The 46,498-nt window shown below is 44.8% G+C and carries 39 protein-coding genes (1 of these 39 only partly in view); 20 read left to right on the forward strand and 19 right to left on the reverse strand.

Annotated features, from left to right (window positions below):
- Positions 1-1,035, forward strand: the 3' portion of a protein-coding gene (locus tag ACFI6L_RS03700) for a tetratricopeptide repeat-containing sulfotransferase family protein (protein ID WP_462573434.1). 924 nt of this gene lie to the left of the window's left edge; the window shows 1,035 of its 1,959 coding nt (coding positions 925-1,959); its start codon lies off the left edge, out of view; the stop codon is at positions 1,033-1,035.
- Positions 1,036-1,121: 86 nt separating this feature from the next.
- On the opposite strand, the gene ACFI6L_RS03705 is transcribed toward ACFI6L_RS03700, so the two are convergent.
- The 5 genes from ACFI6L_RS03705 to ACFI6L_RS03725 all read right to left on the reverse strand — a co-directional run bounded on the left by ACFI6L_RS03705 (position 1,122) and on the right by ACFI6L_RS03725 (position 7,033).
- Entirely contained in the window at positions 1,122-1,790 is a 669-nt protein-coding gene (locus ACFI6L_RS03705) for a pentapeptide repeat-containing protein (protein WP_101563766.1), read from the reverse strand.
- 65 nt (positions 1,791-1,855) lie between these two features.
- A complete protein-coding gene (locus tag ACFI6L_RS03710; RefSeq protein ID WP_014948731.1) occupies positions 1,856-3,706 on the reverse strand; it encodes a methanol/ethanol family PQQ-dependent dehydrogenase in 1,851 nt (616 codons plus the stop codon).
- A gap of 243 nt (positions 3,707-3,949) precedes the next feature.
- Positions 3,950-4,585 carry a response regulator transcription factor gene (locus tag ACFI6L_RS03715; protein WP_014975961.1) on the reverse strand — a complete coding sequence of 212 codons (636 nt, stop codon included), beginning with the start codon at positions 4,583-4,585 and terminating at the stop codon, positions 3,950-3,952.
- A 105-nt stretch (positions 4,586-4,690) separates the two neighbouring features.
- Positions 4,691-5,947 (reverse strand): DUF2891 domain-containing protein, encoded by a 1,257-nt coding sequence (locus ACFI6L_RS03720; RefSeq protein WP_278344079.1) that lies wholly within the window; start codon positions 5,945-5,947, stop codon positions 4,691-4,693.
- 36 nt (positions 5,948-5,983) lie between these two features.
- Positions 5,984-7,033 carry a PLP-dependent cysteine synthase family protein gene (locus tag ACFI6L_RS03725; protein WP_014975963.1) on the reverse strand — a complete coding sequence of 350 codons (1,050 nt, stop codon included), beginning with the start codon at positions 7,031-7,033 and terminating at the stop codon, positions 5,984-5,986.
- A gap of 303 nt (positions 7,034-7,336) precedes the next feature.
- Between ACFI6L_RS03725 and ACFI6L_RS03730 the strand changes: the two genes are divergently transcribed.
- Together ACFI6L_RS03730 and ACFI6L_RS03735 are read left to right on the forward strand one after the other, a co-directional pair.
- The gene (locus ACFI6L_RS03730) at positions 7,337-8,551 is read left to right on the forward strand and encodes an endonuclease/exonuclease/phosphatase family protein (protein ID WP_462573435.1); all 1,215 of its coding nucleotides are present in this window, start codon (positions 7,337-7,339) and stop codon (positions 8,549-8,551) included.
- Between the two features lie 102 nt (positions 8,552-8,653).
- Positions 8,654-11,512 carry a ligand-binding sensor domain-containing diguanylate cyclase gene (locus ACFI6L_RS03735; protein ID WP_462573445.1) on the forward strand — a complete coding sequence of 953 codons (2,859 nt, stop codon included), beginning with the start codon at positions 8,654-8,656 and terminating at the stop codon, positions 11,510-11,512.
- A gap of 61 nt (positions 11,513-11,573) precedes the next feature.
- Here ACFI6L_RS03735 and ACFI6L_RS03740 read toward each other — a convergent pair whose 3' ends face one another.
- Complete coding sequence (locus tag ACFI6L_RS03740; protein ID WP_462573436.1) at positions 11,574-12,452, reverse strand: DUF417 family protein; 879 nt, start codon at positions 12,450-12,452, stop codon at positions 11,574-11,576.
- A 246-nt stretch (positions 12,453-12,698) separates the two neighbouring features.
- Here ACFI6L_RS03740 and ACFI6L_RS03745 point away from each other — a divergent pair, with 246 nt between their 5' ends.
- Positions 12,699-13,157: a hypothetical protein gene (locus ACFI6L_RS03745; RefSeq protein ID WP_239299814.1), complete on the forward strand. Its 459-nt coding sequence runs from the start codon at positions 12,699-12,701 to the stop codon at positions 13,155-13,157.
- Between the two features lie 69 nt (positions 13,158-13,226).
- On the opposite strand, the gene ACFI6L_RS03750 is transcribed toward ACFI6L_RS03745, so the two are convergent.
- Both ACFI6L_RS03750 and ACFI6L_RS03755 read right to left on the reverse strand, forming a co-directional pair.
- The gene (locus ACFI6L_RS03750) at positions 13,227-13,598 is read right to left on the reverse strand and encodes a hypothetical protein (protein WP_014975967.1); all 372 of its coding nucleotides are present in this window, start codon (positions 13,596-13,598) and stop codon (positions 13,227-13,229) included.
- 230 nt (positions 13,599-13,828) lie between these two features.
- On the reverse strand, positions 13,829-14,740 hold the full coding sequence (locus ACFI6L_RS03755; RefSeq protein ID WP_462573437.1) for a LysR family transcriptional regulator: 912 nt from the start codon (positions 14,738-14,740) through the stop codon (positions 13,829-13,831).
- A 107-nt stretch (positions 14,741-14,847) separates the two neighbouring features.
- Between ACFI6L_RS03755 and ACFI6L_RS03760 the strand changes: the two genes are divergently transcribed.
- Positions 14,848-15,705: an SDR family oxidoreductase gene (locus tag ACFI6L_RS03760; protein ID WP_252119987.1), complete on the forward strand. Its 858-nt coding sequence runs from the start codon at positions 14,848-14,850 to the stop codon at positions 15,703-15,705.
- Between the two features lie 143 nt (positions 15,706-15,848).
- Positions 15,849-16,286, forward strand: a complete 438-nt coding sequence (locus ACFI6L_RS03765) for a DUF2177 family protein (RefSeq protein WP_014948742.1) — start codon at positions 15,849-15,851, stop codon at positions 16,284-16,286.
- On the opposite strand, the gene ACFI6L_RS03770 is transcribed toward ACFI6L_RS03765, so the two are convergent.
- Positions 16,264-17,418 (reverse strand): acyl-CoA desaturase, encoded by a 1,155-nt coding sequence (locus ACFI6L_RS03770; protein WP_283630304.1) that lies wholly within the window; start codon positions 17,416-17,418, stop codon positions 16,264-16,266. The two genes, ACFI6L_RS03765 and ACFI6L_RS03770, sit on opposite strands and share 23 nt — an antisense overlap.
- Positions 17,415-18,473 (reverse strand): flavin reductase family protein, encoded by a 1,059-nt coding sequence (locus ACFI6L_RS03775; RefSeq protein WP_231506437.1) that lies wholly within the window; start codon positions 18,471-18,473, stop codon positions 17,415-17,417. Before ACFI6L_RS03775 ends, ACFI6L_RS03770 begins: the two co-directional genes overlap by 4 nt.
- A gap of 289 nt (positions 18,474-18,762) precedes the next feature.
- Here ACFI6L_RS03775 and ACFI6L_RS03780 point away from each other — a divergent pair, with 289 nt between their 5' ends.
- On the forward strand, positions 18,763-19,848 hold the full coding sequence (locus tag ACFI6L_RS03780) for an alkene reductase (protein WP_462573438.1): 1,086 nt from the start codon (positions 18,763-18,765) through the stop codon (positions 19,846-19,848).
- Positions 19,849-20,073: 225 nt separating this feature from the next.
- Here ACFI6L_RS03780 and ACFI6L_RS03785 read toward each other — a convergent pair whose 3' ends face one another.
- A complete protein-coding gene (locus tag ACFI6L_RS03785; protein WP_014948746.1) occupies positions 20,074-20,292 on the reverse strand; it encodes a hypothetical protein in 219 nt (72 codons plus the stop codon).
- Between the two features lie 311 nt (positions 20,293-20,603).
- On the opposite strand from ACFI6L_RS03785, the gene prfB reads away from it, so the two are divergent.
- Positions 20,604-21,702 (forward strand): peptide chain release factor 2 gene (prfB, locus tag ACFI6L_RS03790; protein ID WP_101563798.1). Its coding sequence is split into 2 segments (ribosomal slippage): positions 20,604-20,678 and positions 20,680-21,702, totalling 1,098 coding nucleotides; the frame shifts between segments, so codons are not numbered across the junction.
- A 23-nt stretch (positions 21,703-21,725) separates the two neighbouring features.
- Positions 21,726-23,294 (forward strand): lysine--tRNA ligase, encoded by a 1,569-nt coding sequence (lysS, locus tag ACFI6L_RS03795; protein ID WP_462573439.1) that lies wholly within the window; start codon positions 21,726-21,728, stop codon positions 23,292-23,294.
- A 49-nt stretch (positions 23,295-23,343) separates the two neighbouring features.
- Here lysS and ACFI6L_RS03800 read toward each other — a convergent pair whose 3' ends face one another.
- The 3 genes from ACFI6L_RS03800 to ACFI6L_RS03810 form a co-directional block, all read right to left on the reverse strand.
- On the reverse strand, positions 23,344-24,285 hold the full coding sequence (locus tag ACFI6L_RS03800) for a ketopantoate reductase family protein (RefSeq protein ID WP_462573440.1): 942 nt from the start codon (positions 24,283-24,285) through the stop codon (positions 23,344-23,346).
- A 92-nt stretch (positions 24,286-24,377) separates the two neighbouring features.
- Positions 24,378-25,130 (reverse strand): pseudouridine synthase, encoded by a 753-nt coding sequence (locus tag ACFI6L_RS03805; RefSeq protein WP_462573441.1) that lies wholly within the window; start codon positions 25,128-25,130, stop codon positions 24,378-24,380.
- Positions 25,130-25,696, reverse strand: a complete 567-nt coding sequence (locus ACFI6L_RS03810) for an Hpt domain-containing protein (protein ID WP_014948751.1) — start codon at positions 25,694-25,696, stop codon at positions 25,130-25,132. The genes ACFI6L_RS03805 and ACFI6L_RS03810 overlap by 1 nt, the downstream gene beginning before the upstream one ends.
- Before the next feature lie 337 nt (positions 25,697-26,033).
- On the opposite strand from ACFI6L_RS03810, the gene ACFI6L_RS03815 reads away from it, so the two are divergent.
- The 6 genes from ACFI6L_RS03815 (at position 26,034) to ACFI6L_RS03840 (ending at position 32,866) form a co-directional block, all read left to right on the forward strand.
- The gene (locus tag ACFI6L_RS03815) at positions 26,034-28,919 is read left to right on the forward strand and encodes a M16 family metallopeptidase (protein WP_462573442.1); all 2,886 of its coding nucleotides are present in this window, start codon (positions 26,034-26,036) and stop codon (positions 28,917-28,919) included.
- A gap of 74 nt (positions 28,920-28,993) precedes the next feature.
- Positions 28,994-30,592, forward strand: a complete 1,599-nt coding sequence (gshA, locus tag ACFI6L_RS03820; RefSeq protein WP_131138032.1) for a glutamate--cysteine ligase — start codon at positions 28,994-28,996, stop codon at positions 30,590-30,592.
- A 67-nt stretch (positions 30,593-30,659) separates the two neighbouring features.
- Positions 30,660-31,298 carry a transglycosylase SLT domain-containing protein gene (locus ACFI6L_RS03825; RefSeq protein ID WP_014948754.1) on the forward strand — a complete coding sequence of 213 codons (639 nt, stop codon included), beginning with the start codon at positions 30,660-30,662 and terminating at the stop codon, positions 31,296-31,298.
- 293 nt (positions 31,299-31,591) lie between these two features.
- Positions 31,592-32,050 (forward strand): hypothetical protein, encoded by a 459-nt coding sequence (locus tag ACFI6L_RS03830; RefSeq protein ID WP_014948755.1) that lies wholly within the window; start codon positions 31,592-31,594, stop codon positions 32,048-32,050.
- A 98-nt stretch (positions 32,051-32,148) separates the two neighbouring features.
- Entirely contained in the window at positions 32,149-32,562 is a 414-nt protein-coding gene (locus ACFI6L_RS03835; RefSeq protein ID WP_014948756.1) for a hypothetical protein, read from the forward strand.
- A 178-nt stretch (positions 32,563-32,740) separates the two neighbouring features.
- Positions 32,741-32,866 carry a hypothetical protein gene (locus ACFI6L_RS03840; protein WP_012517787.1) on the forward strand — a complete coding sequence of 42 codons (126 nt, stop codon included), beginning with the start codon at positions 32,741-32,743 and terminating at the stop codon, positions 32,864-32,866.
- Positions 32,867-32,895: 29 nt separating this feature from the next.
- On the opposite strand, the gene smrB is transcribed toward ACFI6L_RS03840, so the two are convergent.
- Positions 32,896-33,546: an endonuclease SmrB gene (smrB, locus tag ACFI6L_RS03845; protein WP_014948757.1), complete on the reverse strand. Its 651-nt coding sequence runs from the start codon at positions 33,544-33,546 to the stop codon at positions 32,896-32,898.
- A 152-nt stretch (positions 33,547-33,698) separates the two neighbouring features.
- Here smrB and prmB point away from each other — a divergent pair, with 152 nt between their 5' ends.
- The 3 genes from prmB (at position 33,699) to ACFI6L_RS03860 (ending at position 37,112) form a co-directional block, all read left to right on the forward strand.
- Entirely contained in the window at positions 33,699-34,634 is a 936-nt protein-coding gene (prmB, locus tag ACFI6L_RS03850) for a 50S ribosomal protein L3 N(5)-glutamine methyltransferase (RefSeq protein ID WP_462573446.1), read from the forward strand.
- A 9-nt stretch (positions 34,635-34,643) separates the two neighbouring features.
- A complete protein-coding gene (gene aroC, locus ACFI6L_RS03855) occupies positions 34,644-35,741 on the forward strand; it encodes a chorismate synthase (RefSeq protein WP_014948759.1) in 1,098 nt (365 codons plus the stop codon).
- Between the two features lie 153 nt (positions 35,742-35,894).
- On the forward strand, positions 35,895-37,112 hold the full coding sequence (locus ACFI6L_RS03860; RefSeq protein WP_462573443.1) for an MFS transporter: 1,218 nt from the start codon (positions 35,895-35,897) through the stop codon (positions 37,110-37,112).
- A gap of 28 nt (positions 37,113-37,140) precedes the next feature.
- On the opposite strand, the gene ACFI6L_RS03865 is transcribed toward ACFI6L_RS03860, so the two are convergent.
- From ACFI6L_RS03865 to sodB, 4 genes are all read right to left on the reverse strand, one after another.
- Positions 37,141-38,688 carry a SpoVR family protein gene (locus ACFI6L_RS03865; RefSeq protein WP_014978686.1) on the reverse strand — a complete coding sequence of 516 codons (1,548 nt, stop codon included), beginning with the start codon at positions 38,686-38,688 and terminating at the stop codon, positions 37,141-37,143.
- A 1-nt stretch (position 38,689) separates the two neighbouring features.
- The gene (locus ACFI6L_RS03870) at positions 38,690-39,976 is read right to left on the reverse strand and encodes a YeaH/YhbH family protein (RefSeq protein ID WP_069943940.1); all 1,287 of its coding nucleotides are present in this window, start codon (positions 39,974-39,976) and stop codon (positions 38,690-38,692) included.
- 85 nt (positions 39,977-40,061) lie between these two features.
- Positions 40,062-41,984 (reverse strand): PrkA family serine protein kinase, encoded by a 1,923-nt coding sequence (locus ACFI6L_RS03875; protein ID WP_014975982.1) that lies wholly within the window; start codon positions 41,982-41,984, stop codon positions 40,062-40,064.
- Positions 41,985-42,225: 241 nt separating this feature from the next.
- Positions 42,226-42,807 (reverse strand): superoxide dismutase [Fe], encoded by a 582-nt coding sequence (gene sodB / locus ACFI6L_RS03880; protein WP_014948764.1) that lies wholly within the window; start codon positions 42,805-42,807, stop codon positions 42,226-42,228.
- A 349-nt stretch (positions 42,808-43,156) separates the two neighbouring features.
- Between sodB and ACFI6L_RS03885 the strand changes: the two genes are divergently transcribed.
- Positions 43,157-43,507, forward strand: a complete 351-nt coding sequence (locus ACFI6L_RS03885) for a Grx4 family monothiol glutaredoxin (protein ID WP_014948765.1) — start codon at positions 43,157-43,159, stop codon at positions 43,505-43,507.
- 334 nt (positions 43,508-43,841) lie between these two features.
- A complete protein-coding gene (locus ACFI6L_RS03890) occupies positions 43,842-46,430 on the forward strand; it encodes a TonB-dependent receptor plug domain-containing protein (RefSeq protein WP_039226539.1) in 2,589 nt (862 codons plus the stop codon).
- Positions 46,431-46,498 lie beyond the last annotated feature (68 nt).

A 46,498-nucleotide genomic window follows, 5' to 3' on the forward strand; every position in this document is an offset into this window, starting at 1 on the left:
GAGCAACACGAGTTAAAACGTTCGCTGTTGGCCTTCGCAAAAGGAGAGTTTGAAGAGGGGCTGCGAATTAACGAGCACTTCTTAGTAAAACAACCCAAAAGCCTTCCTCATCTTTACCAGAAGATTAGAACCCTTGAAAAGCTCAAGCGTTTTAGCGATGCCGAAGAGGTCATCAGGTTTATCGCACATAACGTGAATAACCTTCATTCCAGTAAATTCGCAGATTTGTCCTCTGGCGTCATGCTCAATGGTTTTGATGTATCACCTTCTCCTATCGTTAACACGTCAAGTAACAGCACAAACATTCTCTTTATTGTTGGATTTCCTCGTTCGGGAACGACATTGATAGAAAGTTTGTTACTTAAAAATGCGAATGTTGAGTTATTAGAAGAAACAGATGCTGTCGAAACCTTTTATAACCAGATGGTTGAACGCGAGATTGTTGACCCTGAGACGGGTGATATAAAGCGGACAAACCAAAGTGAACTAGACGCTTTGGCAAATGACTATCTTGAGCATTTAACGGCTTATTCTCCTAGTGTTGACAGCAATAAACTCATCGTAGATAAGATGCCGCTTAACTTCCCTTATTTACCTGCAATGTTGACCTTATTTCCTAACGCAAAAGTACTTTGTTGCCTACGTAACCCGAAGGCAGTTGCGTTGAGTTGTTTACAGTTCGAGGAAATAAACTTGTACACCGTTGAGCAATTCGCTGAGGCTTATAATAAAGTCTTCACGTGCTGGGAAAAAATGGAGCCAATTTTAAGGGACAGAGCAATAAGCATTAAATATGAAGATGTTGTTGCTGACCCTGAATCTTCTATAGCGTCCATATATCAGTTTTCAGGGCTGACAGAAGGGGAGGCTAAGACCTTAGAAAGTAATAGTTCGCCTTTGTTCCAAACACCGAGCTACTATCAAGTTAGTCAACCAGTGTATAAGTCTTCAATGCAAAAGTATGAGAACTACCCAACGCTTTTCTCTGAATGTCCCCCTTCTTTAGATGAATGGGAGCAAAAGTGGGGATATTAAGAAAGTAAGTATGAATGGGTGTTAGTGAAGGTAATGGGCGCTGGCTATATCGAACGGCTCAATGTTTTCTTTCCACCCAATCACAGTTACCAGTTAATAGGACAGTTTATACATTCGTCCATGAAAGTGCCCTGAAATGTTGCGTAGTGGATGCGCGTGCCGGTTAGGTTCGCTCGATACAAACTTGCATCGTTCAGTTTTGCTTCCTGAATATTGGCGTTAATCAGTGAAGCACCTTCAAAGTTTGCTTTGTTCATCCAAACCCGCTCTAAGCGTGCGGCACGTAAGTTGGTGTTTACCATTGTCGCACCTGATAAACGCGCTTGGTCCAGGTTAGCACCTGAAAAGTTGGAGTTAGTGAAATCAACCCCTTGACCGAAAAGCGCCCAGCCATCTACGCCTTCTAAGTTAGCGTTGCGAACTTTTGAGCTGCGTAAATCTGCGTGTTTTAAGTTGGCGGTAGCTAAATCAGCGTGATCTAGGTTACTTTTCTTAAACGTCGCATAGCTTAAGTTGGCGTGCCTTAAATCTGTTTTGTTGAACTTAACGTTGGTGAATACTGCTCCGTGCAAATTTGCATGGCTCAAATCAGCACCGCTTAAGTCTGTGTCGCTACACACTGTCTTTGGTTTTATTTCACATCCGTTGATAATTTCCACGTCATCTTCGAAATCGGGAATGGCACTGGCAGTTGCTGAATATAGGACAACTAATAATATGGGGAGTTGTTTGGTTGCTTGAAAACGTAAGCGCATGAGAGCTCCTTAATGCCGAGAGGCGTTTTCACCGCCTCTCGGTTTGGTTTGTTGCAAAGATAAAGCTATTGTTTAGCTACGTTTTGCTTTTTATTGTGATTAGGAAGTTTAAATACCCAGAACGAACCACCTTGCGCGACAGGTTTGGTGAGTTCAGCCATATCTCCTCCCCATAGCGGTACTGCACCACCATACCCTGACGCTAAGCCAATGTATTGCTCACCATCCTCTTCCCAGGTTATAGGGCATGAAATGATGCCCGAGCCCGTTTGGAACTTCCAAAGTTCTTCACCGGTTTCCTCATCGAAAGCTTTGACATAGCCATCGCCTGTTCCGGTAATAATGAGTCCGCCTTTCGTCGCCAGAACTCCAGCCCACATAGGAAGTTTCTCTTTGTGCGTCCATTTAATTTCACCTGAAATGGGGTCTACGGCACGAAGTACGCCCACGTGGTCGTCATACATGCGCTTAATTCTAAAACCCTGTCCTAGGTAAGCGGCACCTTTCTTATAGGTCACTTCTTCCGTCCAGTAGTCTTCTTTCCAGTGGTTTGCGCCCATATAGAACCAGCCGGTATTCTGGCTGTAGGCCATCGGGTTCCAGTTCTTCCCGCCCAAGAATGGAGGCGATACCTCTATTGACTTTCCTCGTTTTTCACCCGGCTCAGGTAGTGGCGGGCGCTGTCCGTCTACTTCAACTGGGCGACCCGTGTCAGGGTCTATGTGTGTGGCCCACGTAATATTATCTACAAAGGGAAATCCTCTGATGAATTCACCGTTTTGTCTGTTAACTACATAGAAAAAGCCATTTCTGTCTGCATGAGCCGTCGCTTTTATGAGCTTTCCATTATCGTAATAGTCAAATAGAACAAGTTCATTGTTGCCAGAGAAATCCCATGCGTCGTTAGGTGTATGTTGATAGAACCACTTAACCTCACCAGTGGTTGCATCTACACCCACTTGTCCGGAAGTATAAAGGTTATCCCAATCTCTTGGATCGCCGCCTTTGGCGGTGCGTTTCCATGTATTCCAAGGTGCGGGGTTACCTGCACCAATAATGATGGTGTTAGTTTCAACATCGAAGCTTGCACTCTGCCATGGTGCGCCACCACCGTGGTGCCATGCCTCGACCATTTCGCCGTTTTCATCCTTTGGCCACGTTGTCACTTCGTATGAACCACCAGTAGGTGTGCTGTCTTTTCCATTTAATCTGCCCATGTGTCCTTCAACAAATGGACGCATCCAAATCTCTTCACCGGTTTCAGGATCGCGTGCAAACAGTTTTCCTACAACACCAAACTCATCACCTGATGAACCGTGAATAAGCATGACCTTTCCTGACTTTTGGTCTTTAACAATCGTAGGTGCCCCCGTCATGGTGTAGCCTGCACGATAGTCTTCAAAGCGCTTCTTCCATTTTACTTTGCCCGTTAGCCGGTCAAGGGCAACAACGCCAGCATCCAGCGTACCGAAAAAGACTAAGTCACCATAAATTGCTGCGCCGCGATTTACCACGTCACAACACGGTCGAATCCCTTCTGGAAGGCGGTGGGCGTAGTCCCACAACTTCTTACCTGTTTTTGCCTCATAGGCGTAGATACGGGAGTAGCTACCGGTTACATAGACAATACCGTCGTACACGATTGCTTGGGACTCTTGACCCCGTTGCTTTTCATCACCAAAACTCATCACCCAAGCCGGAGATAGCATGTGTACATTTTCTTTGTTGATTTGATCAAGTCCGCTGTAACGCTGAGCTTCTGGACCCATACCATACATCAGCACGTTCTCAGGCGTCTTGGCATCATTTTCAATGTCTGCCCATGTCACGCCATCGTCCGCATATAAATGTGAACTCGTACCTAAACCAATAATTACGCTTAAGGCCAATGAAGCCTTTGAATAGAACTTAGCCATAGTTTTATTTCCACTGTTACCTTGATGTTGTGTTAACAGTATGTAACTAAGTAGAGGCCCTGATAAACGGATTCCGTCCTTCAAAATACGGGAAAAATTCCCTTAGATTGAAGTGTAATGAAAACGCTAATATATTGATTTACATGAGGTATCTTTGTCATGAGACAAAGTTAGTACCAAAGGGGTATAAAAAAGATACGAAAGTACAGGGAAGTTTTCCCGACCTTGTTTAGTGGCGCTTGTTTAGCTGGCAATTTTGATATAACCCTGCTTTATGGCAAGGTGAACAAACTCGGCATTTGTCTGTAGCTCAAGTTTTCGCTTGAGCTGGGTGATAACGTTTGAGACCGTCTTTTCAGAAATGTTGAGGCTTTCAGCGACCTGTTTTCGGCAAAGCCCGTTCGCTATACCAAGGAATATATCCAACTCTCTTTGTGTCAGATCTGTTAAGTTGCCTCCGGAATGTGACAGGTTGAATGTAGCGAGCTCAATGGCAGTATTGTGTTCTAAATAACGGCGGCCTTTAATGATAGATGTCACCGCGCTTATCAGTACATCAGGTTCACTTTGTTTACTAACATAGCCCATTGCCCCTAGTTTCATAGCTCTATCGATGATGGAAATATCATCGAACATGCTGAACATAAGTACTTTTGCGTGCTCCCAGCGCTGAACAATATATTCCGCCAGCGTGAGTCCGCTGGTGGTTCCTAAATTAATGTCTAAAATAATGAGGTCGAAGTGGTTGGCACGAAGTGCATTTGTGGCTTGCTGCGCATTTTTTGCATTGGTGACGACAGCGCCTTCGAGTACCGAAGATAACAGTGTAGAAAAGCCTTCTCTCACTATTGCGTGATCATCAACAAGTAAAATTTCCATAGCTGCGCTTTATTCATATCACCATAGAATGAGCATGCCACGGTAGGCGTGTGAGACGAATAGCACTTTAGTGCTCATTCATCTCACACTTTAGTAGGATATAAGTTAATTCAAACCGCGCTGTGTTTCTAAGTAGCTGGCAAAGCTGCCAAGCCAATGGCTGCCCATATAGTGCATGTCACCAAACACCGCGTTGAGCCCGGCCTCACGATGTGAACTTAATGCTTTCTTAAGCACAGGTAAGCGTTTGTCACCTTCAGGCAAAGCTTGCATTATGCCTTCTATCATCCACGCTCGGCTGATGTTCAGCCCGTCTAGGTGAGCGAGTTTACCATCCGTCTTGTCAGTCACTGTAGCGGGAGCTAGCCAATTTGATGTTCTAGCTGTGAGGCTTGTAAAGAACGCTGAAAGCCATTGGCTATAGTCCTTTTTAGACATCACTCTTCGCATTAAATCAGCTTCGGCCAAACACGGTGATAAGAAATCTTGTCCCGAAGGCTCGTAGGCAAGAGGGCACTGTGTATCGTCCTGATAGTAGTCTTTCACCCTGGACGTTAACAGCGCTTCAAACTCCTTATTACCTGCTGTTTTCGCCCAATCCAACATTAAGCCAAAAGCAAAGGCGGTTTGGCTATGCTCACCCGTACGGATTGGGTAAGCTAATTTGGGTAACCATGCGCTTACTCTGGCTACAATTTCGTCCTCGAGAGGACGTAAAGTATTTAGCCATTTTGTTGCTTCAGGAAGGGAAGATTGACGTAGTTCAGCGGTTAGCTGCAGGAACCAAGCAAGACCATAGGGGCGTTCAAATGAGGCATTGTTTTCACGCTTAAGGCTCGTCAATTCACCTTGGATATTTTTAGGCGTGAAGCTGATGTTGAGCTTTTCAATGATCTCATCCTTATCCACTGCATCTTGCGCAGTGTTTAGCATTCTTACTAAAAGCCAATGGCCATGAACCGACGAGTGCCAGTCTAAACAACCATAAAATGAAGGGTATAGTTGATTGGGTGCCTTAACGTCATCGCCGTTATTCATCATGTGTTTCACTACATTTGGAAACTCTTGATGAATACAATGAAGCGCGAGGTTAGCAAAAACGCTTTCGTAATTGTTGTTAGGGTCGTCAGCGTTGGCGGTCGCGTCTGCGGTTTGGTTAGTACTAGTGTTGCTTGTGTTTGCAATTTCAACAGTCGATGTACTGGTAGCAAAGGCAGTGTGTGCAGCAAACGCTGTGACGAATGCAACTGTACAGCTAACAACGTTTTTTATTTTGATCATAATTTTGTGCGCTTTATCAATGAGAAGTATATCGCCAATGTATAGAGATAAACGCTTTGAATAAAGTGCTGCGCGATACATAACGCCCCAGCACTTTAAACAGCAGAAACAGGCTATTTAAGCAGGGGCTCCGATGGCCTCTAGTCTGGTGGTGTATTCAGCGAGTGAGCCAATGGTCTTTTCTACCCAACCAGCATTATAGTAAGTTTCACCATACCGCTCTCCGCTGTCGCACATAAGCGTTACGATCGATCCCACTTCTCCTCGCTGCTTCATTTGTTCAGCAATACTTAATGCGCCCCATAAGTTAGTGCCGGTAGAAGGGCCAGCTTTAATTCCCATGGTGTTGTTTAACCAATGCATGGTTGCAATACTGGCGGCATCGGGAACGGCAATCATGTCATCTATTACGTCATGTTGAAAAGAGGCTTCCACTTTAGGGCGTCCTATCCCTTCTATGCGGCTACCACGGGTAGCAGTAAGTGTATGATCGTTGTTTTTGAAGCTATCAAAAAACACACTGAATTCTGGATCTACCACGACAAGCTGAGAAGAGAGACCTTTGTAGCGAATGTAACGCCCTATGGTGGCTGATGTTCCACCTGTACCTGCACTCATAACCACGGTGTGTGGAATAGGGTGGGGCTCGGCTTTCATTTGCTCAAAGATGCTCTCAGCAATATTGTTATTGCCACGCCAATCTGTAGCGCGCTCTGCGAAAAGGAACTGATCCATAAAGTAGCCATTAAGCTCGTGAGCTACTTTGGTTGCTTCGCTGTGCATTTGCGTAGGGCAATCTACAAAGTGACACTGCCCGCCATATCGCTCAATAAGCGCGATTTTACTTTGGGCGGTAGATTTAGGCATAACCGCAACAAACGGAACGCCAATCATTTTAGCAAAATAAGCTTCAGACACCGCTGTGCTGCCTGACGAGGCTTCAACCACAGTAGTTCCTTCTACAATTTTTCCATTACAAAGGGCGTACAGAAAAAGGGACCGGGCTAGACGGTGCTTTAGGCTGCCTGTTGGATGGGTGCTTTCATCTTTAAGGTAGATATCAATATCTCTAAAAGCGATCTGCTCTAATTTGATTAAGTGCGTATCAGCCGAACGTTGATAATCTGCATTGATAATATTGATCGCTTTTGAAACCCAGCTTTTCATAACTTTCTCTCATTCACCCAAAATGTGAAACGTTAAGCGTAGTTCGCTTGACGCTAGCTGTATAAAACAAAATATAGAATATCAGTTAAGAGCGAGTATTTGATTCTATTATTTTAGTATTAGTGCTTTATAGTAAAAAATATTTCTTTAATGGGTCTCATTTATGAAAATAAATTCCGTTTTTATGTAAGGGCGAGAGCATGACCATCTTGTTGATACAACGGTCTTTAATAAAACAAAAAAGTTCAGATAAGCCGCTAAAGTTGCTATCTTTGCACTTCGCTTTTACTTACAGGTAACAACATGAAAAATAGGGCGCTTCTCTGTGCAATAGCTTTTTTACCCGCATTATTTGTATCTACCCTGGCTAGCTCGCAAGAAGAGCAAATGCTCAAAGTCGCAACGTTTAATGTAAGTATGGAAGCCACTAACTACAAAGCGTTGGGTATGAAGCCAAGCGATCAGGTACTTCAACACGTTCTTTCAACGGGTGAGCATAGCCAAGTTAAAAACATTGCTGAAATTATTCAACGCGTTAACCCCGATATATTAATGTTGAACGAATTTGACTACATTGCAGATAAGCGTAAAGGGGTAGAAGCATTTGTTAAGAACTACCTGAATGTTTCACAAGACGGCCTTGAGCCTGTGGATTACCCGTATACGTATGTGGCCACAGTCAACACAGGGGAGCCCACGAAATTCGACTTAGATAACAATGGCAAAGCAGAAGGTTTTGGTGGCGATGCATATGGTTTTGGGCTTTATCCCGGGCAATATGGCATGGCGCTTTTGTCAAAATACCCTATTGATGTTGATGGTATTCGCACCTTTCAGACGTTTAAATGGCATCACATGCCTCATCCACAGGTTCCTATTATTCCCGATGAGAGCGGAAGTACTGATAAGGGCAAGCCATGGTACGACGTAGAAGAGTGGGCCGCGCTAAGGTTGAGTTCTAAGTCTCACTGGGATGTGCCGGTGAAAGTAGGAGGTAAAACCGTACACATACTTGCTATGCATCCAACACCACCCAATTTCGATGGGAGCGAGGACCGCAACGGCAAGCGCAACTTTGACGAAATTAGGCTTATGGCAGATTACCTTTCTCCGGATAAAGGAGCCTACATCTACGATGATAATGGCGAGAAAGTCAGCCTGTCAGAGAACGCGCGTTTTGTACTCGTTGGTGATTTTAATGCGGCGGATATTGGAGATAAACATCGCGAGGGTGTTATTGAACAGTTGACCGAGCACCCGTTAGTTAATAATGACATCATTCCAACAAGCGCAGGCGGTGCAGGCGCGTCAGGTGCAGAGTTTAGTAACCGCTTTACTGCCTATTGGGGAGCCAGAGCTGACTATGTTTTGCCATCTCGATTTGGCTTCGATGTGAACGATGCTGGCGTTTTCTGGCCTGCAAAAACCAGTGACCTATATCGATTAGTTAAAGACCGTGAAGCCAGCTCAGATCACAGGTTAGTTTGGATTAGCTTGTCGTTGACCGATGATAACTAAAAACCACAATTTTTGTGTTAGTTAATAGATAGAGGTATTATTACACCGTCTATCTAATAACGTACCGAGAAGCCATTGAAGTTTGTGTCTCTCACTTTTGTGATGTGTTTGCTGTGGGTGATACCCATAGATGGCTTTTCGGTAGAGTCTTCTCAGCTCATGCCGCTCAACCGGTATTTCCCTCAATCGTGGGGAACGAAAGACGGGCTTCCTCACAATAGTATTCACGCATTAGCACAAACGTCCAATGGGTATCTATGGGCGGGTACTTGGGAAGGTGTTGCTCGGTTTAATGGTCAGCAGTTCACTGTATTTACCCGCGGCGCGCAAACAGGATTACCAGACTCCGGCATTCGAAGCTTGTATTACAACAAGCCGCGCGACGAGCTACTTGTGGCAGGAAACCGAGGCGGTGTAACGTCGCTTATCGCAGAGCAGTGGCATGCTCAAGCGCCCCTGTCTTCAATGGTTAATCATGCATTCAGAGACAGTAATAACGTGTTGTGGTTTGCGCTGGAAGACACGGGGATTGCAATGAGAACGCCTGACGGCACGCAAAAAGAATACATTGTAAATTCGAGTGCTTACCGCATAATCGAAGACGGATTTGGCGTAATCTGGTTTGCAACAAATCAAGGCTTGTTCAAATACATAAACGATAAATTTCAGCTAGCTGTACCCGACCACAACATACTCTCTGGTCCATCATTTACTCTCGCTCTTGATAGCAAAAAACGTGTTTTAGTTGGCACAGAACACGGTGTTTGGCAGCAAAAAAACGGTACCTTTGCGCTACTTCACAGCTCACTTGCCGACAAATCAATTAGTAGTATTTTGCTTGATCATCAAAATAGCATTTGGGTAGGCACCATCAATCATGGCCTTTATCGTCTAAGTGACTTAGGCCTAGAAAAACTGGATGCGACAGCAGGTCTTCCCAATAACCGCGTTTTTTCACTGCTTGAAGATTTGGAAAAAAATATCTGGATTGGCACTAATGGTGGTTTGTTTAGGCTGCGTCGTGCGCTATTTACCACATTCTCGCAAAGCCAAGGAATGAGTGGAGACTTTTTGCGAACTGTTTTGCAAACGTCTGATGGCAAACTTTTATCAGGTGGAAGTGCTGGATTAGATATATTTTCCAATGATGCGTTTTCCAGCGCATCGCTTACTACGGGTGAAGCTTTTTCTGTACTGAGTTTGGCAGCGGTAACTGAAGAGGTAACGTTAGTTGGCACCTACACAAAAGGTGTGCTGCGATATGAAAACGACCAACTTACTCCGTACCTCAATAGACATTTAGGGTTACCGAGTAATGAAGTAAGGGCCATTCTTTTAGCGAGTGATAACAGTGTTTGGTATGCCACGGCGCAAGGTGTAGTTCAACAAACGCCAGATGGAAAGCTAAGCCATTTCAATGAACAAAATGGGCTACCTGCCCATTTTTCGATGGGCTTGGCAGAAGATCGTGAAGGACGAATCTGGATTGCTACAGGGATAGGGCTCGCCTATATCCAACAGGGTATTGTGCACGTAGTTTCGTTTCCTGAACATTCAGATGCGCAGCACGCGTTCAGTTTTAGCGTTGTTGAAAAGGGAACTTGGATTACAACCGATCGAGGCCTTGCGTATTTTGACAATGCTACTAAGGCACTTAGTGTAATCGAAAAGTCGCAGGGGCTTCCCGTAGATAAACTGTTTTCGATCGGTATAGATCACAACAGCGGTGTATGGCTAAGTTCAAACCAAGGGGTCATTCTCACTTCACTATCAAGTCTTAAGGAGTGTCTGACACATCCAAGTGCATTATTGGAATTTGAGCATTTTAAGGAAGAAAATGGCCTGGCGAGTATTCAAATCAATGGTGGGTCACAGCCATCTCAGTTTGTCGATGTAGACGGAAATGTTTGGCTTCCTACTGCGAAAGGGCTTGCCACAGTAACGCCTGCAAACCTTGCCATGTTGAGTGAATTCCCTATTCCGGTAAGTATAGAGGCGGTACTACTGGACGGTGCTGACCAGCAATTTGATACGGATAAAAGGGAAGTAGACGTAACACCGTTAACCACGCGAGTTGCGTTTCAGTATGCAGGGTTGGGTTTCGCTATGCCTTCGCGTATAGAGTATCAGGCTATGTTAGTAGGATATGACCAAGATTGGGTTAACCGTCATCAATTTAGAATGACTGAATACACTAATTTAGCACCTGGTCGTTATCAGTTTAAAGTACGTGCTCGTTATATTGGTGGTCCCTGGCAAGAGATTACGTCACCATTTTCTATTCGCGTGTTACCCAGTATTTATCAGACATTTGCTTTTAAATTCTCGGTTTTTCTTTTCTTCTGTTTTGTTATCTATGCACTTTATAAAGTACGTTTTCATCACTTGAAAAAATCAGAAATGATTTTAAAACAAAGGGTCGATGAACAAACCAGATCACTAGAATTACAAACCAAGCGGTTCGAGTTCCAAGCAACTCACGATGATCTAACCGGTATTGCAAATAGACGAGCATTCGACCGCTGGCTTGTACAATATTTTGAAGAGGCTAAAGCGAAACAATCTCCTCTATGTCTTGCCGTTATCGATATTGACCATTTCAAACAGGTAAATGATCAGTACTCTCACTTAGTAGGGGATAAAGTCATTACTGAGGTGGCCCGTATATTAAATCGCGAAGTTCCGCATTATGCTAAATGTGCAAGGTGGGGCGGCGAAGAGTTTACTGTGTTGTTACCTGAATATGACTTGGTAAATGCAAGGGTAGCTATGGATCATGTTCGAAAAATCGTGGCAGCACATGATTTCAGTTTTATAGCGCAAACGCTGAAAGTCACAATCAGTATTGGTGTAGCAAGTGCAGATAGCGCGAGAGATCACGACAGAATGTTAACCCATGCCGACCAAGCACTTTACACTGCAAAAGAAAATGGCCGCAACCAAGTGACCATTTTCGAATAAACGATAAGTGGGGTAGTGGTTAATTACTACAACATCTTTAACCTGACTTTGCCGTAAAGCCTTACTGTGGCGATTGGCCCAACTGCGCTTCTTCGCGATCTCGTGAAACTGCCTCGAACAGCGTAAAGTAAGCCACCACAGCAAGATTAGCGACAAACCAAAGGTCTTTAATAACGAACTGACCTAGGCGGTTGACGATAGTCGTGCTGTTAAAGGTATCCGGCACAGTAAACAAAAACGTTTGTGTCATCAGAAAAACCGATAAACAAGCCAGTCCGCTCGCAATGATCACCGGCTTGTTCTTAGAAAAGATGCCCGCACCCAATAGCAATGCAAAGAGGACATCAAACCCACCAATTACATTCGATGCCCCTTGAACGCTAAACACAGCATATAGCCACGACATAAACGGTGATGTTTCAACTAGCCCCACAATTGCATTAGCTTCAAACTCGAAAAACTTCATGCCTCCTATCCATAATAAGACCATGGCTACAGGAGCAAAGTTGAGGTATGTCAGTTGCCTGTGCGAAAATTTTTCGCGATAAAACAAGAATAGGAAAAGCGGTAATACTGCGAAGTACTTGATGATGCCTTGACCGCTGCCAATAATCGGGAAGCCCCCTAAATCGGCCATCCATCTTGTTGGTGATAATAACGTCAGCAATGGAACGGCAGTTACAAAAGCGGCATATATTGTTACTGCTTTTGCTGAAACAAGGCTAAAACGTGCTGCAATGGTCATTAACGGTAGTAACAGCAATGCGATACCTGAAAAAGCACCAAGGGCACTCTCGCTCAACACAGTGTCTAACGAGTAGAAATTAAATGTAGCGATAAGTGCATTGGGGTTTGCACCCAATAAAAATGTTAGGCCAAGAACTGCGAAGCTAAAAGTGAGCAATGCGGTGACCATGTTTTCGGTTTGGTTTAGTGTCATAAAGCGTCCGTAAATACTGCTAGTTTTGCGAAGTGTATGTAGAGACCCGTCGAGGTAGCACTAAAATTTCATAGGTTTGATAATTTATTAGGCATAGCGCAATAAGCAAATAAGGATTTATCGACAAAATAAGAACTTATCTAATAGCGGTTGTCATAAGTAGCAGCGGTCTTAATAAATTAGGTCTTAAGTAATGTGGGGCTTAAATAGTAGTGGTTTAAAAAGTAAAATAAATTGAGAGAAAAAATGAAACAAGCAAGCAGTAGAGCACAGAAGCGTTTTAGGATCTGGTTAATAGCAGGCGTGTGTGCAGCGTTGTCTGCTTGTGGCGCTCAGCCCCCAGAACCTATTGATGAGCCAATCGCGAGTGTTGAAGACGTCGAAAAATTAGAGCAAGTTGTTGATACCTCTTTGCCTTTGGTGCAGCAGGCCTATTCCATTGAGTCTGAAAAAGTGTGCGATAAACACGGTGGTAACTGGAAGAAAGTAGGCCGACAGCAGGCGCATGCTTGTGTGCTACCAGCAAACGATGCCGGTAATGCGTGTAATGACAGCAGCGAGTGCGAAGTGGCTTGTGTTACGAAAAACAATAATATGGAAGCGGGAGAAAAGGCGCGCGGCGTGTGTTTAGAAAGTACGGACTTATTCGGCTGTAGAGCCTATGTGTCTAACGGCGTTGTGGAGCATACCTTGTGTGTTGACTAAGAGGTTGTTTAGCAAACGAACGTTGAATGAAGCGCACGCCATCGGCAATGCGCTTCACAACAACGCGGGTTAATTAACGTTGGGGAACTCGATTTTGTCCAGTTCGCTCGCCGTTTCATTGCACTCACCTAATAGGTGAAGCCTATCTTCGGTTTGGTGTGTATCTATTTCTAGAAAGCCCGTTTGGCAGTAACCGGTCTCATCCAGTTTCTCATCTAGAGATGTATAAAGTTGCTCAGTCATTCTATCGCTGCTATGTGACGAGCCTTCGCGATTTTCCTGTCCTTGGCGACCGCCACGACCACTTCGTTCGCCTCCCTGACCACGGCCGCCTTTACCGCCACCTTTGGCACTGTCACGATGCTGCATTAACGGAATGCTAAAGGCGAAGAGCTTGGTACCGTCTTGCTTGATCTTCGTTTCAAAAAATATTTCATCCATGTCTAAAGGTGGTGGCCTATGAGCGCACGCACTGACAATCAAAGAGGTCGTTATTACTAATAGTGTTTTATTCATTTTATTTAACGCTTATTTGAACCACGTCACTTTGAGATTCAAACGCCTCTTTAGTTGCAGCACCCAGTGTAAGTTTTAAGTAAAGCATTTCGGTATGCAAACTTCATAACGAGCGTATCGTTACAAGCAACACTCATTACGTTATGCATTTTACGTCAAAAAGAAGCGGCATTGCCGAAGCGACAAGTCTCAACCAGATAGTCAATAAGTGCTCGGGTACGGCTTGGCACATGCTTACGAGAAGGATAAACCAAGGTAAACAACAAGGTTTCACTTCCAAGTGAAGGGAAAATTCGTACCAGTTCGTTAGATGCGACTTCTTTTTGCACAGTTGAAGGTAGCAGCGTAGATATTCCCAACCCTGCTTTGACCATTTCTTGAACAAGTTGAGGAGAATTACACAGCTCGTAATGTTTGGGTGTAATGTCGATTGGTGTGTTGTCCAGCATTAGGTAATGCATGATTCGTGAATTTAACTGAGATAGCAAAATCCAGGTATGATTATTAAGTTCTGCAATAGTCTTAGGTTCACCATATTTTTTGAGATAATCAGGGCTAGCATATAAGGCGAATTGTTCTTGATATAAGACCCTACCGACGAGCGAGTCGTCTCGTGGCAAACCAATTCGAATTCCTACATCAATATTCTGAGCGATAAGGTCGAGCTTATCGTCACTGCTCACTATGTGTAAATCTATTTCAGGATAGCGGCGCTTGAACTCAGGCAGCAACGGTAATAAAAACTTGTGTGCAATGTCGTTGGTGACTGTTATTGATACTCTTCCTTTTGGCGCTGTTTGACGCAGCTCTTCATCAATACCATGCAAAATCTCGTGGCACTTTTTCGCATGGGAAAATACAGCATTTCCCTCGTCAGTAAGCATGAGCTGTCGAGTAGTTCTTTGCAGTAATCGCACGTCAAGAGATGCTTCTAAACCTGCCACTTGCTCGCTAACTCTAGATCGACTGGTGCCTAAACGGCGGGCAGCTTCCGCAAAGCTTCCACATTCTACTACGCTGGCAAATATGGCGAGTGCCTTAAGATGTGAATAGTTAATTGTACTCATATTCGTAACAATTCGTTCTGTATGTGTCTACTTATCATAACAGTGTTTCACGCACATAATCACCTCTGTGTTCAACCAGTACTCATTTAATTGATAGAGGATAGATTATGATTGCAGTAACCGGCGCTAACGGACAATTAGGTCAAAAAGTTATTCAAACACTGCTTAATACAGAGAAGGCAAACACAATTGTTGCACTAGTGCGCAACCCTGATAACGCACACGCATTAAAGCAGTTGGGAGTAGTAGTACGGCAGGCCGACTATAATAACCCGGAAACGCTTAAGTCAGCTTTTGAGGGTGTTGAGAAGTTGTTGCTAATATCAGGTACAGAGTTTGGGAAACGCTTTGAGCAGCACAAAGCGGTAATAGATGCAGCTATGGCACAAAACGTTAGCCTCATTGCTTATACCAGTTTGTTGAAAGCAGATACGTCTCCTTTGCTGTTAGCGCAAGAACATAAACAAACCGAGGCTTACTTTAAAAATGTGTCAGCGCCTTTCGTGTTTCTTCGAAATGGGTGGTACACGGAAAATTACACCGATAATGTAGACAGCGTACTGCAGTTGGGAGCGGTGGCAGGCGCTGCAAAGCAGGGAGTTTTGTCTACCGCTAGCCGACAAGATTATGCAGACGCCGCAGTGGCCGTTCTTCTATCATCGCAAAATCAAACAGGCAAAATTTATGAGCTTGCTGGCGACACGGGCTTTACACTAATGGAGTATGCTTCCACCCTATCTGAAATTACCGGCGAAGATATTGGTTTTTTAGACATGGATGAGAGCGCTTATAGAGAAGCACTCATTAAAGCTGGGCTGCCTGAAGGTATGGCAGCAGCATTAGCAGATTCAGAGCATTACGCCGCCTCGGGGTGGCTCCAAGATAACAGCGGCACCTTATCATCACTACTTGGTCGTCCAACTGCAACTCTGCGTGCAACACTTGCTGCGAAAATGAAAAGCTGAGTATTTAAAAGCTAAGTGAATTACCATCCCATGCGCATTACCTTGAATTATCATTCAAGTGATGCGCTTATTGTGCAACACTTGCGTATTCATATTTTAAATCACTTGCATCCGCAATTTGCTTATTTACAGGGATAGGTTCCATGCTTTCCAACATCATTCGCTTTGCGAAAAACATCGTCGTGTCGTTAATTGCAATCTTTGTGTGTTTTGGTGTGCTCGACTTCTTGTGGCTTGGCGTTATTGCGGATGGCTGGTATCAAAGTGAAATGGCTCCTCTGCTTAGAAGTCAATTTATCACGTGGCCTTGGGTGGTTTTTTACCTCATGTATGGATGTGTGGTGTTTGTACTTGCTGTGGTGGCGAACAGAGATAAGTCGTTACTTTATGCAGGGATCGATGGCGCGCTTCTAGGGTTGGCCAGTTATGGCGCCTACAACTTAACGGCGTACAGCATTATTGAAGGTTTTACTTTGTTTATCATGTTGATTGATTGGGCGTGGGGTACGTGCCTAACCAGCGCTAGCGCCATGGCCGGCTGGTTAGGGTTTCAACTGGTTAAGGGAAAGAGTAGCGAATAATGCGCTTTAACACGCTGGCGTATTGTTTTAAAAAGCCGCCAGTGTTGTAGTGCATGCCGTGTTCTTCGAGTACGGCTTTTACCTTGGGCGCCATCTCTCGGTAGCGTCTGGCTGGGATATCTGGAAACAGGTGGTGCTCAATTTGAAAGCTTAAATGCCCGGTAAGCACGTGAAACAGGTTTCCGCCCTTTATGTTCGATGAGCCCAGCGCTTGTCGGTAGTACCATTGCCCTCGGGTTTCATTAACACAATCTTCTTGTTTAAACGTTTCCACGTCGCCAGTGAAATGGCCGCAAAAGATAATAGTAGATGTCCATAAATTGCGTAGCAAATTGGCGATAAGGTTGCCGGTAAATACCCATAAAAATAACGGCCCAGCTAACAAAGGAAATAGAACATAATCTTTTACTAACTGACGTGCACCTTTGCTAAAAAAGCGTTTCTTAAGTTCATTATGGGTAACTTGGTTCTTACGGTTGTCCTTCTTTTTTCCAAAAAAGACCCGCTCAGCGGCCATTTCGTGATACGACACACCCCACTGAAATAAAACACTAAGTACGATGTAAGTCGCAAACTGCCATAGGTTTTTAACACGCCATCTAAAATCGTTAGACAGGCGAAGCAAGCCGTAGCCAAAGTCTCTGTCTTTTCCAATAATATTGGTATACGTGTGATGCTCATAATTGTGAACGCGATTCCAGCTCGCACCATCGCAGGCAATATCCCACTCATAGCCTTTCGAATTAATGTGTTTGTCGTTCATCCAATCGTACTGGCCGTGCATCACGTTGTGGCCTATTTCCATATTATCGAGAATTTTTGCTGTAGCTAAACTCAATACGCCGGCAACCCAGAGCAGCGGTTGAATGAACCCCAACATTAAAAGTATCCGTCCGCTCCACTCGCAAATTCGCTGAACAAGAATAATACGTCGGATATAGGCCGCATCTTCAGCACCCACTTTTCGTTTAATGTCAGCTTTAATTTCATCAAGCTGAGCGGCAAGTAACTCGTAGTTCGGTTTCTCTTTAGTGCTCGTTGACCGAATAGCTTTGGTTTCACTTATCGGAGAATGCGCCTGTTCGATGGCTTCTTCACGGTGTTGGTTGTCTATTGCAACGCTGGTGTTCATAGTTGAATCTCCAAATCAGTAACGGCTTGTGATACACACAGCTGAATAAGTTGCTCTGCGCTATCTGAAAGCTCACCCGTGCGGGTATCTCTCACTACGCCCCGTTTCTTAACACATTGGCATTGATGACAAATTCCCATGCCACAGCCATAAGTCACAGGTTGTTCTGCTTGCTGAAGTTGTATAAGTAGGGTTTGCTGATTGTCGATAGCCAAAGATTGGCCATTGTGTACCAGGGAAAAGGTTTCGATTTCGGTAAGGCTGGTGTTGCTCACCACAGGAAGCGCAGCGAAGTGCTCGCTCGAAACAGGCACGTTGATCGCTTTTGCATAACTTTCAACTTGCTCGAACATGGCATGTGGACCACACACTAACCAGTGTGCATTGGCAAAGTTACACAAATGCGCTTCTACGTCTCCGTCTTTTTGCTTGCTCAAAATATCATAGGTGAAGTGCTCACAGCGCTGACTGAACGCTGATAATTCATTGAGTAATACATGCTCGTCTGGCTTAGCAAAATAAAGTAAGTGTACCGGTGTATGGTTTAGCTGCGCGTTGTTGACGGCATCGTCAAGCATGGCAATGAAAGGAGTTATACCCGAGCCGCCCGCTATCATAAGTAGGGGCTTTTCAACCTTCGGCCAGATAAATTCCCCCATAGGGGCTGAGATATTTACCCATTGATTAGGCACACAAGAGTGAAGATAAGGTGTTAATGCGCCCTGAGCTTTAACCTTGGTTACAAGACGAATCTGCTTTTCTTTTTGTCGGGTGTTAGCACCACTCGCTATGGTAAACACGCGAGTGGTGAGCCTGCCATTAATTTCTATGGTTATTGCGATATGTTGCCCTGCAACATGCGTTGGCCAAGACCTCTCTGGTATAAGTAACACCTCGAGCATATCCGTGCTCAGTTTTTTTACGGTCACGACCCTAGCTCTGAAATACCCATCGCGCCACGCGGGTCTAACTTGCTGCATCAGCACTTCCCAGTAGCCCTTCCAAGAGGCATGGTGAAAAATGCGATCAGTGAATTTATCTAGTAATAGTCTCAATGTAGAAATCACACCTGTATTTCGTCGGAATATCTTAAATACAAAAAGGATGAAAATATTTTAGCTTACACTTGTACGCTAACTCAGCGCACAAGTGTAAGCTTAATTTTTTCTGCGTCAAGAGGAGATGCATGAAATTTGGGATAACGTCGTCGAAATACACCGGTACTTTTGTGAAAAATGCAAAAGTGCTTTGCTAAAAGTACGGGTTCTAAGCCAGCTATAGGGCCTTATATTTACCGTTATCTAAACGTGTAAATTGCAAGAATAAAGTTTAAAGGACTGTATTATGAAATTATTTGAAACCCTATCGCTGTCTGGAAAAACGCTGAACAATCGGGTTGTTATGCCGCCAATGACCCGCTCCCGCTCAACGCAGCCGGGAGATGTGCCCAACACCCTTATGGCTGAATATTACGCTCAGCGCACAAGTGCAGGGATTATTGTGAGTGAAGGCACACAAATTTCGGCACTCGGTAAGGGTTATGCGTGGACGCCGGGTATTTATACCAAGGCGCAAATCGATGGCTGGAAGTTGGTAACAGATAAAGTCCATGAAGCGGGTGGTGTGATGTTTGCGCAACTTTGGCACGTGGGCCGCGTATCCCATCCTTCAAATACAGAGGGGCAGCAGCCAATTAGCGCATCGGCGATTCAAGCAAAAGGCGTAAAAGTATTTGTTGATGAAGGCGGCAACCCTGGCTTTGTTGAGTCGGTCATGCCCCGAGAAATGAGCATTGAAGATATAAAAGCCGTGGTGGAAGAGTATCGCGTTGCGGCGCGCAATGCCGTAGATGCCGGATTTGATGGCATTGAGTTGCATTCGGCTAATGGTTACTTGCTTAACCAGTTTATTGATTCTCAAAGTAATACAAGAACTGATGAATACGGCGGAAGTGTACAGAACCGTATTCGATTCTTGAAAGAAGTGGTGCAGGCTGTGTCTGAGGAAATTGGCGCTGATAAAGTAGGTGTACGTTTGGCGCCCCTAACAACATTAAACGGGACGGTCGACGACAATCCCGAAGAGACCTATCTTGCTATTGCTTCCATGCTTAATAGATTCAAGATTGGCTATATGCATATTGCTGAAGCCGACTGGGATGATGCGCCGCAAATGCCAATATCATTCAAGATGGCTATTCGTGAAGCCTATAGCGGTCTGCTTATTTATGCCGGAAAGTACGACACAGAGCGTGCCGAAAAAGCTTTAACTGAAGGATGGGCAGATATGATTGGTTTTGGTCGACCTTTCGTGGCGAACCCAGATTTAACCTACAGACTGGCGAATAATGTACCGCTGAATGAGCACAACCCCGATACGTTATTTGGTGGTGGTGAGAAGGGCTACACAGATTATTCTTTTGCTAAATAGCCGGAAATTCCAGCGGGTGTGTAAAAAACACTTTGCTCAGGAAAAAGGGGCAATCCATTAAAAATGAGCATGGCTCTTTTTTACCAGAACGAACAGCACTTAAAACATGTTGTTTGTTCTAAATCTTACTTTCGTCAGTCAGCAGTTAGACTCATTACGTAACAGTTATACGCAGTGATGTGTTAACACCGTTGATACTCACCGAGTCATTTCTGCACGTTACGGTTAATATTTACGATTGCGATATAGCCAAGTGAAAATTCCGCTTCCCGCTATTAACATTGACGTGGCAAGCCACAATTTAGAAATGGGCGTGCCGTTGGGGCACTGCAACGCCATCGTTGCCCCCGCAAGGTTCTGGCAATCGACGAGTTGGCCCAAGGCCAATACAAAAAGACCGAGAAGTACGCCGATAACGGCATAAGACAAATTATTGAACGACATACTTTTCCTAAAAGATTTTCCAAACAATTCGCACTCTAAACGCACGCGACACTAAGCAATAATGCTCCAAACTAGTGCAGCTGTAGGCTGCCTTTAAAAACGTTTACTCTATTTGTATGGGTTAAGACAGCCTACCCAACAGTATGTGCGCGCCATTGAACGGTGAAAATACTCGCTTCAACGAAGGTGCTTAAAATCCATACGAAAATTAGCACAAGCTCAGTGTCGCAATATTTGCGCCAACCCCTATCAAAATTCCTTCAAATTCGGTACTATCCGCGGTCTTAAATTTTTAACGAAATAAGCGGACTATGTTTGAAATAAACCCCGTTATGAATGCGATAAAAGATATCCGCGAGCGCACTGAAGCGCTTAGGGGGTATCTTTGACTTTGATGCAAAGTCAGAGCGTTTAGAAGAAGTTAGCCGAGAGTTAGAAAGTCCTGACGTTTGGAACGAGCCAGACAGAGCGCAGGCCCTTGGCAAAGAAAAAGTGGCCTTGGAGCAAATCGTAGAGACGATCCACAAGCTCGATCAGGGAACTGAAGACGTTGAAGGTCTTGTTGAATTGGCTGTTGAAGCCGAAGATGAAGATACCTTCGTTGAGGCCCAAAGTGAGCTTGAAGGCTTAATTGAGCAGCTAGAAGTGCTTGAGTTTCGCCGCATGTTTTCTGGTCCTAACGACGAAAACGACTGCTATATTGATATTCAGTCGGGCTCTGGTGGTACAGAAGCGCAAGATTGGGCCAATATGCTGCTGCGCATGTATTTGCGTTGGGGCGAAGCGCACGGTTTTAAAACGGAACTTATTGAAGTGTCGGAAGGCGAAGTTGCGGGCATTAAAAGTGCTACGTTGCGCGTTCAGGGCGAATATGCGTTTGGCTGGCTGCGCACAGAAACCGGCGTACATCGCTTAGTTCGTAAATCGCCGTTTGACTCGGGCAACCGCCGTCATACGTCGTTTTCATCTGCGTTTGTATATCCTGAAATTGATGACGACATCGATATTGAAATCAACCCGTCTGATTTACGTATAGACACCTATCGCGCATCGGGCGCGGGTGGTCAGCACGTAAACAGAACGGATTCAGCAGTACGTATTACCCATGAACCTACGGGCATTGTGGTGCAGTGTCAGAACGACCGCTCGCAGCACAAAAACAAAGATCAGGCGATGAAGCAGTTAAAAGCCAAACTTTATGAGTTTGAACTGCAAAAACAAAACGCCGAAAAACAAGCGATGGAAGACAGCAAGTCAGATATCGGCTGGGGAAGCCAAATACGCTCTTATGTTTTGGACGACTCTCGCATTAAAGATTTGCGCACTGGCGTGGAAACACGCAACACTCAAGCCGTGCTAGATGGCGACTTGGACAAATTTATTGAAGCCAGCCTGAAATCTGGGCTGTAAACCGAACAACGAAGTGAAAGGTTATGACTGACCAACAAACAGACGATAACAAATTGATTGCAGAGCGCCGTGCAAAGCTAAGCGCTATTCGCGAGCAGTGCCGTGCAAACGGTTTCCCAAACAGCTTCCGTCGCGAAAACTATGCGGATGAGCTTCAAGCTAAGTTCGGTGAATTCGACAAAGAAACGCTAAAAGAGCAGGGTAACAAAGTAAGCATCGCTGGCCGTATTATGGCAAAGCGTGGCCCTTTCATGCTGCTCCAAGATATGACTGGCCGTATTCAGGCATACGCAGATAAAGACACGCAAAAAGCGCTTAAAGCAAAATATGGTGCACTGGATATTGGTGACATTATTGGCGTGGCGGGTGACCTACATAAGTCAGGTAAAGGCGACCTTTACGTGAACATGGAGCAATACGAGTTGCTAACCAAAGCACTTCGTCCATTGCCAGAAAAATTCCACGGCTTGAGCGACCAAGAAACGAAATATCGCCAGCGCTACGTAGATTTGATCACAAGTGAACAAACGCGCAAAACGTTCATGATCCGTAGCAAGATCGTAAACGGAATTCGTAACTATCTGACTAAGCGTGACTACTTAGAAGTAGAAACGCCAATGCTACAGGTTATTCCTGGTGGCGCGACGGCGAAGCCGTTTGTAACTCACCACAATGCGCTAGATATTGATATGTACTTACGTATTGCGCCAGAGCTTTACCTTAAGCGCCTAGTGGTTGGTGGTTTTGAGCGTGTGTTCGAAATTAACCGTAACTTCCGTAACGAAGGCTTATCAACCCGTCACAACCCAGAGTTTACTATGCTTGAATTCTACCAAGCGTATGCAGACTACAATGACCTGATGAACCTTACTGAAGATATGCTGCGCACGCTGGCAGAAGATATTCTTGGTACAAGCATCATCAAAAACACAACCAAAGACGCTGAAGGTAACGTAACGTCTGAAGTTGAATACGATTTTGGTAAGCCGTTTGACCGCTTAAGCATGGGTGAAGCTATTCTTAAGTACTGGCCAGAAGCTAACGAAGAAGCTATTCGCGACCCAGAGGCGAACCTTGACGCGCTTAAAGCAATGGCAAAACAGCTTCACATTAAAGAGCCTGAAGTTGATGGCATTTGGGGTGCGGGTAAGTACCTTTGCGAAATCTTCGAAGCAACAGCAGAAGAGAAGCTTATCCAACCTACGTTTATTACAGAATATCCGTGGGAAGTATCGCCGCTTGCGCGCCGTAACGACAACAACCCATTCATTACCGACCGCTTCGAGTTCTTTGTAGGTGGACGTGAATTAGCGAATGGCTTTAGCGAGCTTAACGACCCAGAAGATCAGGCAGAACGTTTTGCAAAGCAGGTTGAAGAAAAAGATGCAGGCGATGATGAAGCCATGCACTTTGACGACGATTATATTCGCGCGCTTGAATATGGTTTGCCGCCAACAGCAGGTGAAGGTATCGGGATTGACCGTCTAGCTATGCTATTTACTGATAGCTCAACAATTAAAGATGTTATCTTGTTCCCACACATGAAGCCTCAGGCGCCAAAAGACGCGCAAGAAGCGGGTGAACAAGAATAATAAAAAATAGCGTCGACCTGCTTATGTAATAAGTAAGTCTGCGCTTTGCCTAAAGGCTGAGCGCCTTAACACGCTCTACTAAGAGGGTATTCTCGGGAACGGGAATACCCTTTTTTGTTGCCATATTTACGATGTAACCGTTGATGGCGTCTATTTCTGTTTGTCTACCGTGGGCCACATCCTGATGCATACTTGAGTAGTTTTCTCCGGTCGCCTTGGCTACAGACAGCACATTTTCATGAACTGATTTTGCATCAAAATCTAGCCCGTAAGCATCCGCTACTTGAGTAAACTCATTGCAAATTGCGATACGGCTTTGTTCAAATTCAGGATTGGCAATGTGCTTATTTTGAATATTGTGAAGCGCCGTTAGTGGGTTAATCACGGCATTAACGGAAAGCTTTGCCCACAATGCTTTTAAAATATTACTTTGGTATTGCACCGGCGGAAGTGCGTTGTCTAACGTCGCAATTGCGCTGGCTAGCTGTGGCGCTATTTGTGAAAGGGCGGCCAATGTTTGAGGTGATGGCTTATCTACATTAGGCGTACCAATTTGCGTTGCGCCAACGCCAGTATACTTAACATGAAAATCGCCGCTCGACGCGCTTACTTTTAACGCGCCATGACTGGTTGTAGCAAGAAGCAACGGATAATCGCCGCCAAGTAGATCTCTTGCGATCTCAAGTCCGCCCATACCGTTGTGAAGCAGCACAACGGTAGGTTGTTGTGTGAGAAAGGGAAGCCATTGCAATAGAGCTGCTTTAAGTTGATATACTTTTAAGGGGATTATCAGCACATCACTTTTAGGTAACACGATAGGTGAAGGCTTCGCAGGTTTTAGCGCAGTGGTTTGGCCGTTTTGCCAGTGTGCGCAAGAGGGCATGGTTTTCATGTCTCTGGGGTAGCAGTCATACGGCACGCCATTTTTCTGGGCGCTTGCAGCAATGAGGCTTCCTATGGCACCGCCGCCAACTATATGTAGTTTACCCATTAGCACCTATTAAACATTCAAAGTAGCTTCTATTTTCTTATGACTATTAGCACCTATTAGGTTAGCACCTATTAGGCCGTTCGCGTTTTCCCCTAGCACACCGGCAAAAAGCGTGCGGGCAGGGAAGGCCATGGATAAGTCCCAGGCGCATTAAGCCCATTGTACCAAGTCTGCACATCGGCTTCGTTTATGACTTCACCTGTATCGAAAGGTGCAGTAACCGATAATTCACCAGAAGACAAAGGTAGGCGCAAATGCCATGCATGAAGATACAGCCTGTCTGATGTCTCACCCCCATAAAGTGTATCACCCAAAATAGGTGCGCCAATGCTTTTAAGCGCCACACGAATTTGATGGGTTTTCCCCGAGTGAGGCTTAACGATAAACCCTCGGGTACCGGGCTTAGCCGCGCTACTGAAAAACTGAGTGATAGCCGGGTTTTCTGTGGTTTTTAGCAAAATCCGCTGGCCGCCTCGACGATTTTTCATATCGCCCATTATCATGCCTTGTTTCTTTTTAGGCTTGTGATCACTTAGCGCCAAGTAGTATTTGCTCACACGTCGTGATGAGAAAAGCTCGCCAATTTCTCCGGCTACAGCTGCATTTTTAGCAAGACACAAGCAGCCCGACGTGCCCGTATCTAAGCGGTGGCATAGATGCAGTTCTGTTACGGCTAACTGCTTTTTTAATCGGGTTACAATGCCGTCTATTTTTTCTGGTTCGCCGTTTTCGGCAATATTTTCTCTAACATCTGCCTCACTGGTGGCATCGTGCATAGCAATGCCAATAGGCTTGTTAACAATAATGAGGTCTGTATTTTCAAAGAGAACGGGGATCGGCTGCACTAGCTATTTTCTAACTCTGAAATGGCTTCTTCATAGTCAAGTTCGTCTACCGCATCGATAATAGCCGAGCGCTTTTCTTGTGGTAGGGCAAGGGCATCTAGCCATTCATCCAGTTTGTCCTGGGCGATAAACTCGCTCGCTTTCAGCGCTGTCATTAACTGTTTTCGCGCTTGCTCAGCTGCTGCTCCATTCGCCGGTGCCGGGGCAGAAGCTGTGACTTCTGGCTCTTTGATCAACGCATCAACCGCAGCAATGGTTTCATCAAGTACTGCGATAAAAGCAGGGTATTGTTCAGCAACGCGTTTGTCGTTTCTAAAGCCGCTTTCTACAGGCTTGCTCGCATTGTGCAAAGCAAAAAGCCCTAGGTTTCCTGTCACGCCTTTTAGTGTGTGAACAAGAGAGTAAGCCTCATTAAAATCACCCTTAGCAACATGCGCCTGCAAGTCAGCATCAAGAGAACGGTATTCGTCCGTAAACTTACCAAGTAAGGTGAACAACAGTTTTTTGTTACCACTTAGCTGTGACATTCCAAAATCAATATCGACTACTGTTGTTGACTGATCCATGCAACTATCCTTTTTATTTCGCAACTTCTATTGGGCTATTTTTATTCCAAATGGAAACCGTTTGTCAGTTCATTCGTACCACTTAGCGAATTCAACTGGCTAAAGCCTATTTTACAAAAGACTATGAAGTGTAAGTGTATTTCAGAAATACACAAATTAATACAATCATAGCAAAGTCGAAGCAAGTAAAGCGCTAAAAAGTCTGGTAGTCTTCGAAAATTCGCTTGCGCTATAGAGATAGCAACCTCTGTTTTCACCCAATAAGCCAAGTACCACTCAGTGAATATAGAGTGAAAAGGCAGAGTGAAGAATGTGTAGTAATTTAAAAGGAATCATCATGTCAGGAAAACTGACCCTACGTACCTTCGTTATGACCATAGGCGTCATTGTAGTAACAGCGTGTCAGCACGTACAGGAAGAGAAGACGAATAACCAACTAAACACAGTAGCTGATTCGTCGAACACCGTGTCTATTCCTTACGAAAAGTACACATTAGAAAACGGACTTACCGTCATTCTCCACGAAGACCATTCTGACCCACTGGTTCATGTTGACGTTACCTATCACGTTGGCTCTGCGCGAGAAGAGGTAGGTAAATCGGGTTTTGCTCACTTTTTTGAGCACATGATGTTTCAAGGCTCAAAACACGTTGCCGATGAGCAGCATTTTAAGGTTATTACGGAATCGGGCGGTAACTTAAACGGCACAACCAATACCGATCGCACAAACTATTTTGAAACCGTACCGGCTAACCAATTGGAGAAAGTCCTTTGGCTAGAATCTGACAGAATGGGCTATCTGTTAGAAGCCGTAGACCAAACTAAGTTTGAAAACCAAAGAGAAACGGTTAAAAACGAGCGTGCGCAGCGTGTGGACAATCAGCCGTATGGATTGCGTTTCGAGCTTAATGGTGAAGCGCTATATCCTGAAGGGCATCCATACTCGTGGATGACTATCGGCTATGTAGAAGATTTAGACCGGGTTGACGTCAATGACCTAAAAGCCTTTTTTAAGCGCTGGTATGGCCCGAACAATGCGGTCCTAACTATTGGTGGCGATATCGACGTAACCAAAACCAAAGCGTGGGTGAACAAGTACTTTGGGGAAATCCCATCAGGACCTAAAGTAGAAGAGCCTGAGCCTCAGCCAGTAACGCTAGACGAAACCCGTTATGTAACGTTAGAAGATAAAGTTCATCTTCCGCTTCTGCAAATAACTTATCCTACAGTGTATGGTCGCCATGAAGACGAAGCGCCACTGGACGTATTGGCCGATATTTTAGGCGGTGGAAAAACCTCACTGTTTTACAAAAACCTAGTGAAAGAAGGCATGGCGGTGCAAGCCGTGGTGTCTCACCCTTGCCGCGAACTTGCCTGTGAATTCCAGCTACTCGCTCTGGCTAACCCTGCAAAAATTACCTCACTTTCTACTCTCCAGAACGTACTGAATGAAACCCTAAAAGAGTTTGAGACACGTGGTGTAACGGCAGATGATTTAGCGCGTACAAAAGGACAAATTGAAGCGCGTACGGTATTTGGCTTACAAAGTGTGTCTGGCAAAGTGTCAGCCCTCGCCGCTAACGAAACCTTTTACCAAACGCCAGATTTGATTGCCGAAGATATTGCGCGCTATAACGCCGTAACTGCTGAAGACGTTATGCGTGTTTACAATAAATACATTAAAGACGCCAATAGCGTTGTATTAAGCGTGGTGCCCAAAGGGCAGGTTCAGCTCGCTGCGGCTGAGCAGACCTTTGAACGTCCGGTGAGAAATATTGAAATCGATACGGTAGAAGTGTCTGAAAATGAAGCTGTTACCAGTGCCCTATCTACCAATACCGCCCCTAGCTTTGATAGAAGCGTAATGCCGAAAGCCGGTGAGGCACCGGTTGTGGAAGTTCCTGATTATTGGGAATCTGAACTTGCTAACGGCATTGAAATACTTGGCGTAACCAGCACCGAAACGCCAACGGTAACGCTTACATTAGGTATGGATGGCGGCATGTTGCTAGACCCTGAAGGTAAAGCGGGTACGGCCTACTTAACCGCGTTACTTATGAATGAAACTACAAAGCATTACAGCAATGAAGAATTAGCTAGCGAACTTGCAAAACTGGGTAGCGCTATCCGATTTAGTACTGCAGGTAGATACTCACAGGTTTACGTGTCTACTTTAACCAAGCATTTAGATGAAACCTTAGCGCTATTAAAAGAAAAGCTGTTCAACCCTGCGTTCACTCAAGAAGATTTTGACCGCATGAAAGAGCGTGTTGTACAAGGCTTGCAGCAACAAGCGAAAACGCCGTCTAGCTTAGCCCGCCGCGCGCGTGACCTCGTTTTGTTTGGTGAAGAGAACCGTGTCAGCCTGCCGGATGAAGGCACGCTGCAAACTGTGCAGAATATCACGTTGGAAGATGTTAAAACGTTCTATGCCAATTACTATTCGCCAGATAAAGCGAGTATCGTCGTTGTTGGTAACTTACCGAAAAAAGACATGGTGAATACACTAGACTTTATTGGTCAGTGGAAGGGGAATTCCTATGAATTTGCTGATTACAGCGATTTTCCCAAGTACGAAGAAAACCAAATCTTCCTAGTGGATAGCCCAGAAGCGGTTCAGTCGGTAGTATTTATTGTTGATAGAAGCTTACCTTTTGATGCGACAGGCGATCACTTTAAGTCTCGCCTTATGAACTTCCCATTAGGGGGAGCATTTAATAGCCGCATAAATCTGAACCTTCGAGAAGATAAAGGCTTCACCTATGGAGCAAATAGTGGTTTCGTTGGTGGCAAAACCCTTGGCTGGTTTGAAGCAAGTACCGACCTCACTGCTGCTAACACAGGTGAAGGTATCGCTGAAATTTTAAAAGAGATTAATCGCTACCGCACTGAAGGTGTAACCGAGGAAGAAATTGCGTTCATGCGCAATGCCTTTACGTTAAGCGACGCACTTGAATTTGAAACACCTACCAGTAAAGCGCGCTTTTTAAGGCAATTGCTTAGCTATGGTCTTGATAAAGGCTATCGTGAAGAGCAGCTTGCTATTATCAACAATATTGATAAGAAAACGATGGATACCTTGGCAAAGCAATATTTGAATCTTGATAAGATGCAAATTATTGTAGTAGGCGATAAAGCTAAAATTTTGCCTCAGTTAAACGCGCTATCGATGCCAATTATCGAGTTATCAGTAGAGAGTAATACCCGAGAAACGTTAAACTGATAGATTGATTTTTGTTGAATTTACATTATTGCCCCCCATAACAGGGGGCTATATTGACATAACGGACCACCATTTTGACTGTAGACTCATCCCGTTTTGAAGCGCGCATTGCTGCGCTTAAGTCACCCGAATTTCTCGCTGCGCTAAAAGACATCAAGCGCGGCGTTGAGCGCGAAGCCCTTCGTATAAACCCGAACGGTACGTTGGCACAAACACCCCATCCTAAACCGCTGGGATCTGCGCTAACCCATGATTCAATCACCACAGACTTTTCTGAATCGTTGCTTGAATTCATTACGCCGCCAGAAAACAGTGCTGCCAAAACGATTTCTCAGTTAAAAGATATCCATAAATTCGTTATTGATAATATTGGTGAAGAGCAAATATGGCCGCTAAGTATGCCATGCTTTATAGATGATGAAGCGCACATTCCCATCGCCTATTTTGGTGAGTCAAATGTGGGCAAGATGAAGCGTGTATATCGCATTGGTCTGAAAAACCGCTACGGCAGTATGATGCAGGCAATTGCCGGCGTGCATTTCAACTTTTCTCTTCCCGAAACGTTTTGGAAGCTATGGGCTGAACTGAACGGAAAAGAACATTCTCAAGAGCAGACTTCAGCCGATTATTTTGGGCTTATCCGCAACTACCGCAGGTTGTGTTGGCTTATTCCTTATTTGTACGGTGCATCCCCTGCATTATGTGGATCGTTTTTAAAAGGAAAGCAGCATGCGTTACCTTTTAAAAAGGTAGGTAAGGGCACGGTATACATGCCATACGCGACATCACTTCGCATGAGTGATTTAGGCTACACAAGTGCAGAGCAATCGTCGCTTAAGATTTGTTACAACAAGCTAGACAACTATGTCACCTTGCTGCGCGATGCGATGAATACGCCGTCATCCCGGTTCAGCCAGTTTGCTGCAGGCGAAGAGGGCAATTATCAACAGTTAAGTCGCAACATCATTCAAATTGAAAATGAACTGTACTCGCCTATACGCCCTAAGCAGCCTACTCAGTCAATGGAAAAGCCAACAGACGCTTTGGTTAGACGCGGTATCAGCTACATTGAAGTGCGCGCTCTAGATGTAAATCCATTTTCGGCAATTGGTATTTCACAGACGCAATTCGATTTCTTAGATGTTTTCTTAGTGGCGTGCTTACTAATGCCAAGTGCAGAACTTGACGAAGCGCAGCTTAAAGAAGCTAAAGAGAATATGAATAAAGTGGTGTTAGAAGGGCGAAACCCTGATTTGCTCCTGCAAAATGGCGGAGAAAATATTTCACTACCCAAATGGTGTGCCTCTCTGTTTAAGTCCTTCGAGCAAGCGGCCGAATTACTCGATTTAGCCAATGATACGTCCCGTTATACACAAGCGGTGAACGTCGAGGCTGAAAAAGTGGCGGATCCGGCGCTAACACCGTCAGGTAAACTACTTGCTACTTTGCTAGAAAGCGACAAAGATAATGGCGTGTTGGGCTTAGAACTGGCACAAGCTTATCAAGCTGAGATGAAGTCTTTTGAATACACGGATACGGATGCTGCTGGTTTTGCTGCCCAAGCTGACGTGTCGTTTGCTGCTCAAAAAGAAATAGAAGCTGCTGATGTGAAAGACTTTGATACATTTATTCGTGATTATTTCGCTGAGGCCCCAGCAAAAAAAAATGCCTGACATAGGTCAGGCATCGAAGGGTTCCAGGGAAACACACATTTTACTAGAACATTAGTTAAGACAAGCTATGAACCAAAAGTTCAAAAAATTGGTTGTTTTTTTATCAACTCTCATCGTTCTTTTTCCGCTGTTTATCGCTGGGTGTGCAACTACGCCTCCTAAAGACATCAGTAATTTGTGCGAAATATTCTACGAAAAGGACGATTGGTATGATGCAGCAGCTGATGCCCGCGATAAATGGGGTGTGCCTATACATGTTCCAATGGCCATGATGTATCAAGAAAGTTCCTTCCGCCACGATGCGCTTCCACCGCGTGATTACGTTTTCTTCGGGCTTATCCCTTGGGGGCGTGTTAGTTCGGCTTATGGCTATTCACAAGCGAAAACACCTACCTGGTCTGACTATATGAGAGAAACAGATAACAGTGGTGCGGATCGTGATGATTTCGAGGACGCTATCGACTTTATGGGATGGTTTATTTACAAGTCGCAAAAAGTGAACGGTATTTCTAAATGGGACGCCTACGCGCAATACCTTAACTATCACGAAGGATGGGGCGGGTACAAACGCAGAAGCTATGATAGAAAGCCGTGGCTGAAGAAAGTGGCGTCAAAAGTTAAAGCGCGCTCGCTGCGCTATGCTACGCAACTTAAAACCTGCGAGGAAGATCTTCAAAAAGGTTGGTTTATGAAGCTGTTTAGCTAAATTAAAGAAGCGAGAAAAAGCGACGTGATAGTCGCTTTTTTTATGCGTCTATGAACGTTGATTAAGATAAGTAGAAAAATATATTGAAGAAAAAAATTGAGGGATAGACGGGCGTCTATCCCTCAGCGACGCTAAGCCAAGACCGTTTTTTACCCAACGTCGAACAGGCATTTACAAGATAGTGTAAATGAGAATGATTTGCAATACCTTTTTGTGAATTAATTTTATCCCTCAATATGCAACAAATTTATCTGGCCCTAATCTTGTTCTATACTTTTCAAGTGGAGGAACGTATGGATATAGACAAGTTTAGTGCGCATGGAGAGGTCCACGCTCATTTTCAAGCAGAGCAAAATATTCTACATATAGACTTAGTAGGTCCGTTTAATCTTGAGTTCATGCAAAAGTATGAGCGTGTGGTTGGCGCACAAAGAAAGAATATTGATACACCGTGTTGGGGAAGCTTAGTAAATGTGCATGGTCTAGCACTTGCGCCCATGGAGGCTACTAACGCTGGGCAAGAAATTGTTAGTAAAGCCGTAGCATTGGGACTAATCGCCACGGCAGTGGTGCTTCATGAACCAGAAGGTGTGGCAATGCAAAAGAAGTTTTGGTCTCGTGTTTATGAATCTTCAACACTAGCATTCGAATACTTTGACGACACTGCTCAGGCAACACTGTGGTTGAGTGAAAAAGTACTTGCTTGTCTGCAGGCCCACAATGTTAATCAGTTCAATAATGCCAGACGATAGCCATAACAGTCCTAACTAGGCGAATTCGCCCTGTCAAAACTGATCTTTGCTCAGTGCTCCACTCTACCAATTGAATGAAGGCATAACAGGAGGTAGCCATGGTAGGTAGTCAGCATCAATACCGTTTTTTCAACGTCAACAATGTTCTATTTGATATACCAAGCAATGTATACGACGATAGCGTTGTCGACGGATGGTTTAGGAATATCGCAAGAGAGGGTCAGAAACTTGATAAGTGGGTAATTCTATCTATTCCCGACAAAAGTTTAACGATTACACATACTGCCGCATCTCAACTTTGCTCACGGCTTCCCTTTCTGAGAACGTATGGGTGTTTGGGTTTTCTTTTGCTTGCGAACCATGTAAACGCCAAAATTTTTCAACACAGTCTTCGAGCAACACCTCCCAATTTTGATATACAAGTTAGTGAGTCGATGGAGCAGCTGTGCCGTAATGCGGAGGCCTTGCTTGGTTATGAGGGAAACTTGAACATATTCAATCGTTACAACTAAGTATGGCAAAGCCCCAATTGTGATGGCGCGACAAATATGCGGATTGGTATTAACTGTATGTTGACCTGGATCAAATAATTAGGCCGACAGCTAACGACTAGAAATCGAATTTGATCTGGATCACATCCTCTATCTAACGCCTCTTCTACTATTTACTTAGTTGAAGAGGAGATTACTTATGTTGTGGACTATGATGAAAGACCCCGTAGTATGGGGCTCACTACTCGGTATAGGCATTATTGTAGCGATGATGATGTATTACACTTATTTGTTTATGCACAACAGTGCAGATGAAGACAAATAAGTCACCATGTATGGCTGTCCAGGCGCAAATTAACGCTTGTTGTTTTGAAGCGGTATGTCGATGAGTACCAATAGTGCTGCTTGTCCACCGTATTCGAGGGGCGCTTGATGAAATGCACGTACGTGTGGGTGCTGAACTAAGTAATGGGGCAGGGCGGCTTTTAGCACGCCCTGACCAAAACCATGCATTACACACACGCAATCTATCAGTTCTTTTCTCGCCGTGTGAATAAGTGCGGCAAGCTCGGCTTTTGCCATCTCTCGGGTAAGGCCATGTAAATCTAAAGTCATTTCTGGCGAGTAGTCGCCGCGGCGCAGCTGCTTCAAAATATGCGTAGACTCACCTTCTTGGCAAAAGCGCATGGGCCCTTCTTGCGGCAACGCTGCCTGGTACATATCAGAAAAGTCGAAGCTTGCCGCTAATTGCTTACTGTGTTTTAGATGTTTACCTTTTACCTGCTGTGACTTCTTAAATAACTCAACTTGCTTATCAGGCTCAACTTTATCTTGTGATAAAGGCGTCACCCCCTGCATTGCATCGGCAAATGAAAAGGTCTCTTCCTCGGTATTCGTAGACATATTTCCATTACGGGCGCCTTCCTGTCTCGCCTGACTTTTATGGCGATGAGGTTCAGAAAGTTGCTTCTTCAATGCTTTGAGTTCTTTTTTAAAGGTTTTCATCAACGATAGCTTGGGTAAATACACTCGAGTTTAACGATTCAAAACGCCTAAATTATAACGAATAGAAAGATTCGGTACGTAGTTAATTATGTGAATCGGTATGAAGTTTGGGTATGATACCAGCTTTGAAATTTTTGATGTACCCAAACGCCATGACCGATAAGTTTTACCTCGAAGAAGCCATTGAAGATCTGCATACCCTGTTAGATATGACACGATGGGCAACCAGCCGTTTTAACGATGCGGCTTTGTATTTTGGTCATGGTACTGACAATGCATGGGATGAAGCGACAAGCCTAGTTATGCAAGCCTTACATTTGCCTCATCCTATATTGGAACAAGTTGGAGACAGCGTAATGATGTCTCGCTTAACGAAAAGCGAGCGAGAGAAAATTGCAGAGCTTGTTTTAAAGCGCGTGCAAACTCGCATGCCATTACCTTATATCACAAACGAAGCCTGGTTCTGCGGTATGCCGTTCTACGTAGACGAGCGAGTGCTCATTCCTCGCTCTCCATTTGCTGAACTTATTCAAAAAGAGTTTGCGCCATTTGTAGAATCTACGCCTAACAGTATTCTTGATATGTGCACGGGCGGTGCGTGTATTGCTATTGCGCTTGCTCATGCATACCCAGAGGCGCAGGTAGATGCCGTTGATATCAGCACAGATGCATTGGAAGTGGCCGATATCAATATTCAGGAGCATGGTCTTAGTCACCGTGTTTATCCCATCCAGTCTGACCTGTTTTCAAGTTTAGAAGGGCAGAAATACGACCTTATCGTGTCTAATCCGCCTTATGTTGACGCAGAGGACATGGCTGACTTGCCTGAAGAGTATCACCACGAGCCTGAGCTTGCCCTTGCCGCAGGTGAAGACGGTCTGGAACTGGTTGATATCATGCTTAAAGAGGCGCCAACTTACCTTAATGACGGTGGCTGGTTATTCGTTGAAGTTGGAAATAGCGAAGTGCACATGAGCGAAAGGTTTCCCGGGTTAGAAGTGATTTGGCTTGAATTCGATAACGGTGGTTCAGGTATTTTCGCCGTGCGCAAAGACACACTAGTACAGTATTTTAGTAGTAAGGATTAATAGTTAATTATGTCAGGTAACAGCTTCGGAAAACTTTTCACTGTAACCACGTTTGGTGAAAGCCACGGCATTGCAATTGGCGGTGTAGTAGACGGTTGCCCTCCAGGACTTGAGATCACTGAAGAAGATCTTCAGGTCGATTTAGACAGACGTAAGCCCGGCACCTCTCGTTATACTACGGCGCGAAGAGAAGACGATGAAGTACAAATTTTATCTGGCGTATTTGAAGGTAAAACTACTGGCACCAGTATTGGTTTATTGATTAAAAATAAAGATCAGCGAAGCCAAGATTACGGCAATATCAAGGACCGCTTTCGTCCGGGCCACGCTGACTATACCTACGATCAAAAGTACGGAAGCCGTGACTACCGCGGTGGTGGTCGCTCGTCTGCACGTGAAACGGCTATTCGCGTAGCCGCAGGTGGTATTGCGAAAAAGTACCTTAAAGAAGTGCACGGTATTGAGGTATTAGGCTATTTGTCTCAGCTTGGGCCGGTGACAGTAGATAAGGTTGATCACAGCGTAACCAATACTAACCCGTTTTTCTGTCCTGATGAGTCTAAACTAGACGCGCTGGACGAGTACATGCGAGACCTTAAAAAGTCAGGCGACAGCATTGGCGCGAAAGTATCGGTTGTTGCGAAGAATGTGCCTGTAGGCCTAGGCGAGCCTGTTTTCGATAGGCTAGATGCTGAAATCGCCCACGCCATGATGGGAATTAACGCCGTGAAAGGCGTGGAAATTGGTGATGGTTTTGATGTTATTAATCAAAAAGGCAGTGAACACCGCGATACGCTTACTCCTGAAGGATTCACATCTAATCATGCAGGTGGCGTGCTAGGCGGCATCTCTACCGGTCAGGATATTGAAGTACACATGGCGCTTAAGCCGACCTCAAGTATTTCGGTTCCCGGTAAAACTATCAATAAAGACAATGAAGAAATCGATATCGTCACCAAAGGTCGTCACGACCCGTGTGTGGGTATCCGTGCTGTACCTATTGCTGAAGCCATGCTGGCACTGGTATTGATGGATCATCTGCTACGCCACCGCGCGCAAAATGCCGGTGTGCAGTCGACCACGAAACCAATTGCGGGTCAGGCATAGCAGTTTTTTAAATCGCAAGACCGCAATGCCAAGACTGCGACGTTAACGCGGATTAAAGATACACGCAGCATGAGCGCATGTTGCGCTAATTAATTTTATCATTCGCCACTGCCGGTTCTGCGCTAGTGGCGTTTTTGCATATGGAGATGTGAATTGTCACCAAATGGCCTAAACGATGCCAACAATACTGCGGCGAGCCCAGCAAGCAGCAAAACCGGCCTCTTTATTCTTGCTATCACCTACTGGCTTTACTTCGGTCAGCTTGGCGTGCTTGTGCCTTATTTAGGTATCTTCCTTGATGGGCGGGGATTTTCCTCTGCCGAAATCGGTGAACTTTTTGCTGTTATAACGCTAGCGCGTATTTTAGGGCCAGGCCTGTGGGCTGGCGTGGCCGATAAAACGGGTAATGCCATTGGCGTAATGCGTTTAGGCTGCTTGCTCACCGTACTAACTTTCAGTTCGGTGTTTTACTTCACCAGTTTTTGGGGGCTTACGTTGGCTTTCGGGTTGATGATGATGTTCTGGACAGCGGTGTTGCCTCAACTTGAAGTTATCACGATGAACACGGTGGCGAAAACCAATGCCACGTATGGGCAGGTAAGGCTATGGGGGAGCGTTGGCTTTATTTGTTTGACGGTAGGTGTGGGTAAAGCCCTAGATATTTTTTCTACCGATACGCCAGTGCACGCCAGTATTGGCGTACTCGCGTTACTGTTCATCAGTACCTTGTTCATACGTGCGCCCAAAGAAGCTGCACCTGAAACGTCTACGGCGGGAAGTATTTGGAAATACGCCAAACAAAAACCTTTCGCCATCTTTATATTCGCTTCAGCGTGCTTGCAAATTAGCTTTGGTGCGTATTACGGATTTTTCGCACTTTACATGCGCGACCTTGATTACAGCGGCCAACAAACTGGCATCTTTATCGCGCTTGGGGTACTCGCCGAGGTGGGGATATTTCTTATTGCCCGCCGTCTGATTAGCAAGTTTGGCGTGTGGAATTTATTGTTTGTGAGCATCGCACTGACAGGGCTTCGCTGGTATGTCATGGCGGCATTCGCTGATACCTTTATGGTGATTGTGTTGAGTCAGCTTATTCATGCGTTAAGCTTTGGTTTAACGCATGCAGTATCGGTGCATTTTATCCACCAGTTCCTGCCGAAGGCGTATCAAAGCCGAGGGCAAGCGGTATACATCAGTATAGCGTTTGGATTAGGTGGCGCATTTGGAAACTACATGGCAGGGCAGCAGTGGCAGCAAGGCACTAACGCCTATGAGACGTTCGTTACCGCAGCCGTTTTTGCAGCAATAGGCGCACTGTCATTGTTACTGTGTTCCAGAAAAGAAATGGAAAGTGCAAAGGCAGCTTAAAATCTTGTTCTGAGGGCTGACCGCAGGCTTATGCCTGCGGTGCACGTTTACACTCTGATATCACGTCAATACCATCATCACCATTGTCTTGCTCTAAACGTACATCAAATTTCCACAGCCTGTGCAGGTGGCGCATAACTTCATCTTTTGAATCACCTAGCGGAATTCCTCGCTGAGGAATATAGCGAAGAGTAAGCGAACGGTCGCCTCTCACATCAACGTTATGTACCTGAATGTTGGGTTCTAAATTACTCAAATTGTATTGAGCAGACAGCTTCTCTTTAATAATTTGATAACCCATTTCGTCATGAATAGCGCTCACCGCAATAAAGGGCTTGGTGGTGTCATCTTCAAGGGCGAATAACTTAAAGTCGCGAATAACTTTAGGCGATAAAAACTGACTGATAAAACTTTCGTCTTTAAAATTTTCCATGGCGAAATGCACGGTCTCAAGCCAGTCTTTTCCCGCAATACTTGGAAGATATTTATAGTCTTCTTCAGTGGGAGACTGACACACCCGTTTAATATCCATGAACATGGAAAAGCCTAACGCATACGGATTGATGCCAGAGTAATAAGGGCTGTTGTACTCTGGCTGCATAACGACGCTTGAATGACTGTGCAAAAACTCCATCATGAAGCGGTCGCTGACCAAACCCTCGTCATACATCTCATTTAGAATGTGATAGTGCCAAAAACAGGCCCATCCTTCATTCATTACTTGGGTTTGTTTTTGCGGATAAAAATACTGCGAAACTTTCCGTACAATACGCACAATTTCACGTTGCCAAGGTTCAAGTAAAGGTGCGTTTTTTTCAATAAAATAAAGCAGGTTTTCTTGCGGTTCTTGTGGAAAACGAATTTTTTCTTTGTGTTTGCTATGCGGGCTATTTGGCAGGGTGCGCCAAAGCTCGTTCACTTGCGATTGCAGGTAGGCCTCGCGCTCTTCTTGTCTGTTTTTCTCTTCTTGTAACGAAATTTTCTGCGGGCGTTTGTATCGGTCAACGCCGTAATTCATTAGCGCGTGGCACGAGTCGAGCATATTTTCGACTTCATCAAATCCATATTTTTGTTCGCATTTAGCAATGTAGTTTTTAGCAAAGACCAGGTAGTCGATGATAGAGCTGGCATCGGTCCAGGTTTTAAATAAGTAGTTGCCTTTGAAGAATGAGTTGTGACCGTAGCACGCATGAGCCATAACGAGCGCTTGCATGGTAATGGTGTTCTCTTCCATTAAATACGCAATGCAGGGGTCAGAGTTAATGACGATTTCGTAAGCCAGCCCCATTTGTCCACGACGGTATTGTTGCTCAGTTTGAATAAACTTTTTGCCAAAGCTCCAGTGCGTGTAGTTAAGCGGCATGCCGATGCTGGCGTAAGCATCCATCATCTGCTCTGCGGTGATCACCTCAATTTGATTGGGATAGGTGTCTAACTTAAATTTTTTGGCGATGCGATCGATATGTTGCTCATACTCTTCGATAAGTGGAAACGTCCAGTCGGGCCCATCGCTTAATAAGTGGCGTTTTGATGTTTCAGGCTTGCTGTTTTCTTTTGCCATAGCGTCGGTTGTCATATTAGGCTCCTTGCTGCGCATCTTGTTCAGAGCGTTTGAATAGCTCTCTGAACACAGGATAGATGTCGGCCTGTGTTTGTATGTGCTTACATACAAAGTTGTCGTGAGTGGCGGCCACTTTCTCGTATTCTCGCCACAAACTTTGGTGCTGCCTCTCGGTTATTTCAATATAGGCATAGTAACGGGTTGCGGGTAGCAGTTTAGCGGTAAGCAAGTCACGACACTGCGGCGAGTCATCAGCCCAATTATCGCCATCTGACGCTTGTGCTGCATAGATATTCCAATTTCCATCGCTGTAGCGCTCGCGAACGACTTCATCCATTAGCTTCAATGCACTTGAAACAATAGTGCCGCCGGTTTCTTGAGAGTAGAAAAACTCGTGCTCGTCTACTTCTTTCGCTTGCGTGTGATGACGAATGTACACCACGTCTACGTTTTCGTAGGTTCGCGTCAAAAAGAGATACAGCAAGATATAAAACCGTTTAGCCATATCTTTGGTGGCTTGGTCCATAGAGCCAGATACATCCATTAAACAAAACATTACGGCTTTGCTTGAGGGAAGCGGGCGTTTGTCATAGTTCTTAAAGCGCAAATCGAAAGTATCAATAAAAGGCACTCGGGCTATTTTGGCTTTAAGTGCTTCAATTTCTTCTTTTAATGCATTTATGGCTAACGTATTGTCGTGCTTGTCTTCTACAAGCAGGGCAAGTTTTTCTTCAAGCTCTCTTAGTTTCTTTCTATCACTTCCGCTTAAGGCAATACGCCTTGCCACAGAGCCTTTAAGCGAGCGAACGATATCTAAATTACTTGGCACGCCATCGGTCTGATAACCTGCGCGATAGGTTTCGTATTGGGTGACTTTATCAAATTGATTTTTCTTTAAGTTGGGAAGCGCTAAATCTTCAAAAAGTAGGTCTAAATATTCGTCTTTGGATATAGAAAATACGAACTCATCTTGGCCTTCGCCTTCATTGCTAGCGTCGCCTTCGCCTGCGCCCTTGCCACCGCCGCCTGGCGGCCTATCAATTTTATCACCCGCTGTGAATTGGTCGTTGCCGGGGTGGACAATATCTCTACTGCCGCCGCGGCCGGTATGAAAAATAGGTTCAGAGATATCTCTGGCTGGAATGCTAATTTGCTCGCCAGAATCTAAATCGGTAACAGAACGTTTACCCACTGCATCAGAAACAGCGCGCTTTATCTGCTGTTTGTAACGCTTTATAAAGCGCTGGCGGTTTACCGTACTCTTACCTTTGCTGTTTAACCTTCGGTCAATAAAATGCGCCATACACACCTGCTTGTCTTGTTGTGAACTACAAATACCCGTGCTGAAGCACGCATTACACGCGCTTCAGCACCACATGCGTTTAGCGCTAAGACGCTTTACGTACGCGCAGGTACCATTCACACAGCAACCGAACTTGTTTTTGCGTATATCCCTTCTCGGTCATACGATTTACAAAGTCGTCGTGTTTTTTCTGCTCCTCTGCAGAGCCTTTGGTGTTGAAAGAAATAACCGGCAGTAAGTCTTCCGTGTTAGAAAACATTTTCTTCTCAATCACGGTGCGAAGTTTCTCGTAACTGGTCCATGCTGGGTTTTTGCCGCCGTTATTTGCACGGGCTCTCAAAACAAAGTTAACGATTTCGTTACGGAAGTCTTTCGGATTACTTATTCCTGCAGGCTTCTCTGTTTTTTCTAACTCAGCATTCAGTGACGCTCTGTCGAACAGCTGTCCGGTTTCTGGGTCGCGATACTCTTGGTCTTGGATCCAGAAATCAGCATAGGTTACATAGCGGTCAAACAGGTTTTGCCCATATTCAGAATACGATTCTAAGTAAGCCGTTTGAATCTCTTTACCAATGAATTCCACGTAGCGAGGAATGAGGTAGCCTTTCAAAAACTCCAAATACTTATCAGCGGTTTCTTGAGGGAACTGCTCCCGTTCAATTTGACGCTCTAGTACATAAAACAAATGGACTGGGTTTGCTGCCACTTCTTGGTGATCGAAGTTAAAAACCCGAGAGAGGATCTTAAATGCAAAGCGGGTGGATAACCCTTCCATGCCTTCATCGACACCGGCGTAGTCGCGATATTCTTGATAAGACTTGGCTTTCGGATCGGTGTCTTTCAGGCTCTCGCCATCATACACGCGCATTTTAGAAAATAGACTGGAGTTCTCTGGCTCTTTCAAGCGCGATAACACCGTAAACTGCGCTAAACACTCTAGTGTGTCTGGCGCACAGGGCGCGCCGTTAAGCTCGCTGCTGTCTAGTAACTTTTTGTAGATCTTAATTTCTTCACGTACTCGCAAACAGTACGGTACTTTTACTATATAGACACGGTCTAGGAAGGCTTCGTTATTCTTATTGTTTCTAAACGATTGCCACTCAGACTCATTTGAGTGCGCAAGTATAAGCCCATCGAAGGGAAGGGCAGAGAAGCCCTCTGTTGGGTTGTAGTTACCCTCTTGAGTTGCGGTTAATAGTGGATGCAGCACCTTAATCGGTGCTTTGAACATCTCCACAAATTCCATTAAGCCTTGATTGGCCTTACATAGTGAACCTGAATAACTGTAAGCATCAGGGTCGTTTTGTGCATATTGTTCTAAGCGGCGAATATCAACTTTACCCACCAAAGATGAAATATCTTGGTTGTTTTCGTCACCGGGTTCGGTTTTAGCGATACCCACCTGGTCGAGCACTGATGGATAAACGCGAACCACCTTGAACTGGGTAATATCGCCATTGAATTCATGCAGGCGTTTGCGTGCCCACGGCGACATAATGGTTTTTAAGTAGCGCTTAGGAATGCCGTACTCTTTTTGTAAAATGTCGCCATCTTCTTTGACATCAAACAGACAGAATGGATGGTCGTTAACAGGCGAGCCTTTCAGCATGTAAATAGGTACGTGTTGCATCAGTTCTTTAAGTCTCTCTGCCAGAGACGATTTACCGCCACCCACTGGGCCGAGCAAATAGAGAATTTGTTTCTTCTCTTCAAGACCTTGTGCGGCGTGTTTAAGGTAAGAAACGATTTGTTCTATGGCTTCTTCCATGCCATAGAATTCTGAAAAAGCTGGATAACGAGAAATAACGCGGTTTGAGAAAATGCGGCTAAGTGCCGGGTCGTTGGCAGTGTCGATTAATTCAGGCTCACCAATAGCTTGTAGCAAACGTTCTGCTGCATTTGCATAAGCGGTTTGATCCTCTTTACAAATTTCAAGGAACTCCCCAATGGTGAACTCTTCCTGTTTTCGCTCTTCATAGCGACTTTGATAGTGTTCAAAAATACCCATGAATACCCCTTAAATACGGAACCCCGTAATTTCAGCTTAGTAGGTATTTGGGAAAACGATAGTAATTATTGTGTATAGTTTTTAATCTTTTCGTCTAATGAAAAATGCAACTTTAATAAGAATTTAGTGTCACTTAATGAACAATAGTGCATAAAAAAAGCCCCGCTTGGAAGCGGGGCTTTTTATAACTGATACTTTACGCTGTTAAGAGCGCAAGGCGCTTAACGCTTCAGTCTTTGGCTTATGCAAAGTTGCTGCTTGCGAATTCCCAGTTAACCAGCGCCCAGAAATTTTCTAGGTACTTAGGACGCGCATTGCGGTAGTCGATGTAGTAAGCGTGTTCCCAAAGGTCAACAGTAAGCACTGGCGTAAGGTCGTCGCCAGAAATAGGCGTTTGCGCGTTGCTTGTGTTAACGATATCTAGGCTGCCGTCTGCAGTTTTAACTAACCACGTCCAGCTTGAACCGAAGTTGTTAACCGCTTTATCGTTAAATGCTGCTTGGAAGTCTGCAAATGAGCCCCATTTCGCGTTGATAGCTTCTGCTAGCGCGCCTGTTGGCTCACCGCCGCCATTCGGGCTTAGACAGTGCCAGTAGAACGTGTGGTTCCATACCTGCGCTGCGTTATTGAAAACACCGCCGTCAGAAGATTTGATGATTTCTTCTAGGCTTTTGTTTTCCATGTCAGTACCTTCAACTAGGCCGTTAAGCTTAGTTACATAAGTAGCGTGGTGCTTGCCATAGTGGTACTCAAGCGTTTCAGCAGAAATATGCGGTTCTAGTGCATTTTGTTCGTATGGTAATGCTGGTAATTCAAAAGCCATGACGGTCTCCATGTTGGTTTAGTATTGTAGTCTAAAGCCCACTTATCTTCGCCTGTTCAATAAGTGCATATTAATTCTATGTTCAATATACTGCTTTAGACGCTAAAGCATATCCCAAATGTGGGGATAAAGTCCTATAACTCAATGACAAAAATGTGAATTTTTTTTCAAAAGTTAAAATGTGACACTAATTTGTATTGCAATGTATGGGTAGATAACGATCCAGAGGTTGAAAAGATCAATTCAGCTATGGGTAATTAAACATAAAATTATGATACCCTTTCCCTTGATAAATCATTCATGCATTCCCATCTAACTGGGAATACACTTTTGTGCTCAGAGGAATCAAATGGATAATACTGAAAATCAATCAACGCTAGATAGAATCAAGCAGCAAATCGAAGAAAACCCAATTTTGTTGTATATGAAGGGTTCTCCTAAACTACCTAGCTGTGGCTTTTCTTCACAAGCATCGCAAGCGTTGATGTCATGTGGCGAACCATTTGCTTATGTAGATATTCTTCAAAACCCAGACATCCGCGCAGAACTACCAAAATATGCAAACTGGCCGACATTCCCGCAACTATGGGTTGAAGGTGAGCTTGTAGGCGGTTGCGATATCATTATTGAAATGTTCCAACAAAACGAGCTTCAACCGCTTATTAAAGAAACGGCTGCAAAGTACAAAGAAGCAGAGTAAATCTTGTTTCCATGTACAAATCTTTAGGTTTGTAAAAAACGATTTAAAAGCCGGCTTATAGTCGGCTTTTTTTATTAAAACCCGCCAAAAATCCCGCACTTTTATTCCCGTAAAAATTATATAGACAGGTCAGAAATTAAAATCCTCTACGGAGTGAAAAAATATTTTTATTTTGTCGAAAAAGGTTTGTTTTTTAATATCTTGCGTTCTATAAAAAACACCATCTGACCGCAAATGAGTCAGTGTTGAAGGTAAAAAATAACAACTACTCTGAGCATTTTTTTAATGTGTTTAAAACGCTGAAGGTGTCTTAGAGAAACTCCGGGAAACCACCATGAATACAACCTTGTCTTTATTGACCAAAAACGTGCGTGGCGTATTAGCCGCATCAGCTGCGTTTTCAGTAATGGCCGCTGCACCTGTTTATGCGCAAGAAGCTGAAGAGAGTGCTAAGGCCGAAGATTTTGAACAAATTGCGGTAGTTGGTTCACGTGCAGCGCCTCGCTCGGTCGCTGACTCAGCGGTGCCAATTGATATTATTTCTGACGAAGAGTTTAAGCAGCAGGGTGCCACTGATATGGTATCTATGATGCAGACTGTTGTTCCGTCTTTTAACGTAAACGACCAGCCGATCAACGATGCTTCAACGCTTGTTCGTCCTGCTAACCTTCGCGGTATGGCATCAGACCACACGCTTGTGCTTGTAAATGGTAAGCGTCGTCACCGTTCTGCGGTTATCACTTTCCTTGGTGGTGGTCTTTCTGACGGTGCACAAGGTCCTGATATTTCTGTTATCCCAGCAGCGGCATTAAAGCAAGTGGAAGTACTTCGTGATGGTGCAGCAGCACAATACGGTTCTGATGCAATTGCGGGTGTAATTAACTTCGTACTTAACGATGCATCAGAAGGCGGTTCGTTTGAAGCCCGTTACGGCTCTTTCTACGAAGGCGACGGCGACATGATTCAGATGTCGGGTAACGTAGGTCTTCCTCTATCTGACAAAGGCTTTATTAACCTTTCAGCTGAATACCGTACTGCAGACGACACATCTCGAAGTGTACAGCGTGCCGACGCTGCTGCATTGATAGCGGCTGGGAACACTTTTGTAGCAGATCCTGCGCAAATTTGGGGCTCACCTGAAATCAAACACGACATCAAACTTTTCGCTAATGCAGGTATAGAGCTTTCTGCTACCTCAGAAGCTTACATGTTTGGTAACTACGCCGAGCGTGAAGTTGAAGGTGGTTTCTACTTCCGTAACCCACACAATCGTGGTGGTGTGAACGACGGTGGTACAAATGACGATGGCGAGCAACTACTGCTTGTTGGTGATTTAACCGGTGATATGTCAGGTAACTGTCCAACCGACATCGTAGTTGGTGATAACGTACTAGAGAACCCGCGTTATATTAACGAAGTTCAGAACAATCCTGACTGTTGGGCGTTCAACGAAATGCTGCCAGGTGGTTTCACACCTCGTTTCGGTGGTACGGTTACAGATATGTCACTTGTCTTTGGTACGAAAGGCGAACTTGACCACGATATCACGTATGACGTGAGCTTGAACCTTGGCCAAAACGAAGTTGACTTTGCTATTAGCAACACTATCAACCCGTCTTTAGGTCCAGAAACACCTACAGAATTTAGCCCAGGTCGCTATACGCAGTCTGAGCAAACCCTTGATATTGATTTCACTAAGCCGTTCGATGTTGGTTTATATGAACCACTATTCGTGGCAACTGGTTTCCAATATCGCAACGAAAGTTATGAGAGCTTTGCAGGTGACACTGCCTCTTATGAAATAGGTCCGCTGGCGACACAAGGCTTTGGCATTGGCTCAAATGGTTTCCCTGGCTTGGCGGCCAATAGCCAAGGTCGTGTGTCCCGCAACAACATCGCACTGTACATTGACGCAGAAGCGTATATCACTGAAAACTTCATGTTAGCCGGTGCGCTACGTTATGAAGACTTCTCTGATTTCGGTGACACAACGAAAGGTAAGATTGCTTTCCGTTGGCAAGCACTTGAGAACATCGCTTTCCGTGGTGCGTTCTCAACAGGCTTTAAAGCACCTACCCTTGGTCAAAGCAACGTGCGTAACGTAACTACCGCGTTTGGTACAGGTGGTGAACTTATTGACCGTGCAACACTGCCTCCGACAGATCCAGTGTCTCAACTTAAAGGTGGTGAGCAGTTAACGCCTGAAGAGTCAGAAAGTATCACGTTTGGTGTGGTAGCCGATTTCGATAATGGTCTATTCATTACCGCAGACTACTACAACATCGAACTGACTGACCGTATCAGTACTGCCTCTGGTATTGCGCTGACTGAAGAAGACATTGCCACGCTGCTTGAGCAAGGTATCAACGATGCGTCTAGCTTCTCTGAAATCAGCTTCTTTACTAATGATTTCGACACCACCACCGAAGGTGTAGACGTAGTAGCGAACTATTCGATGGATATGATGGGCGGTGAAACTAAGTTCTCACTTGCATATAACTGGACGTCTACAGAAGTTGACCGCGCGTCGGACAATATCTCTGATTTCCGTATTCGCATGCTAGAAGATAACCTTCCAGCGGTACGTTACAGTGCAACAGCTAACCACACTAATGGCGACTGGCGCTTCCTTGCGCGAATGAACTACTACGGTAGCATCTTCGAAGATCACCTAGACTCTGCATTGCCGATTGACAAAGTAGGTTCTGAAATTACGTTCGACTTTGAAGTGGCATATAACTTCACTGAAGAGTTCACGGTAACTGTTGGTGCTAAGAACGCGTTTGATGAATACCCTGACGAAAACAATACTGATGCAGGTGGTATCACCTATGCACAGATTGCCGGTTCAGCGTATCCGACAACATCACCAATTGGTATTAACGGTGGCTTCTACTACCTAAGAGGTGTTTACACTTTTTAATAGGTAAGCAATTACCTATAAACCAAACTTTCACTTAATGTTTCAAAGTTAAGGGGGCATTAGCCCCC

The organism is Alteromonas sp. G4i35 (assembly GCF_054960375.1).

Coding starts and splice junctions, on each gene's coding strand:
- ACFI6L_RS03725 (WP_014975963.1), bottom strand. CDS start 7,033: ATGAAAAGCTGGGTTTCAAAAGCGATCAATATTATCAATGCAGATTAT.
- ACFI6L_RS03735 (WP_462573445.1), top strand. CDS start 8,654: ATGTGTTTGCTGTGGGTGATACCCATAGATGGCTTTTCGGTAGAGTCT.
- ACFI6L_RS03815 (WP_462573442.1), top strand. CDS start 26,034: ATGTCAGGAAAACTGACCCTACGTACCTTCGTTATGACCATAGGCGTC.
- sodB (WP_014948764.1), bottom strand. CDS start 42,807: ATGGCTTTTGAATTACCAGCATTACCATACGAACAAAATGCACTAGAA.
- ACFI6L_RS03885 (WP_014948765.1), top strand. CDS start 43,157: ATGGATAATACTGAAAATCAATCAACGCTAGATAGAATCAAGCAGCAA.
- ACFI6L_RS03710 (WP_014948731.1), bottom strand. CDS start 3,706: ATGGCTAAGTTCTATTCAAAGGCTTCATTGGCCTTAAGCGTAATTATT.
- ACFI6L_RS03745 (WP_239299814.1), top strand. CDS start 12,699: ATGAAACAAGCAAGCAGTAGAGCACAGAAGCGTTTTAGGATCTGGTTA.
- ACFI6L_RS03890 (WP_039226539.1), top strand. CDS start 43,842: ATGAATACAACCTTGTCTTTATTGACCAAAAACGTGCGTGGCGTATTA.
- aroC (WP_014948759.1), top strand. CDS start 34,644: ATGTCAGGTAACAGCTTCGGAAAACTTTTCACTGTAACCACGTTTGGT.
- ACFI6L_RS03835 (WP_014948756.1), top strand. CDS start 32,149: ATGGTAGGTAGTCAGCATCAATACCGTTTTTTCAACGTCAACAATGTT.
- ACFI6L_RS03875 (WP_014975982.1), bottom strand. CDS start 41,984: ATGGGTATTTTTGAACACTATCAAAGTCGCTATGAAGAGCGAAAACAG.
- ACFI6L_RS03720 (WP_278344079.1), bottom strand. CDS start 5,947: ATGTATCGCGCAGCACTTTATTCAAAGCGTTTATCTCTATACATTGGC.
- ACFI6L_RS03780 (WP_462573438.1), top strand. CDS start 18,763: ATGAAATTATTTGAAACCCTATCGCTGTCTGGAAAAACGCTGAACAAT.
- prmB (WP_462573446.1), top strand. CDS start 33,699: ATGACCGATAAGTTTTACCTCGAAGAAGCCATTGAAGATCTGCATACC.
- ACFI6L_RS03825 (WP_014948754.1), top strand. CDS start 30,660: ATGAACCAAAAGTTCAAAAAATTGGTTGTTTTTTTATCAACTCTCATC.
- ACFI6L_RS03740 (WP_462573436.1), bottom strand. CDS start 12,452: ATGACACTAAACCAAACCGAAAACATGGTCACCGCATTGCTCACTTTT.
- ACFI6L_RS03810 (WP_014948751.1), bottom strand. CDS start 25,696: ATGGATCAGTCAACAACAGTAGTCGATATTGATTTTGGAATGTCACAG.
- ACFI6L_RS03840 (WP_012517787.1), top strand. CDS start 32,741: ATGTTGTGGACTATGATGAAAGACCCCGTAGTATGGGGCTCACTACTC.
- ACFI6L_RS03730 (WP_462573435.1), top strand. CDS start 7,337: ATGAAAAATAGGGCGCTTCTCTGTGCAATAGCTTTTTTACCCGCATTA.
- ACFI6L_RS03705 (WP_101563766.1), bottom strand. CDS start 1,790: ATGCGCTTACGTTTTCAAGCAACCAAACAACTCCCCATATTATTAGTT.
- smrB (WP_014948757.1), bottom strand. CDS start 33,546: ATGAAAACCTTTAAAAAAGAACTCAAAGCATTGAAGAAGCAACTTTCT.
- ACFI6L_RS03800 (WP_462573440.1), bottom strand. CDS start 24,285: ATGGGTAAACTACATATAGTTGGCGGCGGTGCCATAGGAAGCCTCATT.
- ACFI6L_RS03770 (WP_283630304.1), bottom strand. CDS start 17,418: ATGAACACCAGCGTTGCAATAGACAACCAACACCGTGAAGAAGCCATC.
- ACFI6L_RS03715 (WP_014975961.1), bottom strand. CDS start 4,585: ATGGAAATTTTACTTGTTGATGATCACGCAATAGTGAGAGAAGGCTTT.
- ACFI6L_RS03765 (WP_014948742.1), top strand. CDS start 15,849: ATGCTTTCCAACATCATTCGCTTTGCGAAAAACATCGTCGTGTCGTTA.
- ACFI6L_RS03760 (WP_252119987.1), top strand. CDS start 14,848: ATGATTGCAGTAACCGGCGCTAACGGACAATTAGGTCAAAAAGTTATT.
- lysS (WP_462573439.1), top strand. CDS start 21,726: ATGACTGACCAACAAACAGACGATAACAAATTGATTGCAGAGCGCCGT.
- ACFI6L_RS03865 (WP_014978686.1), bottom strand. CDS start 38,688: ATGACAACCGACGCTATGGCAAAAGAAAACAGCAAGCCTGAAACATCA.
- ACFI6L_RS03785 (WP_014948746.1), bottom strand. CDS start 20,292: ATGTCGTTCAATAATTTGTCTTATGCCGTTATCGGCGTACTTCTCGGT.
- ACFI6L_RS03870 (WP_069943940.1), bottom strand. CDS start 39,976: ATGGCGCATTTTATTGACCGAAGGTTAAACAGCAAAGGTAAGAGTACG.
- ACFI6L_RS03755 (WP_462573437.1), bottom strand. CDS start 14,740: ATGAGTACAATTAACTATTCACATCTTAAGGCACTCGCCATATTTGCC.
- ACFI6L_RS03750 (WP_014975967.1), bottom strand. CDS start 13,598: ATGGATGAAATATTTTTTGAAACGAAGATCAAGCAAGACGGTACCAAG.
- ACFI6L_RS03830 (WP_014948755.1), top strand. CDS start 31,592: ATGGATATAGACAAGTTTAGTGCGCATGGAGAGGTCCACGCTCATTTT.